52 protein-coding genes, 2 tRNA genes and 2 riboswitches (1 of these 56 running past the window's edge) are annotated in these 57,671 nt (G+C 34.1%); of the genes, 14 read left to right on the top strand and 40 right to left on the bottom strand.

The features are described 5' to 3' along the window. Positions 1 to 213, bottom strand: partial view of a hypothetical protein gene (locus tag ACTHPI_RS07740; protein WP_445353592.1) — the start only. The gene continues 1,131 nt to the left of window position 1, outside the view; only the first 213 of its 1,344 coding nucleotides appear in the window; the start codon lies at positions 211 to 213; its stop codon lies off the left edge, out of view. Positions 214 to 370: 157 nt separating this feature from the next. Beyond that, positions 371 to 1,924 (bottom strand): glutamine-hydrolyzing GMP synthase, encoded by a 1,554-nt coding sequence (gene guaA, locus ACTHPI_RS07735; RefSeq protein WP_445353591.1) that lies wholly within the window; start codon positions 1,922 to 1,924, stop codon positions 371 to 373. 142 nt (positions 1,925 to 2,066) lie between these two features. Beyond that, positions 2,067 to 2,164, top strand: a riboswitch (purine riboswitch). A gap of 68 nt (positions 2,165 to 2,232) precedes the next feature. Here guaA and ACTHPI_RS07730 point away from each other — a divergent pair. Both ACTHPI_RS07730 and ACTHPI_RS07725 read left to right on the top strand, forming a co-directional pair. Further along, positions 2,233 to 2,811, top strand: coding sequence for a xanthine phosphoribosyltransferase (locus ACTHPI_RS07730; RefSeq protein ID WP_445353590.1), 579 nt, complete (start codon positions 2,233 to 2,235; stop codon positions 2,809 to 2,811). Position 2,812: 1 nt separating this feature from the next. Beyond that, positions 2,813 to 4,102 (top strand): nucleobase:cation symporter-2 family protein, encoded by a 1,290-nt coding sequence (locus ACTHPI_RS07725; protein WP_445353589.1) that lies wholly within the window; start codon positions 2,813 to 2,815, stop codon positions 4,100 to 4,102. A 107-nt stretch (positions 4,103 to 4,209) separates the two neighbouring features. Here the strand turns inward: ACTHPI_RS07725 and ACTHPI_RS07720 are convergent, their stop codons facing one another. Together ACTHPI_RS07720 and ACTHPI_RS07715 are read right to left on the bottom strand one after the other, a co-directional pair. After that, positions 4,210 to 6,408, bottom strand: coding sequence for an alpha-galactosidase (locus tag ACTHPI_RS07720; protein WP_445353588.1), 2,199 nt, complete (start codon positions 6,406 to 6,408; stop codon positions 4,210 to 4,212). A gap of 11 nt (positions 6,409 to 6,419) precedes the next feature. Continuing rightward, positions 6,420 to 8,378: a glycoside-pentoside-hexuronide (GPH):cation symporter gene (locus ACTHPI_RS07715; RefSeq protein ID WP_445353587.1), complete on the bottom strand. Its 1,959-nt coding sequence runs from the start codon at positions 8,376 to 8,378 to the stop codon at positions 6,420 to 6,422. Positions 8,379 to 8,610: 232 nt separating this feature from the next. On the opposite strand from ACTHPI_RS07715, the gene ACTHPI_RS07710 reads away from it, so the two are divergent. Both ACTHPI_RS07710 and ACTHPI_RS07705 read left to right on the top strand, forming a co-directional pair. Beyond that, positions 8,611 to 9,444 carry an AraC family transcriptional regulator gene (locus ACTHPI_RS07710; RefSeq protein ID WP_445353586.1) on the top strand — a complete coding sequence of 278 codons (834 nt, stop codon included), beginning with the start codon at positions 8,611 to 8,613 and terminating at the stop codon, positions 9,442 to 9,444. A 42-nt stretch (positions 9,445 to 9,486) separates the two neighbouring features. After that, positions 9,487 to 10,905 (top strand): C69 family dipeptidase, encoded by a 1,419-nt coding sequence (locus ACTHPI_RS07705; protein WP_445353585.1) that lies wholly within the window; start codon positions 9,487 to 9,489, stop codon positions 10,903 to 10,905. Between the two features lie 60 nt (positions 10,906 to 10,965). On the opposite strand, the gene ACTHPI_RS07700 is transcribed toward ACTHPI_RS07705, so the two are convergent. The 4 genes from ACTHPI_RS07700 to ACTHPI_RS07685 form a co-directional block, all read right to left on the bottom strand. Further along, positions 10,966 to 11,544 carry a VanZ family protein gene (locus ACTHPI_RS07700; protein ID WP_445353584.1) on the bottom strand — a complete coding sequence of 193 codons (579 nt, stop codon included), beginning with the start codon at positions 11,542 to 11,544 and terminating at the stop codon, positions 10,966 to 10,968. Positions 11,545 to 11,714: 170 nt separating this feature from the next. Further along, positions 11,715 to 12,059: a hypothetical protein gene (locus ACTHPI_RS07695; protein WP_144354747.1), complete on the bottom strand. Its 345-nt coding sequence runs from the start codon at positions 12,057 to 12,059 to the stop codon at positions 11,715 to 11,717. A 6-nt stretch (positions 12,060 to 12,065) separates the two neighbouring features. Then, positions 12,066 to 12,425, bottom strand: coding sequence for a hypothetical protein (locus ACTHPI_RS07690; RefSeq protein ID WP_445353583.1), 360 nt, complete (start codon positions 12,423 to 12,425; stop codon positions 12,066 to 12,068). Positions 12,426 to 12,545: 120 nt separating this feature from the next. Next, positions 12,546 to 13,700 (bottom strand): oxidoreductase, encoded by a 1,155-nt coding sequence (locus ACTHPI_RS07685; protein WP_445353582.1) that lies wholly within the window; start codon positions 13,698 to 13,700, stop codon positions 12,546 to 12,548. 161 nt (positions 13,701 to 13,861) lie between these two features. Between ACTHPI_RS07685 and ACTHPI_RS07680 the strand changes: the two genes are divergently transcribed. After that, on the top strand, positions 13,862 to 15,223 hold the full coding sequence (locus ACTHPI_RS07680; protein ID WP_445353581.1) for an APC family permease: 1,362 nt from the start codon (positions 13,862 to 13,864) through the stop codon (positions 15,221 to 15,223). 482 nt (positions 15,224 to 15,705) lie between these two features. Here ACTHPI_RS07680 and ACTHPI_RS07675 read toward each other — a convergent pair whose 3' ends face one another. The 4 genes from ACTHPI_RS07675 to ACTHPI_RS07660 all read right to left on the bottom strand — a co-directional run bounded on the left by ACTHPI_RS07675 (position 15,706) and on the right by ACTHPI_RS07660 (position 19,916). Continuing rightward, positions 15,706 to 17,010, bottom strand: coding sequence for a UDP-N-acetylglucosamine 1-carboxyvinyltransferase (locus ACTHPI_RS07675; RefSeq protein WP_445353580.1), 1,305 nt, complete (start codon positions 17,008 to 17,010; stop codon positions 15,706 to 15,708). Between the two features lie 128 nt (positions 17,011 to 17,138). Further along, complete coding sequence (locus ACTHPI_RS07670) at positions 17,139 to 18,758, bottom strand: CTP synthase (RefSeq protein ID WP_445353579.1); 1,620 nt, start codon at positions 18,756 to 18,758, stop codon at positions 17,139 to 17,141. A 143-nt stretch (positions 18,759 to 18,901) separates the two neighbouring features. Continuing rightward, on the bottom strand, positions 18,902 to 19,465 hold the full coding sequence (gene rpoE, locus ACTHPI_RS07665; RefSeq protein WP_445353578.1) for a DNA-directed RNA polymerase subunit delta: 564 nt from the start codon (positions 19,463 to 19,465) through the stop codon (positions 18,902 to 18,904). A 46-nt stretch (positions 19,466 to 19,511) separates the two neighbouring features. Beyond that, entirely contained in the window at positions 19,512 to 19,916 is a 405-nt protein-coding gene (locus tag ACTHPI_RS07660) for a DUF1934 domain-containing protein (RefSeq protein WP_445353577.1), read from the bottom strand. 120 nt (positions 19,917 to 20,036) lie between these two features. On the opposite strand from ACTHPI_RS07660, the gene ACTHPI_RS07655 reads away from it, so the two are divergent. Together ACTHPI_RS07655 and ACTHPI_RS07650 are read left to right on the top strand one after the other, a co-directional pair. Further along, the gene (locus ACTHPI_RS07655) at positions 20,037 to 21,407 is read left to right on the top strand and encodes an HD domain-containing protein (RefSeq protein ID WP_445353576.1); all 1,371 of its coding nucleotides are present in this window, start codon (positions 20,037 to 20,039) and stop codon (positions 21,405 to 21,407) included. Between the two features lie 56 nt (positions 21,408 to 21,463). Further along, a complete protein-coding gene (locus tag ACTHPI_RS07650; protein ID WP_445353575.1) occupies positions 21,464 to 21,814 on the top strand; it encodes a hypothetical protein in 351 nt (116 codons plus the stop codon). Between the two features lie 45 nt (positions 21,815 to 21,859). Here ACTHPI_RS07650 and ACTHPI_RS07645 read toward each other — a convergent pair whose 3' ends face one another. Further along, positions 21,860 to 22,834, bottom strand: coding sequence for a ribose-phosphate diphosphokinase (locus ACTHPI_RS07645; RefSeq protein WP_144354734.1), 975 nt, complete (start codon positions 22,832 to 22,834; stop codon positions 21,860 to 21,862). Positions 22,835 to 23,017: 183 nt separating this feature from the next. Here ACTHPI_RS07645 and dhaK point away from each other — a divergent pair, with 183 nt between their 5' ends. From dhaK to dhaM, 3 genes are read left to right on the top strand one after another with little or no spacing between them, the layout of a single operon-like run. Further along, positions 23,018 to 24,013, top strand: a complete 996-nt coding sequence (gene dhaK, locus ACTHPI_RS07640) for a dihydroxyacetone kinase subunit DhaK (protein WP_445353574.1) — start codon at positions 23,018 to 23,020, stop codon at positions 24,011 to 24,013. Positions 24,014 to 24,025: 12 nt separating this feature from the next. Continuing rightward, positions 24,026 to 24,610, top strand: coding sequence for a dihydroxyacetone kinase subunit DhaL (gene dhaL / locus ACTHPI_RS07635; protein WP_445353573.1), 585 nt, complete (start codon positions 24,026 to 24,028; stop codon positions 24,608 to 24,610). Then, complete coding sequence (gene dhaM / locus ACTHPI_RS07630) at positions 24,607 to 24,975, top strand: dihydroxyacetone kinase phosphoryl donor subunit DhaM (protein ID WP_445353572.1); 369 nt, start codon at positions 24,607 to 24,609, stop codon at positions 24,973 to 24,975. Before dhaL ends, dhaM begins: the two co-directional genes overlap by 4 nt. Before the next feature lie 55 nt (positions 24,976 to 25,030). Here the strand turns inward: dhaM and ACTHPI_RS07625 are convergent, their stop codons facing one another. The 18 genes from ACTHPI_RS07625 to trpS form a co-directional block, all read right to left on the bottom strand. Next, positions 25,031 to 26,440: an SLAP domain-containing protein gene (locus ACTHPI_RS07625; RefSeq protein WP_445353571.1), complete on the bottom strand. Its 1,410-nt coding sequence runs from the start codon at positions 26,438 to 26,440 to the stop codon at positions 25,031 to 25,033. Positions 26,441 to 26,523: 83 nt separating this feature from the next. Then, the gene (locus ACTHPI_RS07620) at positions 26,524 to 27,513 is read right to left on the bottom strand and encodes a helveticin J family class III bacteriocin (RefSeq protein WP_445353570.1); all 990 of its coding nucleotides are present in this window, start codon (positions 27,511 to 27,513) and stop codon (positions 26,524 to 26,526) included. A gap of 258 nt (positions 27,514 to 27,771) precedes the next feature. Then, complete coding sequence (locus ACTHPI_RS07615) at positions 27,772 to 28,635, bottom strand: Rgg family transcriptional regulator (RefSeq protein WP_445353569.1); 864 nt, start codon at positions 28,633 to 28,635, stop codon at positions 27,772 to 27,774. A 192-nt stretch (positions 28,636 to 28,827) separates the two neighbouring features. Next, positions 28,828 to 30,669 carry an SLAP domain-containing protein gene (locus ACTHPI_RS07610; RefSeq protein WP_445353568.1) on the bottom strand — a complete coding sequence of 614 codons (1,842 nt, stop codon included), beginning with the start codon at positions 30,667 to 30,669 and terminating at the stop codon, positions 28,828 to 28,830. A 143-nt stretch (positions 30,670 to 30,812) separates the two neighbouring features. Beyond that, complete coding sequence (locus ACTHPI_RS07605; protein ID WP_445353567.1) at positions 30,813 to 31,919, bottom strand: SLAP domain-containing protein; 1,107 nt, start codon at positions 31,917 to 31,919, stop codon at positions 30,813 to 30,815. A gap of 90 nt (positions 31,920 to 32,009) precedes the next feature. Beyond that, entirely contained in the window at positions 32,010 to 32,708 is a 699-nt protein-coding gene (locus ACTHPI_RS07600) for an SLAP domain-containing protein (protein WP_445353566.1), read from the bottom strand. A gap of 93 nt (positions 32,709 to 32,801) precedes the next feature. Further along, positions 32,802 to 33,674: an SLAP domain-containing protein gene (locus ACTHPI_RS07595; protein WP_445353565.1), complete on the bottom strand. Its 873-nt coding sequence runs from the start codon at positions 33,672 to 33,674 to the stop codon at positions 32,802 to 32,804. Between the two features lie 260 nt (positions 33,675 to 33,934). Next, positions 33,935 to 35,320: a bifunctional UDP-N-acetylglucosamine diphosphorylase/glucosamine-1-phosphate N-acetyltransferase GlmU gene (gene glmU, locus ACTHPI_RS07590; RefSeq protein ID WP_445353564.1), complete on the bottom strand. Its 1,386-nt coding sequence runs from the start codon at positions 35,318 to 35,320 to the stop codon at positions 33,935 to 33,937. 48 nt (positions 35,321 to 35,368) lie between these two features. After that, a complete protein-coding gene (gene purR / locus ACTHPI_RS07585; protein WP_445353563.1) occupies positions 35,369 to 36,199 on the bottom strand; it encodes a pur operon repressor in 831 nt (276 codons plus the stop codon). 104 nt (positions 36,200 to 36,303) lie between these two features. Next, entirely contained in the window at positions 36,304 to 36,561 is a 258-nt protein-coding gene (locus ACTHPI_RS07580; RefSeq protein WP_144354723.1) for a Veg family protein, read from the bottom strand. Positions 36,562 to 36,634: 73 nt separating this feature from the next. Further along, entirely contained in the window at positions 36,635 to 37,522 is an 888-nt protein-coding gene (gene rsmA / locus ACTHPI_RS07575) for a 16S rRNA (adenine(1518)-N(6)/adenine(1519)-N(6))-dimethyltransferase RsmA (RefSeq protein ID WP_445353562.1), read from the bottom strand. Next, on the bottom strand, positions 37,512 to 38,081 hold the full coding sequence (rnmV, locus tag ACTHPI_RS07570; protein ID WP_445353561.1) for a ribonuclease M5: 570 nt from the start codon (positions 38,079 to 38,081) through the stop codon (positions 37,512 to 37,514). Before rnmV ends, rsmA begins: the two co-directional genes overlap by 11 nt. Then, entirely contained in the window at positions 38,068 to 38,835 is a 768-nt protein-coding gene (locus ACTHPI_RS07565) for a TatD family hydrolase (protein WP_445353560.1), read from the bottom strand. The genes rnmV and ACTHPI_RS07565 overlap by 14 nt, the downstream gene beginning before the upstream one ends. After that, complete coding sequence (metG, locus tag ACTHPI_RS07560) at positions 38,835 to 40,814, bottom strand: methionine--tRNA ligase (protein WP_445353559.1); 1,980 nt, start codon at positions 40,812 to 40,814, stop codon at positions 38,835 to 38,837. The genes ACTHPI_RS07565 and metG overlap by 1 nt, the downstream gene beginning before the upstream one ends. A gap of 102 nt (positions 40,815 to 40,916) precedes the next feature. After that, on the bottom strand, positions 40,917 to 43,607 hold the full coding sequence (mgtA, locus tag ACTHPI_RS07555; RefSeq protein ID WP_445353558.1) for a magnesium-translocating P-type ATPase: 2,691 nt from the start codon (positions 43,605 to 43,607) through the stop codon (positions 40,917 to 40,919). Positions 43,608 to 43,686: 79 nt separating this feature from the next. After that, positions 43,687 to 43,850: riboswitch (M-box (ykoK) riboswitch) on the bottom strand. A gap of 63 nt (positions 43,851 to 43,913) precedes the next feature. Beyond that, positions 43,914 to 44,510, bottom strand: coding sequence for a TPM domain-containing protein (locus ACTHPI_RS07550; RefSeq protein ID WP_445353557.1), 597 nt, complete (start codon positions 44,508 to 44,510; stop codon positions 43,914 to 43,916). Beyond that, complete coding sequence (locus tag ACTHPI_RS07545) at positions 44,500 to 44,979, bottom strand: deoxycytidylate deaminase (RefSeq protein ID WP_445353556.1); 480 nt, start codon at positions 44,977 to 44,979, stop codon at positions 44,500 to 44,502. Before ACTHPI_RS07545 ends, ACTHPI_RS07550 begins: the two co-directional genes overlap by 11 nt. A 17-nt stretch (positions 44,980 to 44,996) precedes the next feature. Continuing rightward, the gene (trpS, locus tag ACTHPI_RS07540; protein WP_445353555.1) at positions 44,997 to 46,019 is read right to left on the bottom strand and encodes a tryptophan--tRNA ligase; all 1,023 of its coding nucleotides are present in this window, start codon (positions 46,017 to 46,019) and stop codon (positions 44,997 to 44,999) included. A 119-nt stretch (positions 46,020 to 46,138) separates the two neighbouring features. Here trpS and ACTHPI_RS07535 point away from each other — a divergent pair, with 119 nt between their 5' ends. Both ACTHPI_RS07535 and ACTHPI_RS07530 read left to right on the top strand, forming a co-directional pair. Further along, positions 46,139 to 46,747 (top strand): SOS response-associated peptidase family protein, encoded by a 609-nt coding sequence (locus ACTHPI_RS07535; protein ID WP_445353554.1) that lies wholly within the window; start codon positions 46,139 to 46,141, stop codon positions 46,745 to 46,747. A 32-nt stretch (positions 46,748 to 46,779) separates the two neighbouring features. Further along, positions 46,780 to 46,850 (top strand) — tRNA-Gly (locus ACTHPI_RS07530). 50 nt (positions 46,851 to 46,900) lie between these two features. Here ACTHPI_RS07530 and ACTHPI_RS07525 read toward each other — a convergent pair. Together ACTHPI_RS07525 and greA are read right to left on the bottom strand one after the other, a co-directional pair. Continuing rightward, entirely contained in the window at positions 46,901 to 47,563 is a 663-nt protein-coding gene (locus ACTHPI_RS07525; RefSeq protein ID WP_445353553.1) for a CPBP family intramembrane glutamic endopeptidase, read from the bottom strand. Between the two features lie 88 nt (positions 47,564 to 47,651). Beyond that, positions 47,652 to 48,113, bottom strand: a complete 462-nt coding sequence (gene greA / locus ACTHPI_RS07520; RefSeq protein WP_445353552.1) for a transcription elongation factor GreA — start codon at positions 48,111 to 48,113, stop codon at positions 47,652 to 47,654. 127 nt (positions 48,114 to 48,240) lie between these two features. Here greA and ACTHPI_RS07515 point away from each other — a divergent pair, with 127 nt between their 5' ends. Further along, positions 48,241 to 48,663: an Hsp20/alpha crystallin family protein gene (locus ACTHPI_RS07515; RefSeq protein ID WP_445353551.1), complete on the top strand. Its 423-nt coding sequence runs from the start codon at positions 48,241 to 48,243 to the stop codon at positions 48,661 to 48,663. A gap of 138 nt (positions 48,664 to 48,801) precedes the next feature. Beyond that, positions 48,802 to 50,118: a C1 family peptidase gene (locus tag ACTHPI_RS07510; RefSeq protein WP_445353550.1), complete on the top strand. Its 1,317-nt coding sequence runs from the start codon at positions 48,802 to 48,804 to the stop codon at positions 50,116 to 50,118. 52 nt (positions 50,119 to 50,170) lie between these two features. Here ACTHPI_RS07510 and ACTHPI_RS07505 read toward each other — a convergent pair whose 3' ends face one another. The 7 genes from ACTHPI_RS07505 to ACTHPI_RS07475 all read right to left on the bottom strand — a co-directional run bounded on the left by ACTHPI_RS07505 (position 50,171) and on the right by ACTHPI_RS07475 (position 57,505). Then, positions 50,171 to 51,112, bottom strand: coding sequence for an ABC transporter ATP-binding protein (locus ACTHPI_RS07505; protein WP_445353549.1), 942 nt, complete (start codon positions 51,110 to 51,112; stop codon positions 50,171 to 50,173). 10 nt (positions 51,113 to 51,122) lie between these two features. Further along, positions 51,123 to 52,172 (bottom strand): ABC transporter ATP-binding protein, encoded by a 1,050-nt coding sequence (locus tag ACTHPI_RS07500; protein ID WP_445353548.1) that lies wholly within the window; start codon positions 52,170 to 52,172, stop codon positions 51,123 to 51,125. 12 nt (positions 52,173 to 52,184) lie between these two features. Further along, positions 52,185 to 53,216, bottom strand: a complete 1,032-nt coding sequence (locus tag ACTHPI_RS07495; protein ID WP_445353547.1) for an ABC transporter permease — start codon at positions 53,214 to 53,216, stop codon at positions 52,185 to 52,187. A 5-nt stretch (positions 53,217 to 53,221) separates the two neighbouring features. Then, on the bottom strand, positions 53,222 to 54,151 hold the full coding sequence (gene opp3b / locus ACTHPI_RS07490; RefSeq protein WP_445353546.1) for an oligopeptide ABC transporter permease: 930 nt from the start codon (positions 54,149 to 54,151) through the stop codon (positions 53,222 to 53,224). 173 nt (positions 54,152 to 54,324) lie between these two features. Continuing rightward, positions 54,325 to 55,467, bottom strand: a complete 1,143-nt coding sequence (guaB, locus tag ACTHPI_RS07485) for an IMP dehydrogenase (protein WP_445353545.1) — start codon at positions 55,465 to 55,467, stop codon at positions 54,325 to 54,327. Positions 55,468 to 55,606: 139 nt separating this feature from the next. After that, entirely contained in the window at positions 55,607 to 57,223 is a 1,617-nt protein-coding gene (locus ACTHPI_RS07480; RefSeq protein ID WP_445353544.1) for a peptide ABC transporter substrate-binding protein, read from the bottom strand. A 209-nt stretch (positions 57,224 to 57,432) separates the two neighbouring features. Next, positions 57,433 to 57,505, bottom strand: a tRNA-Thr gene (locus ACTHPI_RS07475). Positions 57,506 to 57,671 lie beyond the last annotated feature (166 nt).

Here is a 57,671-nt window from a genome sequence, read left to right as displayed (position 1 = left end):
TAATCTAACAAAAGATCTATGCCAACTTTTCGTAATATACAATGGCTTATGTGCTAATGCATCCCATCTCTGTTCATATAAACTAGGATCTTTTCTAGGCTCATACGATCCATTCATATCCATATCTTGTATTTTTTTACTGTCTCTTTTTAACTTACCAATTACTTTACTAATTTGCTTTGATAAATTAGGTAAATTCTTATTTTTATCCATCCTTAACTCCTTTAAGACTTAAAAAGCTCCTAGCTATTACACTAAGAGCTTCTATTATTTTGGCAGACAACCTTATTAATTTCTACCTTTTTTCTAGAATTCTGTTCCTAATAAATGCTGTTAAATTAGGATTCCCTCATAACTTAATATTGTCATCTTATTCCCATTCAATAGTTGAAGGTGGCTTACTAGTTACATCATAAACTACGCGGTTGATATGACCACATTCATCTACGATTCTAGTTGAGATTTTACTTAATACATCCCATGGAATCTGTGCAAAATCAGCAGTCATCCCATCAATTGAAGTAACAGCACGAATACCAATAGTATAGTCGTAAGTTCTACCATCACCCATTACTCCAACTGAACGGATGCCAGGGAGAACAGTGAAGTATTGCCAAATATCTTGGTCAAGACCTGCCTTTTTAATTTCCTCACGTAAAATTGCATCAGACTCGCGTACAATCTTAAGCTTATCTTCGGTAACTTCACCAATTACACGAATTCCAAGACCTGGTCCTGGGAATGGTTGACGCCATACCAAGTCATGAGGAATACCAAGTTTTTCACCAAGTTCGCGAACTTCATCCTTGAAGAGCTTTCTAAGTGGTTCAATAAGTTCAAAGTTCATGTCTTCAGGAAGACCACCAACATTGTGGTGAGACTTGATAGTTTGAGCAGTATTAGTACCCGATTCAATCACATCAGTATATAAAGTACCTTGAGCTAAGAAGTCAATATCGCCCAACTTTTGCGCTTCTTCGTTAAAGACCTCGATAAATTCCTTACCGATAATCTTACGCTTTTGTTCAGGATCAATAACGCCCTTAAGCTTACCTAAAAAGCGGTCTTGGGCGTTAACTCTAATAATGTTCACACCTAAATCTTTGTTAAGTGCTTGCATTACTTGGTCGCCTTCGTCTTTACGAAGCATACCATGATCAACAAAAATTGCGGTTAATTGGTCGCCAATTGCCTTATGAAGAAGCGTTGCAGTAACACTTGAGTCAACACCGCCAGAAAGACCCAAGATGACCTTCTTGTCACCAACTTTTTCACGGATTTCTTTAACTTGCATTTCAATAAAGTCTTCCATTGTCCAGTTAGCTTCAGCACCACAAATATTAAAAGCAAAATTCTTTAAAATATCCAAACCATATTCAGAATTACGAACTTCTGCATGGAATTGTATACCATAGAATTTCTTTTCATCATTTTCAATTGCTGAAATTGGGCAGTTCTTGCTTTTTGCAACTACCTTAAAACCTTCAGGAGCCTTAGTTACTAAATCTCCGTGACTCATCCAAACATATTCTTTTTCTGGCAAGCCCTTAAATAAGCGACTTTCTGGATCCACAACTTCAATATCAGCACGACCATATTCAGAATTTTCAGCTTTTTCAACTTTTCCGCCAAGGTCATAACTCATAAGTTGCATTCCGTAACAAATTCCTAAAATTGGAATACCAAGTTCAAAAATCGCTGGATCAACCTTAAGTGCACCATCATCGTATACACTATTTGGTCCACCAGAAAAAATGATTCCCTTAGGCTTCATTTGCTTGATTTTTTCTAAGCTTAAGTCATGTGGTAAAAGTTCGGAATAAATTCCAAAGTCGCGAAGTCGTCTAGTAATAAGTTGGTTATATTGACTACCAAAGTCTAAAACAATAATCTTATCAAATTCGTTTAGATTTGTCTTTGCCACTGTATTTGCTCCTTCATCTTGAATTATTTTGATATAAACTTTACTCGGAAAATTAAAAAAGGTCAACCAAAAACTCACAAAAAAATCGAACAATATTTTTTTATTGGGCTACTTGTGTTCGCTAAAATATTCTGTTACAATCAAAACCAACAAAAATAAATTCTGTATAACGTCGAAATAAGGTCGGCAGTTTCTACCTAGAACCATAAATTCTAGACTACAGGTAAAAATTGACTTTTAACTAAGGATCTTTTACCCATTAGTCGTGGTAGAAGGTCCTTATTTTTTAGCTTTTAAAGAGGGATATTGTGAAATTATTAGAAGATAGAATTAAGAATGATGGACAAGTTTTAGATGGCAATGTTCTTAAAATCAACTCATTTTTAAATCATCAAGTTGACCCACAACTTATGATGGCTGTTGGTGAAGAATTTGCTCGTCTTTTTAAGGACATGGGAGTTACGAAAGTCTTAACTTGTGAAGCTAGCGGTATTGCGCCAGCTGTGATGGCCGCTTACCAAATGAATGTACCGATGGTTTTCGCAAGAAAGAAAAAGCCATCAACTCTAAATGATGCAGTGTATTGGGCTGATGTTTTTTCTTATACTAAAAAGGTCAATAACAAGATTTGTGTTGAAGAAAAGTTTTTATCAAAAGATGATACTCTTTTAATCATTGATGACTTTGTAGCCCATGGTGAAGCTGTCAAAGGTATGGTTAACATCGCTAAACAAGCAGGCTGTGAAATCGCTGGAGTCGGGGCAGTTGTAGCTAAAACTTTCCAAGGTGGCAGTGACTGGATCAAGGAACAAGGTTTACATTTTGAAGCACTTGCTAACATTGATAGTTTTAAAGATGGTCAAGTTCACTTTTTAGGAGAAGACTAAAATGAATAAAGAAGTCAGCCATAAAAAAGCATTTGTATTAGGCTTGCAGCACTTGCTTGCAATGTATTCTGGAGCAATTGCAGTTCCGCTTTTAATCGGTAGTGCACTTAAGTTCAATTCGACTCACATGACTTATCTAGTTTCAATTGATATTTTTATGTGTGGACTTGCAACACTTTTACAGTTATTCCGCAATCGCTACTTTGGAATTGGTCTCCCAGTAGTTTTAGGATGTGCAATTCAAGCTGTAGCTCCACTTGAGATGATTGGACAAAAATTTTCAATTAATACAATGTATGGTGCAATTATTGTCGCCGGAATTTTTGTATTTTGTGTTGCTGGCTGGTTTTCAAAAATTAAAAAACTCTTCCCTCCAGTCGTAACTGGAACATTAATTACAGTTATTGGATTAACTCTTATTCCCGTTGCTTTTCAAAACATTGGTGGTGGAAATGCCGCCGCTAAAAGTTTTGGCGATAGCAAAAATCTTATTACTGGATTTTTAACCATTATTATTATTTTAGCCATTGAAGTTTGGGGCAAAGGCTTTATTAAGTCAATTGCCGTGTTGATTGGTTTAATTATTGGAACATTAATTGCCAGTAGCTTAGGAATGGTTTCTTTAACTCCAGTAATGCAGGCTTCATGGTTTCACTTGCCACAGCTATTTTATTTTGGAGTTCCAGAATTTGAATGGTCATCTAGTTTAACAATGATTATCATTGCATTAGTTTCAATGGTTGAATCAACTGGAGTATTTTTTGCAATTGGTGATCTTTTAAACAAAGACATTACTGAAGAAGACCTAAAAAAAGGTTATCGAGCTGAAGGAATTGCTCAGATATTTGGTGGCTTATTTAACACTTTTCCTTACACTACATTCTCACAAAATGTAGGACTACTTCAATTATCCGGCATTAAAACTAAACGTCCTATCTTTTGGGCAGCAGGACTGCTTATGACTATGGGATTACTACCAAAAATTGGAGCACTTGTAACTATTATCCCTGACTCTGTTTTAGGTGGAGCCATGCTTGTGATGTTTACCATGATTGCTATTCAAGGTATTAAAATGCTTAAGCAAGTTAACTTTGAAGACAATCGTAACATGCTTATCGTTGCAATTTCTATTGGCTTAGGTCTTGGAGTTACAGTTTATCCTCAAATTTTCCAAACCTTGCCTGAAACACTTCAATTGTTCCTAGGCAATGGCATCGTAGTCGCCAGTATAAGTGCTACGCTATTAAATGTATTATTCCATGCAAAACAAAGTGAGGTGGTCCTTGAATAAGCCAAAAAACTCTCCTATATTAACCTCAATTGTTACACATTCAAAAACCCTAATTACTAAAAAATCTCGATTCTACATCTTGAATCGAGATTTTTTATATTGGCAAACTAATCAACAGCTTTAAAGTGATACATTTTAGAAGCAAAATCTTTATGGATAACAGGATCATAAATTCCCATCTCCATTAATTCATCGCCTCCATAAATTTCACCAGTTGCTAAATCCTTGTAGTGTTTCTTAGGATCAAGGCCAGCAAGCTTAGTCTTAGTTAAATAATTTTGTGCATAAGACAATATTTGAACCCAAGTAACAACAGCTTCATCTTGATTAGGGGAGACAACCATCCATGCAGCTTGATTGCCATATTTTGGATTCTTTAAGCGATATAAATCACCATATTGAGTTACTTGTCTAATTGCTTTATAATCTTTTACTTGCTCTTTTACCTTTTGACTATCCTCTTCACTCATCTTAGTCAAGTCAAGTTCATAGCCCAAGTCCCCCCACATTGCTACAGCACCACGCGTATCAAATGGCGTTATACGACCATTTTGTTCATTAGGGGAGACAGACACGTGCGAGGTCATCATAGATTGTGGGTAAACTAAGCTGGTTCCATATTGAATAGTTAAACGAGCAATAGCATCAGAATTATCACTAGCCCAAATTTGAGGAGTATAGTAAGCCATTCCTGCATCAAAGCGACCACCACCACCAGAGCAACCTTCAATTAGGATATTTGGATAGTTAATAGTAAAACGGTTCATCAAGTCATAAACACCTAATATATAGCGGTGATAGCTTTCGCCTTGACGCTCGCTTGGCAGGTCGTGTTCAAATACATCTGAAATATGACGGTTCATATCCCATTTAATGTAATCAATATCAACAGAATCCAAGATTTTAACCATTTGATCATAAATATTATCTCGGACTTCTTTTCTGCCAAGGTCCAATATGTATTGATTTCTTGAGGGGCTTGGTTTTCTACCTGGAACATGCATTAAATAATCTGGATGATTTTTGTAAAGGTCTGAATCGTATGAAATCATTTCTGGTTCAAACCAAAGCCCAAATTTAAGCCCCTGTTTGTGAACATAGTCAGCAAAATGACCTAAGCCATTTGGAAACTTCTTTTTGAAAACTTTCCAATCACCAAGCGAAGAATTATCATCATCACGATGACCAAACCAACCATCATCTAAGACAAACATTTCGATACCTAATTTTTTAGCATCATCTACGATTGGCTTTAATTTTTCTTCATTAAAATCAAAGTAAGTTGCTTCCCAGTTATTTACCAAAATTGGACGAACTTGATCTTTATACTTAGAACGAATTATGCGATCATGAATCAACTTATGGAAGTTTTGGCTCATTTTATTAAGACCTTTACTTGAATAAGTCATTATAACTTCTGGAGTTTGAAATTCGGCACCCTTTTCAAGCTTCCAATTGAAGTTATAGTCATTAATTCCAATATTCAAGCGAGTTTGGTTAAATTGGTCCTTTTCTACTTCTATAGCATGATTGCCAGAATATACAAAGGCAAAGCCATAAGCATCCCCTTGGAACTCATCAGTATCCTTATCAACTAATGCAATAAATGGATTCATCTGGTGACTTGATGCTCCGCGACGTGATCCATAAACGTGCACCCCTTGATTAATGCGTTGGCGCTGCATATGACGTTCATTTGCGTGAGCTCCTGGCAAAGTAATAGTTTCAAAATCTCTATCTACAAAGTCAACTTGCATTGAGGAGGCTTTTTCTAAATAAATACTATCATCACCATTATTTTTAACTAAAACTGAACGAGCAATAATTGGATAATCACGATAAATAGTATAAAGTAAATCAAATTCTAACTTGCTTACTTCATCTACTAACTTAATAGTCAAAGTTTGAGCTTCATTATCATCTTTAACCCATGAATGAGGTAAGTTCTTTAAGTCTGGCTTTCCATTAGCAATTGAATAATCTTGATACTTTAAAAATAAAGCATTTGAACCATCAGGATTTCTCACGATTGCACTTGGAGTGCGGTAGTCCATCTCACCACTTGTACTATATTCCTTGGGTAAACTATCACGTGAAAAAGTTCTATCCAAACTTCCGGGTAAGTTTCCAGAAAATCCACGATCTACTCTTGGATAACGAAGCTGATTATGATAGCCATTTACACGTTTTCCAAAATATAAATGACTAAGTGTTTTACCATCTTCTATACTCATTAAGTAAGAAATGTCTTTATTATGTAAGTGAAATACCTTGTTTTCTTCATCAAAAGTAATTAAATCTCGCATATTTTTATCCTTTATCCAGGTTGAACTTCTGTATTACTTGGAGCAGTTTCTTCATTATTTACTGTTTCAAGTTCCAATACATTTTCTTCTGCTTTAACTTCTGTACCAGCTTGTACTGTCATTTCAATCTTATCAAAATTCTTAGAGTTAGTTACTACAACAATTACTGTATCATCAAGACCTGCTTTTTTAATAGTTGGATCCCAGAATTCAATTAATTCTTGTCCCTTTTTAACTCTTTGACCTTCTTCAACATACGATACAAATCCAGTACCCTTCAATTTAACTGTTCCTAATCCGATATGAATAAGAAGAACGATTCCATTATCTCCAACAAGTCCTACTGCATGTCTAGTTGTGAAGACCTGTCGAACAGTCGCATCAAATGGAGCCAAGACCTTACCATCACTTGGTTTAACTGCAAATCCTTGTCCAACACTTCCACTTGAGAAAGTATCATCTTTAACTTCTGATAAGTTAATTAACTTACCCGCAATTGGAGTTGGAACTTCAATTTGACCATTAGCACCTTCTGAAGCGTCTTTGTTAAACTTTTTGCCCCAAGTTTTTTCAAGTTCTGCAACAATTTCAGCGTGTTTTTGTTCACTTAAGATAACCTTGCTTGCAAAAATCACCATCGCAATTACAATCATGACTGCAGGAACTGCAAACATCATAATCTTAAAGTTAGCTCTACCACTTGCAGTAATTGATGAAGCAGTCGCACCAGTTGTCATTCCTGCCATAATAGCAATTTGACCAACAACACCATTTGAAACTGCACCACCGAACTTATCAATTAATGGACGAACTGATAAAGCAAGTGATTCATCACGGTGACCAAGTTTTAATTGGCCATATTCAACAGAGTCAGTAATAATCATCAAAACAATTAAGAAAACCATCTGTTGTGGGAAGCCAAAGACAGAAGCAGCAATTAAAACAAGTGGAAGATTGCTACCAGCAACAGCAAAGATTCCCATTCCAACAAGCATCACCGTTAAACAACCAGTAAACATTACCTTACGGCTGAACTTTTTAGATAAAATTGGGAAAAGTGAGGTTGCTAAAATTCCCAAGAAAATATTAATAGTAGAGAAGATTGAGAAAGCCTTTGGCATTCCCATAATATATGTAAAGTAATAAACTTCAAGTGAGTTAGTAATATTAATACCAATTCCATAGAATAAATATGCTAAAGCTACCCACATTAATTGGTCATTACCAGCAAGTGCTTTAAAAATAGCAACAATCCCTTTAGTATCTTGTTTGTTTTTACGAATATCACTATTAACTTCGCGAGTGAAAAGACCCACACCCCAAGCAGAAATAAATGCAATTGCACAAATAATGAATGCAAAGGTGAACCAACCTCGGTCATCTCCTGTACTAGTTGCTTTAACTGAGAAAAAGATTACTGCAGGCATTACTAAGATACCAACAAGTCCAGCACCAACAGTCGAACCAACACGAGCATAAGTGGCTGTTTTTTCACGTTCACGAGAATCAGTAGTTAATGATGGAAGCATTGACCAAAAACCAACGTCTTTAAATGAATAAAAGATATCCATCGTAATATAAAGAACTGCAAATAAAACCATGTATCCAACAGCACTCTTTTGATAAAGACCACCTAAAGTAGTAAAAAGCAAAAGCAAAATAACTGCTGAGATACTACCACCAACTACAACCCAAGGTCTGAAATGGCCCCAACGAGTCTTAGTTCTGTCAATTGCGTTACCGATAAATGGATCGATAAACAATTCTACAATTCTCAAAAGCATAATAATAATAGTAACTATACTAATCATCTTTGCATCTTCTGCCTTGTTACCTGTATTGAACAAGTGAGAAGTAATAAACATGATCAAGTATCCTGATAGTAATGCATAGAAAGCGTCATTACCAAATGCACCAAAACTATAAGCTAGTCGGGCACCTAATGACATTTTCCCTTCATCTTGATTCATAATTTTCCCCTTCTTTATTTATAAATTATTTTGTATCCGTTTTCATTTAACATATTATATTATCAATGTTTTTTCTTTACATGCCCATAGCACAATTATTAATAATAATGTCAATATCAACTATCAGCATTTTGACATTTAAAATTTATATAACGGGGTTATGTAAGCGGTTAATAAAAGTTATAATAAACATATTGACATTCATATAATGTAAAAATGGGAGGGAAAATAAATGGATGGAGAATATAAAACGCTCTCGGATAAATCTATTGAAAGTAATATTTTATTTTTTGGACAAGATGATTGTCCTCCAAACTACTTTTTTAAGGGGAACAATGTAAGAAAGAATTATGTAATTCATTACATTCAAAAAGGCAAAGGTTCTTTTGCTTCAGCTAATCATCATGTTGTAGAACTTAAAGCTGGAGATATTTTTATTTTGCCAAAAGGCGTCCCATGCTTTTATCAAGCTGATGGACATGAACCTTGGAGTTACTTTTGGATTGGATTATCAGGAACTAAAATCGCCACAATGCTTTCAGCTACCTGTCTTTCCACCAAATATTATTTGAGAAATATTGATGGCAGCAAATCTCAGTCTAGCCTTTTTGCTTTATATGATGCAATTCATGAACCAAGCTCTTTAGCAAACGACATAAATATTGAATCTCTAATCTATCAAATGTTTTATCATTTAATACGTGAATTCCCAGCTAAAAACTTATCCAGAACTAATCAAACAAATAAAAAGCTAAAACTAGCTATTACATACTTAGAAGATAATTTTCGCAATTCAAATTGCACGATTATTGGAGTAAGTCACAAACTTAATTTATCTAGAAGCTATCTTTATAATCTCTTTAAGAAAAGTATGAACTTATCTCCTCAGCAATTTTTAATCAAATTGCGGATGGAAGAAGCAAAACAATACCTAATCAATAGTGACAATACAATTAAAGAAATCTCTGCCGCAGTTGGCTATACTGATGAATTTACTTTTTCTAAGGCATTTAAGCGTTACAGTGGATTTAGTCCGAAGATTTTTAAGAAAAATAACCAAAATTAAGGTATCATTAATATAGATAGAAAATTAGAAAGGATTTTTTTAATGAAGCAATTTTCTCAATGTACTACTATTTTAGTTGGTAAAAAAGCTACAATCGACGGTTCAACTATGATCGCTCGCAGTGAAGACGGCGGCAGAACTATTATTCCTGAAAAGTTTGAACTAATTACTCCAGATAAGCAGCCTAAGCATTATGAAACAGTAATTAGTCATCAAAAAATTGATGATGAAGACTTACTTCCAAATCCAATGCGCTATACTAGCGCACCTGATGCATCTGGTGAAAATGGAATCTGGGCAGCTGCTGGTATCAATAGTGATAATGTTGCAATGACAGCTACTGAAACTATCACCACTAACTCTCGTATTCAAGGAGTGGACCCACTGGTAACTAAAGGAGGTCTTGGTGAAGAAGATTTTGTAACTTTAACTCTCCCTTACATCCATTCAGCTATTGAGGGTGTTAAGCGTGTAGGTTATCTTCTTGAAAAATACGGCACCTATGAAATGAACGGCATGGCTTTTTCAGATAAAGATACTATCTGGTATCTTGAAACAATCGGTGGTCACCACTGGATTGCTCGTCGTATTCCTGATGACGCATACGTAATTGCACCTAATCGCTTGAATATTGATGAATTTAAGTTTGATGACCCTGACTTTATGGCAAGTAGTGATCTTAAGGACTTAATTGAAGAATATCACTTAAATCCTGACCTTGAAGGCTATAATATGCGTCATATCTTTGGCTCTTCAACTATCAAAGATGCTCACTATAATAATCCTCGTGCATGGTTTGTTCACCGCTACTTTGACCCAGACTTTGATGGCGAACCTGGTGATCAAGATCAACCATTCATTACTCATGCTAACCGCAAGATTTCTATTGAAGATATTAAGTTTATTGAAAGTTCTCACTACCAAGACACACCTTATGATGCATATGGTGATCAAGGAACAGAAGCACAAAAGAAGACCTTCCGTCCAATTGGTATTAATAGAAACTTTGAAACTCATGTATTGCAAATCAGAAATGATGTTCCTGCTGGCTTAGCTGGTGTGCAATGGCTTGCATTTGGTCCTAATACTTTCAATAGTTTTGTACCATTCTACACCAATATCCTTGATACTCCAGAAAGCTTCCAAACTGGTCCAAAGTTTGACTTGAACAAGATCTTCTGGCTTAATAAGTTAGCTGCACAACTGGGTGACACTAACTTCCGTGTATATGGTGAACTTGAAGCTGACTTTGAACAAAAGACCCTAGCTCAATGTCATAAGATTCAACACGAAACTGACAAGAAAGCTAAAGACTTAACTGGCAAAGACTTAGAAGAAATTTTAACTGAAGCTAACCAAAAGATGGCGGATGTAACTTACAACAATACTGTTGAATTACTTGGTCAAATAGTCGACGAAGGTCATGGCTTGATGAAATTAAAATACGACTTGCTTGATTAATTTTGAAGCATAGTAAAAAGAGATTTCCTGAAATTGGGAAATCTCTTTTTTAGTTATCTCTTAAATCTGTACTTTTATTATCTCTTTTCTAAAAAAGACATTTAGCAACTTAAAGAATACTAAACCCAATAATCCTCCAAGGGTATTTAACAATAAATCATTTACATCAAAAATTCTATTTCCAAGATAGAAATAACTCATTATTAATTGTAAAGTTTCAATGGTTAATGAGCCTAAAAATACTATAAAAATGTTGATATACCATTTAGCAAATTTAGAATTATAAATTGCAGCAAAAAATGACAACGGTGCAAACAGTGTAATATTTCCAACCAATTGTAATGACATATAAGTTTCTAAAACACTTAATTTCCAATTAATAAAAATCTGTTTGCCAAAACCTATTTTATAAACTTCTGATGTCTTATCAAAAATAGGTATTGGAAATATTGTAAGAGTTAGTAAAAACCAAATATAGATTAAAAATAATCCCCAAACAATATTTTTCTTCCAATTCATTTGTTTTCGTATAATCTGCTTAATTACTGGAATCAAAAATAATACAACCATAATTGGAACTAAAATTAATCCATTTAGTTGAATTGGTGCAACATGCCATTTTCCATCGATTAATACCATAGAACTTTATCCTTTATATCTTTAAATTAATAAATCAAAAAATCACCTTTGTAATATTAATATAAATTTTTTAAAAAAGTCCACTATTTTTTATTAATAAGTTGCTTGATTAATTTTAAAGCATATAAAAAGAGATTTCCCAATTTTAGGAAATCTCTTTTACATAATTTTTAGTTATTATCTTTTTCTTTATAAAGAATCAACCACAAAAATAATCCTAAAGCAATAATGCAGGCTAAAGCCTTAATAGCCTTCACTCCATATCCCATCGCTGGAAGTTTGAAATAATCACCGAAGAAATACAACATGCAAGCAATCAAGAATGTAACTGCAAATTTCTTACGAAAATTATCTTCCTTGTATTCAAACATACATAATAATAAGGTTGCCAGCATGAATAACAAGGTTACACCACTATAAATATTCGACTTAGGCTCAAAACAAACCACATAAATAGCAAAAATTCCACTAATGATAGCAAGAATTATCTCACCAGTTTTATATTTCTTTTCCATTTATAATTACTTCCTTTTCATTTTAACTGCACGGTGAGCTAATACAATTCCTAAAATAATAAAAGCAATAATCAAAATCGCATCAACTGACTTTAAGTAGTATGTTGAAGGTTGCCAAATTATCAAAAATACTAGAAAGGCAACATCAATACATGCAGAAGTAATAATATCTGCACGCGTTCTTGGTACACCGCGTTTATTTAATTCAACTGCTTGCCAAATAATGAAAATTCCTAAAATAATCACCACAATATAGCCAATTGCATCAATTCCAGCCCCAATATAAGTTTGCGGTTCAAAAATAAGCGTAAACATAAAAATTATAGCTTCTATTACCTCTAAGATTCTTAATGTCATTCTTGTCATAGTGAATCACTTCGATTCTATTAATAATAACTTACTCTTAGCTTCATTTTAATTCACTCTAAAATTTCTTTCCAAAAAAACGAATTAAAAAAAGTCCTTTCAAAAGGACTTTCTTAAATATTAATCATCTATCTTAATTGCTTTACTATAATCTAGTTTTCTACTCATTTTTACAAACTCTGGTCGTTTAGTTTCTTTATTGAATACTTCACGCAAACCCGGAGTTAATTTTTGACTTTTTTCTTCTTCATCTGTCATTTCAGTAATTAATTGATCGCCATGACCATTAATAATCTTACGAGCAAAATTAGCATCAATTATTTGAGCGCGTCCTGCTGCAACTAAATCTGTATAATCAAGAGCATCTTCTGCTGCTTCTTGACTCATTACATCTCCAACTATGATCAACTTCGTGTCTTTCCCAATTACAGGTTTAAAAAGTTCCGCGAAAGTTTTATCTGAATCATTTGGCTTTGCATTATATTTTGGAAGTGATAAATGAATGTAGTCAAAATCAACTTGATTAGTTAACTTATTAATCAATTCAGTAGATTCATGCCAAGTATAGCCTACATTATCAGGATTTATTTCTTCTGGACTAATTCTATAACCCAAAATGAAATCTTTAGGAGCATACTTCTTAACAACATTTGCAACTTCTTTAGCTACAGCTAATGGAAAAGCTGAATACTCACCCCATTTATCCTTTCTTTTATTAGAAAAACGAGAGAAAAATTGTTGCAACAGATAATGATTTGCTCCATGAATCTCAATTCCATCAAATCCAGCATCTATTGCACGCTTAGCAGCTGTTCCGAAGTCCTTTACTACTTGTTCAACCTCTTCTTCAGTAAATGCCTGCACACCATATGGTAAAAATGAGTAATTAGCACTTGTTGGCGCATATACAGGTAAGCCTAAATGCGCACGGTAATTAGCTTCACGACCAGTATGCGCTATTTGGATAAGTGCTTTATTACCATTTTTCTTCATAGTTTGAGCTAATTTGGATAAACCTGGTAAAAACTTATCATCATAAATAGCAAGTTGTGTGCGGTTATCTGCCCAAGTACTTGCAGGTCCACCTGCAGGACTAACATAGTTATATTCAACAATCATTAATCCTGCTGAGTTATTTCTGGCTTGCCAATATTCCAAAGTATCTTCGCTAACCATCCCTTTATTACCACTACTGGTTAACATCGGTGGTTGCACTATTCTATTACTTATTGTTGCACCATGCTTAAAAGTAACTTCATCTGATAAGTGTTTCATAATTCCTCCTATACTAGCTTACTTTTTATAAGTCGAATTCATTATAGCACAGCTATTAGCTTATTTAAAGTAAGTACATGATTTGATTTTTAATTCTTATATTTTAGCTATTCGTTAATAAACTACTATAATGGAATTAGATGTTTAGATGAAATAGAGGCATGACTATGGAAAATAATCAAAAATCTGTGCCTAAAAAACTATCATTTATTTCGATTTACTTTTTAGGTATTAATGCTGTCATTGGCTCAGGGACATTTTTGCTTCCATCGACCATTTATCATTATATGAATTTATCTGCTATTGGCGTTTTGCTCTGTACTGCCGTAACCGTTTCAATGATTGCGCTATGCTATGCAGACTTATCCAGTCGTTTTAAGGGGTCTGGAGCTGCATGGCTTTATTCTTATAACGCCTTTGGTAGATTTGCTGGATACGAACTCGGAATTTTTACTTGGTTTTTAGGTTGTACCACCCTATCAGCTGAAGTAGTTGCACTTTTAACAGTGTTGAAGAGTTTTTTACCAATTTTCAAAAATTCACTAGTTTATGCAGCTGGAGTTGTAGTATTGATACTGCTGTTCTCAATTATTAATTTCTTTGGGAGATCACTAGTCAAGCTTGTTAATAACATTTCAGCAGCTGCTAAAATTTTAACTTTGCTCGCTTTTATTATTATCGGTGTATTCTTCATTAAAAAAGCTCACTTTACACCAATCATTCCAAAAGCAGCTCTTAAAGGACCACTTCCATTTTTGAAACACTTCGGAGCTGCATTTACTCCTATCTTTTATTTGTTTACTGGGTTTTCTTTTATTCCTATTGCTGCTAAACAAATGAATCACCCAGAAAAAAATATTCCGCGAGTTTTAATTGCGGTAATGACTAGTGTAACAATCCTAGACTGTTTAATGTTGATTGTTGCAATTGGCTTATCCGGTTCTAAATTAGGTGGTTACTCTAACCCATTAGCTAGTGCCTTAAGAACTGGCGTTGGCGAGTGGGGCTTTGCTTTAATGATTGTTGGTATGTTAATTTCAATTTTTGGTGTTGCATTTTCTGCTTCATTTAACACTCCATCACTTATTGCATCCCTTGCCACAGAACACGGAATGCTTCCAAAATGGATTGGCAAAAAGAACAAACATGATGCTCCATGGGTCGGCATTATCTTTACAGCAATTTTATCATTAGCTCTTTGCACTCAGAGTTACTTGTTCTTAGTTGCTTGTACGGTTCTTGCATCATTTGTTCAATATGTTCCATCAATCCTTGCAGTCATAAAATTCAAGCATAGCGATGAATATCCTACTCATGGATTTTCACTTCCAGGAAAATATACAATTCCAGTTATTGCTTTGATTATTTCTTGTTATATGATAACTAACTTTACTGCAGTAACACTTCTTCTTGGAGGAGCAGTTGCTGTTATTGCTGCAGGGTGTTACTTCTTTATTGATCATGATAAGTTGGCTGACAAGAGACATGAGGAATTTTTAGATTCACTTAGAAAGAAAATATAAAGATATTTATTTCTATAACAAAAACCACTAGACTTAAAATCTAGTGGTTTTAATTTGCAATTATATTTTCTTATCTTTATAATATAATAGAAAAGGAACTAACGAGTAGCAGTCGTTAGCTCCAATCGTAACTTCAAAATGACTAGATTGGTGACTAATCCTTGTGATTAGTCTTTTTTGTTATTGCATTAGCTTTTGCTTTACGTATTAGAAACTTTCCATACGCATCTAAGATTATACTAATTGCAACAGCAATCCAAATAATCTTCAAGGAAGTCTGCTTCTCCAGTCTATCCAATTATGCATAAACTTCCACCTCCATAACTTCAAAGTGGCGAGGGGTGTATAGCCATGCTAAAAGTTACTAAGTTCCAGCGGTAGCTAACCGTTGTAAAGAACCTAACATTATTGTAACAAAAAATATTTTAAAAAATAATACCTTACAAAAAAACCACTAGACTTAAAATCTAGTGGTTTTATTTTTATTCTTCTTCGACTGCATCCATTACACCAGGTACTTCAGGATCATCAATAATTGATACATCTGCACCAAGTCGGCGAAGCTTTTCTTCAACGCGGTCATATCCACGTAAGATATTACCAGCTTTGTCAATAATAGTGGTACCTTCTGTCATGAGGCCCGCAATCATTAAACAAGCTCCTGCTCTAATTTCACCAGCAGTAACTTCTGCACCATGCATCTTGCTAGTTGGGTGAGCCAAGATAATATTATCTTCTACTTGAATATTAGCTCCCATCTTACGAAGTTCAGCAATATGTCCAATTCGTTTAGGATAAATATTATCAATTACTACTCCTTCTCCGCTCTTAGCAGTTAAAAGAAGTGGAGTGATTGGTTGCTGTAAATCTGTCGCAAACCCTGGATAAACATCAGTCTTAACTTGAATCATCTTCAAGTCTCCTGCTGGATAAACATAAAGAGAATCTTCATCAGCATCAATTACAACACCCATTTCTTCAACTTTAGCCAAGTATGAATCGAGATGTTCTTCGATAATATTGTGAATCCGAATCCCATTACCAATGCAGGCAGCTAAAGCTACATAAGTTCCTGCTTCGATTCGATCAGGAATAATTGTATGCGGAATTTTAGCCCGTAATTCAGGTACACCTTCAATTCTAATTGACTCAGTACCCGCACCACGAATAACAGCACCCATATTATTTAAAAAGGTTGCTAAATCAATGATTTCAGGCTCTTTAGCCGCATTATCAATTATGGTTTGTCCTTTAGCTGTCACGCTGGCCATGATTATGTTCATGGTTGCACCAACTGATGGCATCTTAAGATGAATCTTAGCACCATGTAAGCCATCTTCTGGTGCAGTAATTATAATTTGGTCATTTTCATTTTTTACACTTGCGCCCAAGGCTTCAAAGCCTTTAATATGTTGGTCAATGGGACGAGGGCCGATGTCGTCACCACCTGGAAAACCTACAATTGCCTTGCCAAAGCGACCAAGAAGCGCACCCATAAAGTAATATGATGCACGCAAACTCTTAACTTTACCAGCTGGCAAAGGGCTCATCTTAATGTCTTCTGGATCAATGCGTAATGTAGTCTCAACAAAATCGCACTTAACATCCATCTCACCTAGTAAGTCCATTAAGTTATCAACATCCGCAATTCTTGGAACACCTTCCAAGGTAACGGGAGTTCTTGATAATATTGATGCTGGAACTATCGCAACGGTTGAATTCTTAGCGCCACCGATCCAAACATCGCCCTGCAGGGGTCTCCCACCATGAATTATCATCTGCTTCATTGGCGAAAACAAATCCTTTTCTACTTTCAATAGTCATAATAATGTTATAGGAAAATGGAGAAAAAAACAAGAGGCGAAAACCATCTCGACCCTTGTTTTTTCGGCTTTTTGCATTATTCAAATGGAAACTAGAACTTTTCAGCAGGAAGACCGCTGGCAGCACCGATGAATGACTTGAACAATCCTTCTGGTCGTTGTGGACGGCTCAAGAATTCTGGGTGATATTGAGCAGCAATAAAGAATTTCTTATCTGGAATTTCAATAATTTCTACTAAATGATTATCTGGAGAAACTCCGGAGAATACCATTCCAGCTTTTTCAAATGCTTCACGGTACTTATTATTAAATTCGAAACGGTGACGGTGTCTTTCTTGGATAACATCTTGGTCATCATATGCTTCACGAGTCTTAGTTCCCTTTTTAAGAGTTGCGGGGTAAAGACCCAAACGAAGAGTACCACCAATGTTTTCTTCATCACGCTTGTCAGCCATAATGTCAATAATGTTATCTGGAGTGTCTGGATCAGCTTCTGCACTATTAGCGTCTTTAAGACCTAAAACATTACGTGCATATTCAACACTAGCCATTTGCATACCAAGACAAATGCCAAGGAATGGAATATCGTTTTCACGAGCATACTTAATTGAAGTAATCATACCTTCAAGACCACGAGTACCAAAACCACCAGGAACGATCAAACCATCTGAACCTTCCATGATTTCAGCAATGTTATCGTCAGTAATATCTTCTGCTTGTACCTTGTTAACTTCAATCTTAGTGTTGTAGAGGTAACCTGCATGTTGTAAAGCATCAGTTACTGAAATGTAAGCATCTTCAAGTTCTACATACTTACCAACTAAAGTAATCTTAGTAGTATGCTTCAAGTTCTTAGCACGTTCATCAAGCTTAGTCCATGCAGTCATATCAGCTTCTGGCTTTGGACTATCTAAGTGTAAGAAGTCAACTACCTTTTGGTCCATTCCTTGAGCTTGGAATGCCAATGGAAGATCAAAAAGTGATGGTGCATCAATTGATTCAATAATGCGGTCAACTGGAACATCAGTAAAAGTTGAAATCTTATCTTTCAATTCTTGATTAATTGGCTTTTCAGCACGAAGAACAAGCATGTTAGGTTGAATACCAATTGAACGAAGTTCGGCAACTGAATGTTGAGTTGGCTTAGTTTTCATTTCATGAGCCGCATGAAGATATGGCACTAAAGTACAGTGAATGTACATTACATTATCTTCTCCAACTTCACGACGCATTTGACGAATGGCTTCCATAAATGGAGTAGATTCCATATCACCAACAGTACCACCAATTTCAGAAATAATAACGTCTGAATCAGTAGTTAATGCTGCACGCATGATTTTCTTCTTAATCATATCAGTAATATGTGGAATAACTTGAACAGTTGCACCATGGTAGTCACCACGACGTTCTTTTTCAAGAACTTCCTTGTAGATCTTACCAGTAGTTACGTTTGAATACTTACTGGTTCTTACGTCAACGATTCTTTCATAGTGACCAAGGTCAAGGTCAGCTTCAGTACCATCATCAGTTACATAAACTTCACCGTGTTGGTAGGGATTCATAGTACCTGGGTCGATATTGATATATGGATCAAATTTTTGCATTGTAACCTTCAACCCACGATTCTTAAGTAAACGACCTAAACTAGATGCTGAAATACCTTTACCAAGTGAAGATACGACACCACCGGTAACGAAGATGTATTTTGTCATTTGCCAAACTCCTTCTCTTTTTTGTTTTGTTTTAATCAATAAAATAAAAAAAGCTCCCATCGAGGAGCTAAACGCACTTAGGGTGCCCAAGAAAAATATTATCCGCTTTTTGCATTTAAGTCAAGCATCAAGCAAATTTAATTTTAATTTTCTTCGTCATCGTCTTCATCATCATCTAATTGTGACAATTGACCTTCAATACCATCTGGCAATACATCATCGTCTTCAGTATTATCTTCATCAAACTCTGAATCTTCATCACCATATTCATCAGTATCATCATCATCAGCCACATCAAGATCTTCATCTTCTGGATCATCATTATCATAGTCGATAATATCGTCACTACCAGTTGCACTTGCCAAGAATGCATTAACCTTCTTGTGGTGCTTTTTGTATGATGAGTCGTCTTCATCTTCATCTTCTGGGTGGTTAACTTCTTCATCAACTGATTCATATGGGAACCATGTACGAAGTGCCCAAACGTTATCACCCATAGAAATGAACTCACCATCAGTATTCATATCAGTATAAAATTGTGGCAAGCGTGTACGAATTTCTTCATCACTTTTACCGAGGTACTCTTGAACATCGTTAACGATATCTGCAAAAGCCATTCTCTTACCATGATCTTCTAAAATTGCGCGAGCAACTTCGATCATTGACAATTCTTCACGATTCTTATCTTTAAACTTGTCTAATCCCACAGTTGTACGTCCTCTCTTTTGCAATCTTTACTATTTTACTAAGCATTTAAGTAAAAATCAACGTGACTGTATAGTTACCTATTAAGTATAGTCCACTAAAGAGGTCATATTCAACATGAAGTTTACGTTTACCATCAATTTCTGTTGAAAAATCTAATAGGTTAGTCACGCTAATCAAATCCATCTGTCGTCCTTGAACTAAGTATCGACATTTTTCTTTTTCACCGGGAACAAAGCGCATAAAAGAATAATTTTGTTTATCAACACCACGTTTGATAATTAATTCATTATCCTTTAAAAGCATTTTGACAGGTATTTCCCCATCTTCTAAATAAGAGATTCTAATAACTCCATCTTCTTCGGTTATTTCACCGGGCATTTCTTTATCAAAACTCTCTTGATCTTCTTCTTGAACAATAGTACTAGTTAATGTAATTTGCACTTTAGTCATCTTTATATATCACCTGCCTTAAAGCATTTTACCAGCGTTTTTGTTATAATTTATTTAACTAATATATATTTTACGCGAATTTTAAAAAAATTTAACTAATTAAGCTTAAGGAAGTTCATTATGCCAAAATTTAAAAGTAAAAAACTTAAACAAGAAGTCGTTCTTCGCGACCCAGTTCATGGATATATTCATATTGAAGATAAGGTCATTTTAGATATTTTAAAATCAAAAGAATTCCAACGAATGCGCCGTATTAAACAACTTGGCCCAATTAGCTATGTTTTCCCGGGAGCTACGCATACTCGATTTGAACATAATTTAGGAGTTTATGAATTAACTCGCAGAATCTGTAATATTTTTAGTAAAAATTATCCTACTCAAACTCCTGGCGATGGTCTTTGGGATGATAATAATCGCCTTCTTGTAGAATGTGCCGCAATTTTGCATGATATTGGTCATGGTCCTTATTCTCATACATTCGAGCATTTATTTGGAACTAATCACGAAAAAATCGGACAAAAAATCATCACTGATCCTAATACCGAAATTAATAAGGCTCTTAAACAAGTCACACCTAATTTTCCTGAACTCGTGGCTAGTGTCATCGACAAAACCTACCCTAATGCACAAGTTGTAAAAATGATTTCTAGTCAAGCAGACGCTGACAGAATGGACTATTTACAACGAGATGCTTATTATACCGGCGCTAATTATGGACAATTTGATATTTCACGCGTTTTACGAGTAATTCGTCCTTACAAAGATGGAATTTGCTTTAATAATAATGGTATGCATGCTGTTGAAGACTATATCGTATCACGTTATCAGATGTATCAACAAGTATATTTTCATCGCGTGGGACGTTCAATGGAAGTAATTTTACATCATTTATTAGAACGTGCTAAAGTAGTCTATCAAAGTGGTCACTTAAATGTAACTCCAAGTTTAGCCAAATTTTTAGATGGGGATTGGACTTTAGATGATTATTTAAAACTTAATGATGGCGTAATGGAAACCAACTTCTCCATGTGGATGGATTCTTCAGATCCTATCTTAGCTGATCTTTCTAAACGATATTTATTTAGAAAGCCACTTGCTAGCGTTAAAATCGACGAAGAAACTAAAAACTTATTACCTAAACTTAAGAACCTTATCAAAGAAGCTGGCTTTGACCCAACTTACTATACTGATACAAACTCTGCCTTTGATGAACCTTACGATGCATATAAGCCTACTGGTAAAAATGCTAACAGTCAAATTGAAATCATGCAAATGGATGGCTCGCTAATTGAATTATCACAATTAAGTCCATTAGTACGAGCTCTCAATGGTACATTTCAAGGGGATGAGCGTTTCTTTTTCCCTAAAATTATGCTTTCAAAAAGTGAAGAACCACAGATTTTTGACCCATTATATGAGCAATTTCAAAAATACATAAATAATGGTGCCTTACACTATATTAGAAAACCACACAAAAATAATAAAGACTAAATTCTTGCTTGTATTCGCTTTCTGCGCTAAGTTGAAAGTAAAGGATGGCGAGAATTATGAGAATTACAAAATTAATTGTTGGCATTTTAATGATTGTCTTCGGGATTTGGTTATTTGTTCAAGCTATTACTAGTGGATTTTTAGGTTTATCTAATTATAAAAATGTCGCTGGCGGAGTAATTGGGATTTTGCTTTCAATGTTGTTCTTAGCTGGAGGAATTATTTATATTTCTACTGAAAGAATCTCTAGTTTAGGTGGCGATATTGCTTGTCTTGTCTTAATGATTATTGCAGGAGTACTTGGCTTTGCTGGTGGTCTTTACAATGCATTATTACTTGATGGTATAATTGCTTTAATTATTGGCTTTGGATTCTTCATTTGGCACATTGCTTTAAGAAATGCTTAGAAAATACAAAAAAGCTTGGATAATTCCAAGCTTTTTTGTATAAAACTATGCACGTTCTTCTTCTTGGTAACGTGTATTGAATAATGGACTCAATGGTTCGTGATCTTGAATCATCTTGATTGCATCCCCCATAAGTGGTCCAACAGAAACCAAGAGCATCTTGTCGAGCTTCTTTTCAGCTGGTTGGTTGATTGAATCAGTCAAAACCAAGTTCTTAATTGGAGAATCATTAAGACGTTTAATGGCAGGACCTGATAATACTGCGTGAGTAGCTGATGCATAAACTTCAGTAGCACCAGCATCAATTAAAGCTTGAGCAGCTAAAGTGATAGTACCAGCAGTATCAATCATATCATCAATGATAATTGCACGCTTGCCTTTAACATCACCAATGATGTTCATAACTTCAGCCACATTAGCCTTAGGACGGCGCTTATCAACAATAGCAATATTAGTTCCTAAGAATTCAGCCAATTTTCTAGCACGAGTAACACCACCATGGTCTGGTGAAACAACTACGGCATCTTTTTCCAAATCATTCTTCAAGAAGTAATCTGCAAGAAGTGGAGCACCCATTAAGTTATCTACTGGAATATCAAAGAATCCTTGAATTTGTGGTGCGTGCAAGTCAAGTGAAAGAACACGATCAGCACCAGCTGTTTGAAGCATATCTGCAACAAGCTTAGCTGTGATTGGTTCACGAGCGCGAGTCTTGCGGTCTTGACGAGCGTAACCGTAATATGGCATTACGATGTTAATTGTACGAGCACTTGCTCGACGAACAGCATCAATCATGATAAGCAATTCCATTAAATTATCATTTACTGGATCACTAGTTGATTGAATTAAATAAACATCCTTACCACGCACAGATTCATCAATGTTAATTTGAATTTCGCCATCGCTAAAGCGCTCAACACTAGACTTTGATAGTGGAACACCAACACGGTCGGCAATCTTTTGTGCAAGTGGCACATTTGAATTAAGGGCAAAAATCATCAAATCGTCTTTGTAAGACATAGTTTCCTCCGTAAAATTTATAACTACTATCTATTTTAGCAGACATCAAACGAAATGGAACGAATATTCAATCAATATTCACCTATATTTTAGCATCTTATATCTTACTTTAATAAGAAAGCGGTTTCGAGTACAATGGAAATGTAATACTTACTCACTGTTTTTTAGAGAGAAGATTTAATTATGAAGAAAATAATAAATGATCCAAAAAATATCGTCCCAGAAATGGTTGATGGTATGGTACGGGCTTATCCGCAATACATTGAAAAAATAAAAAACGCTGAAGCTGTTGTTAGAAGTAATAAAGCTTCAATGAAAGGAAAAGTTGGTCTTGTTAGTGGTGGCGGCAGCGGTCATGAACCTGCTCACGCTGGTTATGTTGGTAAAGGAATGCTTAGTGCTGCAGTTTGTGGACAAATTTTTACTTCTCCAACTCCTGATCAAGCTTATGCAGCAATTAAAGCAGCCAATCAAGGTCAAGGTGTCTTATTAGTGGTTAAGAATTATTCTGGAGATGTCATGAACTTTGATATGGCTAAAGACTTAGCCGCAATGGATGATATTGATGTAAAAGTCGTTGTAGTTGATGACGATATTGCCGTTGAAAATAGTACCTATACTCAAGGCAGACGCGGAGTTGCTGGAACAATTTTGGTACATAAGGTTTTAGGAGCAGCTGCTCAAGAAGGAATGGACTTAGATAAACTACAAAAGCTAGGCCAAGATATTTTGCCTAATATTAAAACTATTGCAGTTGCTCTGAAAGCTGCCACAAATCCAGAAACTGGTAAGCCTGGTTTTGTATTAAAGGATGACGAAATTGAATACGGTGTTGGTATTCACAGTGAACCAGGTTATCGCCGTGAAAAAATTAAGCCATCTAAAGATCTAGCTAAAGAACTACTTACAAAACTTGATGATGAAATGAACTTATCAGGCGACAAAAAATACGCCATGATGATTAATGGCTTGGGTGCAACTCCATTAATGGAACAGTTTATATTTACTCATGATGTACTGAATGAACTAGAAGAATTTGGTGTTAAACCTGCATTTACCAAAGTTGGCAATTACATGACTTCAATTGATATGGCTGGTATTTCAATTACCTTATTTGAAATCAAAGACGATAAGTGGCTTGATTACTTAAACTATCCTGTAGAAACAATTGGCTGGTAAAGGACGAATAATATGACATTAACTGTAGAAACATTAACTAACTGGATGAATAATTTTGCACAAAAAGTGCATGAAAATAAAGATTACTTGAGTGATTTGGATACCCCGATTGGGGACAGTGACCATGGATTTAATATGGATAGAGGGATGCAAGCGGTAGTCAAGAGCCTCACTCCTGCTCCTGATAATATCCAAAATGGTTTTAAGAAAATTGCTATGGCTCTTATTTCCACAGTTGGCGGAGCATCTGGTCCATTATATGGGACAGCTTTTCTTGAAATGGCAAAAAAGAGCGCAGAAACTAGTGATTTAAATGAATTATTGCAAGCCGCCTTATCAGGAATAAAAAAACGCGGTGGCGCTCAAAAAGGCGACAAGACAATGGTGGACGTTTGGGAAGAATTAATTCCTGAAGTTAAAAATAATACCTTAACTGAAGATTCCATTAATAACGCAGTTGAATCAACTAAAGATATGATTGCCAAAAAAGGACGTGCTAGTTACTTAGGAGAACGTTCAAAAGGTCACATTGACCCCGGTGCACAATCAAGTGGCTATCTCTTTAGTGCAATGCTTGAAACGGAGGGATTATTATGAATTTAGGAATTGTACTTGTTTCTCATGTTCCAGAAATTCCCCAAGGACTTAAAAAGCTCCTCGATCAAGTAGCAAGCGACGTAACCATTACTACTGCTGGTGGAACAAATGACGGTGAAATTGGCACAAGCATGGAAAAAATTATTAAAGCCTTTGATGAAAATGATGCCGATGAACTATTGGCTTTTTATGATTTAGGCAGTGCTAAAATGAATCTAGAAATGGCTATGGAGATGTCCAATAAGAAAGTTCACCTTTATGATGTTGCCTTTATCGAAGGTGCATATACTGCAGCAAGCCTTATTCAGGCGGATGCAGATTTGGATTATGTCGAAAAACAATTGAAACCATTAAAAATCAAATAATTATCAATGCACACAAAAATCGCTCCTCACACGAGAAGCGATTTTTTTAATTATTTTATTCAAAATTTGCAACTTTAACATATCTTTTATTCGTCTTAGTTGCACCCTCTATGCGGTAATATCTCTTACCATTCTTAAACTTATAAGAACCGCCATAAGTTGTAATCTTGGTTCCCTTCTTCAATACCTTACGTTCTGCACGGCGAGTGCTTGTTGCATAAATATAGGCATTATGCTTGAGAGTACGTTTAGTGCCGTCGATATTTGAAGCTTTGAGGTAGTCACTAGTATACTTGCCATCTTTTTCATATACTTGATAATATTTTTGACCTTTAAATTCTACAGGCTTTGAGTCTACATAAATTTTTCTAAATGCTGCATAATGTCTGTACTTACTTCCACCACCATATGAATAAACTAAAGACTTATGCATTACAGTTTTTTCTACAATAGTTGGTGCAGGATATGGGTTAGCAAAATACATTGTTTGAATCCAAGTTCCTGACTTTTTATTTGCATCTCTATAAATCTTAGTATAAGAAACACCATCTTCAATCTTGGTTTCATTACTTACATAATATTCATCACCTTGGTAGAATACTTGTTGATCTTCTAATCCTCTTACCCAATTAGATGGCATTAAGTTAAGCTTTTGCTTTCCTTCAGGAGTAACTAATACAGTATAAGTAATTGTCGATGTTTTACCTTCAGCATTTTTTGCTTCTAATTGTACAGTTGAAAAACTTCCAGCCTTTGATGTGTTTACATCATTTTTTAAAACTTTTATTTCTGTACTCTTAGAATCTTTATCAGACTGACTTGCAGAAATTTTATATCTAGTTCCATTACTTCCAACAAAATCAGTTGGATTAAACTTAGAATCTTTTGCTACTTGCAATGTCATAGAGTTGAGATTAATAGTATTAGTTTTTCCATCTTGAGTATACTCCATCTTAAATTGCGGAGCATTCTTAATCTCACCTGTTCCGAATGGAATAATCACATTAACTTTTTCATTAATCCATTTACCACTCGCATCTCGTCTAGAATAATAGCCTGTTAAAGTTAAGTTAAATCCAGTAATAGGTGCAACTATTTTGGCAGCATTTCTATTACCACCAACAAATGATACATTTTGATTACGCAATTGAGTTGCAATTGAATTTATATCTAAGGTTATATCTGAATTAGAATCAGGAGAGACAAACTTGACTATATCTTTTGCGGCATCATAAATATCTAATAAAGTTTCTCCCTCTTTAATTGGAAGACCTTCTTTAAGAGGTACTACCGCATTATTTTCTAATTTTTGACCATTATAAGTAAAATAAGCAATGCTATTATTAGTAGTTGTTGTAACTTTTGCAGTTTCTGCTGCTAAAACTGGACTAGTTGAAGTCACTACAGGTGCAACAGTAAGTATAGTAACTGCTGCTATACCTATAATTTTAATTTTATTTTTCATATACTTTTCCTTTCGAAAAAAATATAATTAATGACGTTTCATCACTAATTATACTTTATTAAACAATTAATCTTAGTTATCTATTACCAACTTACTCTATAAATGCGATTCATAACAGTTAAATCATTTGATTGTTTAGGATCATGATATGCTACAGTTAAATATACATCATTATTTCCAATTAATTGAATTCCTTCAAATTCAGTATAATATCCACTAACATCAATTGTATGATCATAAGTTAAATCAATACTTTGCCATTCATTAGGATTATCAGAATTCCAAGGAATTTTTACTATCTTACGTTCATTGTTTCCAGCAAATTGACTAGAAATATAGATATTATTAGCTCCATCATCAATATCATATCCTTGAAGTGATCCAACTTTATTAGATTTAGTAATTTCTTTAATTTCAAATGATTTATCACAATGCAAGTTTCTAATATCTACATCAGGAATAATACCATTTGATACATTTGATTGTGATCTTGTGAGTGCGACATTTACTTCTTTCATATCATAAATAGAAAAGTATCCATTCCCATTGGTATCCGCACTTGCAATTAATAGCTTTGAATAATTAGGGGAAGGAGATACAGCAGCTTCAACACGACTCATATTAATATGAAATCCACCTGCATAATTTAAATGTGAAAGACGAGGTAATTCAGTATTTTTATAAATCTTTGTACCATCAGGAATATGAACTCTTGTAATTTGAGTTGTCCAAGGATCACCGCTACCCTTAGGCTTAGTTCCAACAAGCCAATCGCCAGACCGACCAGCATATTCCCAAGTCTGTGTATGACCACCAGCAGTATTACCATCTTGACCAATTAGTCTTAATACTGGATCTAGTTTTGCAAATGGGACATTAGTCTGCCTATTACCACGAAAGACATAGATATTGTGTCCATCGTGAAGTAATTGTAAGGCATAAACATAGCTTGTGCCAACATTACCTTTTTGAACAACTACATGGTAAAGGTCATCGTCTCCACCGTTTGGCTTATTAGGCTCATAGTGATTTAAGTTATATGCCAAGCTAACATTTGGATTTATATCCGTCATAATTTTGCCTCAGAAGTATACACTTCTAAATAAAATCAATGCATTTCACTTCCATGCATCCCAGTCATCACATAATAAAATCTAACTGACTATGATTCGATTTTATATAGATAGTATTATCTCTATCTACATTATCATTTTAACTTGTTTTTAGATTATATATTCTTATTTTTCCTAATATTAGGAAAAATAATTATTAATTTTTTCTAAATTAAAAAGTAAATTTATTCTTTACAATTTGTACTATACTAGAAGTGGTCAGTTATTTACTTTATAAATTTTTTGGATTTGTTTAAAAGCAAACTTGAAATCTGTTAATAATTGATCATATTCAGGAAAAGTTTTCATATTATTAAATAATATTTCAATATTTTGAAAATTATGCTGTTCAATATAACTAATAAGAGCATACATAAATTTTATACGTAATGCGACTAAATAATTATACTTTGAAAATTTTATTTTAGTAGTTGGAGCCAGAAGTTCTTTTGCAAAAGTTAACTTTTTATTTTTTATTAAAGTAAAAATAGCATTTAATAGCGCAACTGCAACAATATTACTAGCTTCTTCATCTTCGTAGACAGTACTTATCAAAGATCGAGATAAATTATATACCATTTGAGGTTTAAGCAATAATTGGACATTAGCAAAAAGTTGAATATCTTTATATGACCAAATAGTTATTTGACTTAAGTATAATTCTACTTTTGTCTTTTCATTGGTTGAAAACAAATCTTTACCAGTTAAATCAAAATAAAAATTATCCGCAATTGCAGCTTTTAATAAAGCTGCAATTAAATCAGTTTTCTGATATTGTTTTAAACAATCTAAAGTTAACTTTTTTAACTCGTGAGTATTATTTGATTGATAAAACTTACTTACTATTTCAGTAAAATTTGTTCCTCGAATTTTTCCTTGAACAAGTTCATCATAAGAAATATTTAACCTATCAAGTAATTGATTAACAATTTCTATTGGCATTCCATCACTAAGATTTCCTAATTCCCAGTTAGATAGCCTAGTAGTTGTTGTAATACCTTGTGCAGCATTTTCCAAAGATACATGTTTACTATTTCTAATTTTACGAAAATTTATTCCCAAACTATTATTATTTTTATTCATCGGAGGCACCTCATGTTTAAACAAAAACTAGTAACATTATTTCTTAACACAATAATTGGTGGTGGCTTAATTGTCGGTACCAATCTTCTTGCAATTTTGTCAACAAATATAAAATAACCTTTTATCCTTATTTTACTACACAAAAAAACGCATCCCTCACCAGGATGCGTTTTCTTAATCTTTACCTTTTACTTAATTTACACTTGCTGCAGTTTGAGGAGTTGCAGTAGCGTAATCAGTTACTGGCTTAGTTGAAACATAACCAGTTGCATTTGTAACTTCTACATTAGTGTTACCAGAGAACTTAACTGAACTTGTTGGAACACCTTCTGCATTAGCAACAACTTGAATAATTTGTTCTTGTTCGCTTGCTGACAAATTGTTCAAATCAGTTACTTGAACCTTTCTACCATTTAATTGACCTTGAGCAGTAACTAAAGCATTAAGATTAGTGTTAACTTCTGCCATATTAGCATTTACAGATTCATTAATATCCTTTGCTGCTTGCAATGCCTTATCAAAGTTTTGCTTTGCAGTTGGGGAAGCTAAAGTGTATGCAGCTTCCTTCTTAACAGCTTCTGCAGCATTAATTGCAGCTACTAATCCTTGCTTAGTTTCGGTAGTGGCTGGAGTTGCCAAGTTCTTAGCTTCTTCTTGAGTATTTGAAATAGCTAAAGTTGAATCCTTAACATCAACTACATCAGCCTTTACATAACTGTCTTTTGCACTAGCTACTTGGTAGAACAATTCTGCCTTATTTTCTGCCTTTACCCAAATGTAAAGAAGCTTATTTACACGAGCTTGGTGACCTTGGTTAAAGTAAGTGTTTGGTTTTACAACACCTTTAGAATTGTAAAGTGATGCATTTTCTTTCCAAGTTGCAATTGTAGTACCTAAAGTTGCATCTGCATCTGCATTTGGCTTAGCAGGATCTTCATCTGCTGGAATAAGGGCATCTCCACTTGAAACAACTGCATTAACTGCCTTAATGAATTGATTATGACCAATTTGGTAATACCATACATCATTGATCTTTTTAGCACCGTCTCCTACAGTTTGATATTCAAGACCTTTGAACAAAAGACCAGTATTTGCGACACGCTTACCATTTTCATCATAAATATAGGCATTTTTGATTAATTTAACGTAAGTATTCTTTACGTTTTCATCATCGCCTTGTTGATCATCTACATCAGGTTTTACATTAGCAGCCTTTACAAATTGCCCTTTACCTAAATTATAGTAATCTTTACCTTTGATTGTTTTAGTTCCAGTGTACTTAATAGTAGCACCCTTTTTCAAAGTTTTAGCTGACTTGATACGCTTACCATTTTTATCATATACATATGCATTATGAGTTAAAGTACCAGTTGGGGTATTATCATCAATAATATCATCAGCATTTACATTGCCAACTTTAATAAATTGACCCTTGCCTAAGTCCAAGTACTTCTTATTTTTGATAGTTACAGTTGAAAGATATTCAACAGTTGATCCCTTCTTTAAAGTACCAGCTGACTTGATACGCTTACCATTTTTGTCATAAACATATGCATTTCTAATTAATTCAATTGATTTTGAATCGTCTTTCTTTGAAGTTGCTTTTTTATCTGAATCAGTCTTTTTAGTAGTGGTAGTTTTCTTTGAAGTAGTAGAAGCCTTGGTTGAAGAAGTGTACTTCTTACCATTTACAGTAGCAACATTACCAGCTTTGATATAATTGCCATCACCAATGTCAAAATATACAGTACCGTCAATAGTGGTTGTGCCATAAGTTTGAATAGTTGAACCTTTACCAATCATCTTCCAAACTTTACCATCATATTTGTAATTGGTGTTACGTTTACCATTCTTATCATAAATATAAGCATTAGAGCCAAGCTTAGTTTCGTCTCCGCTCTTAGTAACAGTTTTCTTAGTAGCTTTCTTAGTTACAGCTTGAGCCACATTTGAACTTACAGCTGGTGCAATAACAGGACTAATTCCCATTAAAGCTGCAGCTGATACCATCATTAACTTACGACTTAACTTCATAAAATTCTTAACCTCATAATATCTAATTATTTAAATTATACTTCATTATCCCCAAATGGGTGCGTTAATTACATTATAACGCAAAAAAAGAAGACGGTTCAATTTTGATACCATCTTCTCAAATAATTGTAAATCTTTTGTAACTACTTAGCTGTCTTAAAGTCTGAAGCTAATACATAGTAGTGATCAGGTTGTAATGCGTAGTAAGTCTTACCATCAATCTTCTTAGTACCTAAACCATTAACAGTAATGCCTTTACCAATAATAGTGTACTTCTTTGAACCCATGTAAGTCTTAACTTTCTTACCATTCTTATCAACAACTGGAGTCTTCTTAGTTGCAGTAATCTTTACAGGTTTGATTGCTTTCTTAGTTGACTTCTTTGAAGTTGCTTTTGATTCTGACTTCTTTGTAGCCTTAGTTTCCTTCTTGTCTGACTTTGCAGTCTTCTTTGAAGTTTCCTTAGCTGACTTCTTTGCTGATTCTTTCTTTGAATCTGCTTTTGATTCTGACTTCTTTGTAGCCTTAGTTTCCTTCTTATCTGACTTTGCAGTCTTCTTTGAAGTTTCCTTAGTTGACTTCTTAGCAGTTTCCTTCTTTGAATCTGACTTTGATTCTGACTTCTTTGTAGTCTTAGCTTCCTTCTTGTCTGACTTTGCAGTCTTCTTTGAAGTTTCCTTAGTTGACTTCTTTGCTGATTCCTTCTTTGAGTCTGCTTTTGATTCTGACTTCTTTGTAGTCTTAGCTTCCTTCTTGTCTGACTTTGCAGTCTTCTTTGAAGTTTCCTTAGTTGACTTCTTAGCAGTTTCCTTCTTTGAATCTGACTTCTTTGTAGTCTTCTTTGCAGAAGATTCAGTTTGAACTACTTTTTTACCATCAGTCTTAAGAGTTACAGTAGTTGAACCAGTCTTATATTGAACACTACCCTTAGTATTTACTGCTGGAATCCAGTACTTAAGATCAGTTTGGATGCTGTAGTAAACTTCACCATCAAATTCCTTAACATCCCAAATAATGTATTCGCCACCCTTAGGTGCCTTCTTTGAAGTCTTCTTACCATTTTCGTTTACAAAGTTTTGACCCTTAGTAACAGTAACTTTGCTGTTCTTACCATAAGTCTTATGAACTGTGTTTGAAGACTTCTTAGTTGCAGCTTGAGCAACAGTTGAGTTAACTACTGGTGCAGCAAGTGGACTAACTGACATTAATGCTGCAGCTGATACCATAACTAATTTACGACTTAATTTCATAATTTCTCTACCTCATTTGAAAATTATATTTATACCCATATATTGTAATGCCAAAGACATTATTTGTGAAATAATTATAATTCAAATTTACTATTTCTTAGAATTTTTTATTTCTTCCAAATTTTTATATTTAATCCAACCATAATTAGTGATGTAAAATTTCTTATTTCCTATTTTTCTAATAGCATAAGCTTTAACTTTTTTACCCTTTTTGATTAAAGAAACTGTTCCTTTTTTACTTAAATCAAGCTGGCCATTATTATCATAAATATAAGCATTATGCTTAGTTATCATTTCTTTTATTATAGGATTAGAATTATCAACAGAATATGATAGATTTCCTTTTTTATCAGTTATCAAATTCATTATAGAAAACTCATTTTCCTGATATTGCACTGTTCCACGCACATCATCGGACTTCAACCATAGATTATTTTTTGTTTTATAAAAAGTATTTTTATCTATGGTTCGAATTTGATAAATAGTATAACTTTTATTTTTCTTAGCTATTTTCTTTTGCTTTTTTCCTTCACTATTATAAAAATTAGCCTTATGATTTAAGCTAACTTTACTACTATTGACTATTGTATTTAGAAGCTGATTGGGTTCTTCTTCATCTGGTATAATTTTATCTTTTTTAGTTTTTGTAGATTTAATTTTAACAGCAGGATTTACTTTAATGGTTGAATTATTGATTTTAAAATTTTCTCCTGCTGCAAAAACTGGACTACTTCCACTCATTAAACCAACTACTAATGTTATACCGATCACTTTCTTATTCAGTCTCATAATTTTTACTTCTTTCTCAGTCTAAATATCTAATCACTATCATATTTTTATTATAATCCCAAACAAAAAAGCGGTCTTAAAAGACCACTTCGTTTATTTTTTATTATTAACAGACTTAACATTTGCACCATTAATGTAAACACCATCACCTAAGTAATAATAAGTTGTACCGTTAATTTTCTTAGTACCATAATAATTAAGTAATGTTGTTTTTCTAATGTAAGTATATCCCAAATCAGTACGACGCTTACCATTTTCATCATATGGAATAGCGTTTCTCTTCAACCTTAAAGTATTATCATCTGGTTGCCAATCATCAGAGCGACCAACTCTTTTAGTAGACTTAGAAGTTGTTGACTTGCCTGATACTTCACTTGCATGTGGCATCACTGTTTCAGTTTGAATATTACCTGCTTTAACATAGCGACCATCACCAACATTGTAATAAAGCTTGCCTTTAATTTTCTTAGTACCGTGATTTGCAAGTACTGCACCTTTAGCTATATATATTTTTCCTTGACGTTTACCATTTGAAGAATAAATATAAGCATTATGCTTTAAAGTAATAGTGCTACTTGTAGAATGCGGTGCTACAGTGCCAGATGCAGTATTTTCATTAGTTGAAACTGTGTAAGTTGCACCGTTTTTAATATATGTTACACGTCCCTTGGTCACTGTTGATAAAAGCCAGTAATCTGCACCTTTTTCTACATTATAGTAAGTTTTGTCACCAATTGTCTTAATATCCCAAACAGTATAAGAGCCACCTTTTTCTGCAACAATTGGCAATTCCTTACCATTTTTATTAACAAAATGCGCACTCTTTATTGTTACTACTGAGCTTTCTTTACTATTAGTCTTATAGTTAGCTGCAGAGGCAGTCTGACTAACATTAGTTGCAACTAATGGACTTGCTCCCAATAAAACAGCTGCTGATACCATCATTATTTTACGACTTATTTTCATGTTCTCTACCTCATGTTAAATCTATAATCTCCACGTTAATGTGAATGCAAAATGTGGTCTTAATATTAAATTGTCAAATACTCTGTTGTTTTTTCTCTGTTATATTTTTTAGAAAGCATTCATTCCTTTCTAAATGTTATGTTTTTTTATTTAAATCCATTATAATTCTAACTTTGCAAAAATACTATAGATAAGGCAAAAATTAAGCCTATAAATTTCAAAAGTATGAATTTATAGACTTAATTTTTGTTATTTAATTGTTATTGCCATTCTTTATCTTTTGATAATGGAAGTTTATGCCAATAATCTGGCTTATTAACTTGACGACCACGAGCAATTGCCATGTCATATTTATCAACATCTTTTGTAATAGTTGAATCTGCAGCAATAAATGCATGATCTGCAATATTTACTGGAGCAATCAAAGTAGCACCTGCACCGATGAAGGAGTGATCACCAACATTAGTATGGAATTTCTTAACACCATCATAATTTGAAAAGATAGTTCCACAACCAACATTGATATCTTTACCTAAAGTAGCATCCCCAACATAAGTTAAGTGACCAACCTTAGAATCTACACCAATTTCGGCTTTTTTAATTTCAACAAAGTTACCAATATGTGCACCTTCTCTAATAAGTGCTTTTGGACGAAGATGGGACATTGGACCAATATCAGTGTTATCTTCCATTACTGAATCTTCAATGGTTGAAGAAGTTACCGTTACATTATTACCAATCCTTGAATCAATAATTCTTGATCCGCTAGTAATTACAGTTTCACTGCCGATTTCAGTATTACCTTTAATAACAACGTTACCTTCAATAACTGTATCGTTGCCAATCTTTACATCACTATCAATGTATGCTGTATCTGGGTCAATAAAGGAAACACCATTCTTCATATGTTCTTCATTGATACGTTTTTGCATAATTTTTGTAGCTTGAGCTAAGGCAACACGGTCATTTACTCCAAGACTTTCGCTAAAGTCAGGCATTGTATAAGCACCAACCTTATCACCATTTTTACGCAAGATTTCTAATACATCAGTTAAGTAATATTCACCTTGTGCATTATTATTAGTGACATGCTTTAAAGCTTCAAAAAGTTTCTTGTTATTAAAACAGAAAACACCAGTATTAATTTCTTTAACTTTTAATTCTTCACTATTACCATCTTTTTGTTCTACAATGCGAAGCACGTTTCCATCTTCATCACGAATAATTCTGCCATAACCAAATGGATTAGGTGCTACTGCAGTTAAAACTGTTGCAGCATTTCCGCTTTCTTGATGATATTTAAAAAGATTATTAAAAGTTTCGGTAGTAAATAAAGGTGTATCACCAGTTACTACTAAAGTTTCACCATCTTCATTTTCTAAAAGCTCAGCTGCTGTTTTTACTGCATCACCAGTGCCTAGTTGTTCTTTTTGAAAAGCAAATTTAGATTTACCTTCTAAAACTTTTTCTACATCTTCAGCACCAGTTCCAACAATTGTTACAACTTCTTCAGGATCTACTCCTAAAGCAGCATCAACAACATGCTCTACCATAGTTTTTCCGCAAACCTTGTGCAAAACTTTGTAGAGCTTTGATTTCATACGGGTACCCTTACCAGCAGCAAGGACAACTACAAATTTTTTCATAATTTTAATTTCCTTTTTTTAATATTAAACTAACCTTTAGTATAACATTTAGAAGCGGTCAAAATCCGTTTGAGCCAAAAAGTTTCCTGGTTCAGCAGCGATAATTTTATCATGAGTATCAATTTTAGTGATTTTTACTAATGATAAATAATCTTCAACTAACTTATTTTTATCAAAGTCTGCTTCACAAAGAACACAAATGCCAGCAATCTTACCATCAAATTCCTTAACTAATTCTTCCATACCAGTTAAGGTTCCTCCGCCCTTCATAAAGTCATCAACAATAAGTACATTAGAATTCTTTTTAAGCGCACGAGTAGGTAACTCCATTTTAGAAACTCGATCAAGTGAAGATGAAATATAATTTACTGATACAGTAGCTCCTTCAGTAACTTTAGAACGTTTTCTTGCAGTTACAAATGGTACATTCAAAAAACGAGCCGCAACTTGTGCTAAAGCAATCCCTTTAGTTTCTACAGTCATTACTGCATCAACTTCTGAATAGGCATAGCGTGTAGCAATCAATTCACCCAATAAGCGCAAATCCTGAGTGTTTCCAAGAATATCAGACATATAAACAAAACCACCAGCCAAGATTCTGCTCGGGTCTTCAATTCTTTCAGCCAAATCAGTCAAATAAGTCTGAGCATGTTCTTTACCTAAAAATGGAATATATCTTACTCCACCAGCAGCACCTGCAACAGTTTCTAAAATACCATCTTGATTAGCTGCAAGAGTATGCTTCAAAATTGCCAAGTCCTCTGAAATTGAAGACTTTGCCGCATTATAACGCTTGGCAAAGAAAGGCAGTGAAATTAAGGTATGTGGGCGTTCCATCAAATATTTGGTCATGTCCACTAATCTTTCTGAACGTTTCATATTTTTTCCTTTCTAATGTTTGTTTTTTATCTGTAATTATATTACTCTAAAGCGCACAAAAAAGCACTAACATTTTAACTGTTAGTGCTTAATTTTTAAATAATTTAAGCTTCGGCTTCTTCAGCTTCATCATCAAATTCTAATGCAATATTCTTGGTTAACAAATCAGTGTAACTATAAGAAACATGTTTAAAATTATTTTGATCTTGGTCCAAATCTACCATAAAGACAGCAGGAAAAGTTTCACGTAAAATTCCGTGTCTTTTTGTTACCTTTTTACGACCCGCTTGAGCTACTACTGTTAAGGTATCGCCTAAGTGAGAATCCAACTTACTTTTAATCGTATTAATTGATGTTGGCACTAAAAAACAACTCCTTTAGGTAAATTTTAACATATTTTAATAAATATTTCAAGTCGGGCACAGCCTTTAAAGCCTACTGCTTCAAGGGAATCGCCTTAGCAATCACAATAAATTGTGAAATTGTTAAATCTTCTGGACGAACCTTAGGATCTACGCCAAGTTTGTGAATTAAATTTGCTCGCTGCTCTTTATCTGGAATCAAGTTTTTCAAATTATTATTAAGAGTTTTTCTTCTTTGACTAAAGCACATTTTAACTACCCAATTAAAATGCTTGCGATTTTCAATATCAGGCTTGTCATTTAATGAAGTTAAAACTACTACACTGGAATCAACTTTTGGACGAGGCATAAATGAAGTATTTTTAACTTCTAAAGCAATTTTTGCGTGCATTTCTGTTTGAACTGCAATTGACAATGGTCCAAAGTCCTTTGAGCCAGGACTTGCAACTAAACGCTCAGCAACTTCTTTTTGCATCATCAAAGTTAAACTTTCAAAGTTTAAATCAGATTCTGCTAATGCAAAAATAATAGGAGTTGTAATGTAATATGGCAAGTTTGCTACTACTTTTACAGGTTTAGTTAAATCAAAGAAACCTGCTAAATCAGTCTTAAAATCAGCCTTTAAAACATCCTTAAGCATTAATTTAAAACGATTGCTCAAATTATCATTACCAATTTTATCTGGTAGTTCATTTTTTAAAATAGGCGGTAAGTCTTCATCGACTTCATAAGCAAAAACTTTTGCTCCTGCTAAAAGCAGCTGTTCAGTTAATGAACCAATCCCCGGACCAATTTCAATAACTTGATCCCCTTCTTGAATATCAGAAGCGTGTACAATTCCTAAAATTGCTTCTTGATCTACCAAGAAATTTTGTCCTAAGTTCTTTTTTGCTTTTACAAAATAACGATTAACTATAGCTTGAGTTCTAACAGGTGACCCAATTGGAATATTATTTGCCATTTTGAACTTCCTTTACTGCTTCACTTAACTCATTCATTGAAATCCCAAACATGTGCAGTCTTTTAAAAAATTGCTTAGAATTTCCATAACCAACTCCAAGTTTGATTCCAACTTGCTCACGCAAATGTCTCGATCCTTGACCACCAGCTAGACCTAATTGAGTATAGAGATCATAATCGAGGTCACTTTTTTCTGGTTCAACTTCATGAAGCTCGCTCAAAGCCCGCTTTAAAGCTTCTTTTGAAGCATGTTCGACTCCTAAACTATTACCACGCTTAATTGGCTCGCCTTCTTTGCGAGTGATAAAGGCTTGTTTAGCATTAGGAACAGCCTCTGTTACAATTCTGCGAATACGTTCCCCATTGAAGTCAGGATCCGTAAAAATAATAATATCTTTTGTTTCACTTAATTTCTTAATTTGTTTTAATACATTTTCAGAAACTGCTGATCCTTGGGTTTCAATTGTTTCAATTCCAGGAAAGAATTGCTTCAAGCGGATTGTATCATCCTTACCTTCAACAACTATAACTGCATTAAAATTCTTTTTATTTAATACCATAAACCCTCTCAGTATTCTTATAGGTAGCATCTGCTACTTCTTCTAAAGAAATATCTTTGATCTTAGCAATCGCCTCTGCAACATAACGTACATAAGCTGGTTCATTTTGACGACCACGATATGGCTTAGGTGTTAAATATGGAGCATCTGTTTCTACCATAAATCGATCCATTGGAACAACTTTTGCTGATTCATGAACTTCAACAGCTTTAGTAAAGCTAACTACACCAGAATAAGAAAACATTACATTTAAATCTAGAAACTTATTAAGCCAATCAACTCCACCATTAAAACTATGTAAAATGGCTCCATATTCCAAATTAGATTCTTTTAAAATTTTATAGCAATCTTCAAAAGCATCTCGTGTATGAATATCCACTGGCATTTTTAGTTCATGTGCTAATTCAATCTGTCTTCTAAAAACTTCTTGTTGCTTGTCTCGAGGTGATTCATCCCAATAATAATCTAGTCCTACTTCACCAAGTGCCACAACTTTTGGCATTTGAAGTTGCTCAATTAATTTATCTTCCGCATCTTGATTGTAATCTTTTGCAATATCTGGATTAAGTCCAACCATTGCGTAAACATTATCAAAACGTTGCGCTAAATCAATTGCTCTCTGATTAAAATCAGGGTCTTGTCCTGCACAGATAACTTTAGTCACACATAATTTTTCTGCTCGATCTAAATAATATTCTTCCTTTCCACGAAAAGGTTCATCATTTAAATGTGTATGATTATCAATAAGTTGCATTATCCAAGCTCAGCCCCAGCTTCATGCTCGTCACCTACAATAGCTAACTTAACTTTGCCATCTTTTTCACTAGATAAAAGCATTCCTTCACTAACATGACCTAACATCTTACGAGGCTTTAAGTTAGTAACTGCTAAAACTTTCTTATTAAGAAGTTCACTTTCATCTGGATAGAACTTGCGGATTCCACTTAAGATTTGACGAGTTTGGCCATTACCAAAGTCAAGCTTGAACATTAAGAGCTTGTTTGAACCCTTAACTGGTTCAACAGATAATATTTTAGCTACTTGCATCTTAACCTTATCAAAGTCATCAATTGTAATAAACTTGTCTTCTTTCTTTTGTTCACTACGAGTTTGTTTCTTTGGCTTAGCCTTCTTCATTTCATCTTTGATATATTTAACTTCTACATCTTGCTTAAGACGTGGGAAAATTGGAGTTGGCTTTTCAATTACTTTAATATCCCAGTTAAATCCACCAAATGACAAATCTTTTTGTTCATCATTATTAAAGTCAAGACCAAGTTGATTAAACATCTTAACTGGACTTTCAGTCATAATTGGAGAAATAAGAATTGCTACCAAACGAAGACTTTCAGCTAAGTTGGTCATTACTTTAGATAATTCTTCAGTCTTTCCTTCTTTGTTAAGAATCCAAGGAGTAGTTTCATCAATATACTTATTAGCACGACTAATAAGTTTCCATACACTATCAAGAGCTTGTGAGAAGTGCAAGCTATCCATTTGCTTAGTGTATTCAGCAATTACTTCTTGGGTAGTCTTTATTAAGTCTTGTCCATATTCATCTTGCTCTTCAGCAACTGGTGCTACCAGACCATCTTGATATTGGTTAATCATTGAGACAGTTCTGTTTAAGAGATTACCCAAATCATTAGCCAAATCGAAGTTAACTCTTTCAACAAAATCTTCTGGAGTAAAGATACCATCAGAGCCAAATGGAATTGCACGCATTAAGTAGTATCTAAGGGCATCTAATCCATAACGCTCAACAATCATTTCTGGGTATACAGCATTACCCTTAGACTTAGACATCTTACCGTCTTTCATCAATACCCAACCATGACCAAAAATTTGCTTAGGAAGTGGTAAATCTAGTGCCATTAACATAATTGGCCAGTAAATAGTATGGAAACGAACAATTTCTTTACCTACTAAGTGAACATCAGCTGGCCAGAATTTCTTGAAAAGTTCATCATTGTCTGAACCATATCCAAGAGCAGTAATATAGTTAGATAAGGCATCAATCCAAACATATACAACATGTTTAGGATCACTTGGTACAGGAATTCCCCAGTTAACTGTAGTACGTGTTACTGAAAGATCCTCTAAACCAGGTTTAATAAAGTTGTTGATCATTTCTTTTTCACGAGAATGAGGCAAAATAAAGTCTGGATGTTCCTTGTAGTAATCAAGAAGACGGTCAGCATACTTACTCATTCTAAAGAAGTAAGATGGTTCTTTAACAAGTTGAACTTTATGACCGGATGGAGCTTTTCCACCAATAACATTTCCCTTATCATCTTTGTAAACTTCAGCAAGTTGACTTTCAGTAAAGTATTCTTCATCTTCTACTGAATACCAACCAGTGTATTCACCAAGGTAAATGTCACCTTTCTTCAATAATTTTTCAAAAATCTTTTGAACGGCTTTAACGTGTTCCTCATCAGTAGTACGAATAAATTTATCATAAGAAATATCAAGCATCTTCCAAAGCTTCTTGTAGCTTGATGCCATTTCATCAACAAATTCTTGAGGTTTAATTCCGCGAGCTTCAGCTTTTTGTTCAATCTTTAGACCATGTTCATCAGTTCCAGTTAAAAAGAAAGTGTCATAACCCTTGCTGCGTTTATATCTAGCCATTGAATCAGCTGCTACAGTGGTATATGCATTTCCAATAGTTAATTTACCTGATGGATAGTAAATTGGGGTTGTAATATAAAAAGTTTTTTTATCAGCCATACTTTTTCTCCTTAAATTAGAAAATAATTCATATTATATGATACACCATGACAAGTAGCTGGGAAAAGGATAGGCAAAGAAAAAAGAAGCTAAATCAGCTTCTTAAATCAAAAAATTATTCTTTTGCAAATACAATACTTTCACTAAACTCATCAATAAAATGTATGCCAGCAATAATATTAAAATTACCAACAAAAAATTCTCTGGCATTGGACCAAATGCTAAATCTTTACTCAAAAATGAAAATGGCAAAATCGTTCCAACTATTGCAGTAATTAATGTACCTGCTAGTACAGGTCCAGTTGCTCGTTGAAAAACAAATGGAAAACGTTTATCACGAATTATATGAATAACAATTTCTTGAATCCAAATACTTTCAATAAACCATCCAGTATAAAAACTTGTAATGAATATTATTTGCTGACTCTTCGTAATCTCATTAAAACTACCACCTGCAATGTGGGGACAAATCCAGAAATATAAAAGCGCAAAAGTAATAATATCAATTACTGTTGAAATAGGTCCAAAAACTATCATAAACTTTGGCAAACGTCTAACTGCCCATTTTTTAGGTTTATCTAAGTAACTTTTAGGCATTTTGTCAAAAGGAATCAACAAACAGCTCATGCCAAATAGCAAATTCATTACTACAATTTGCAAAGGCATCATAGGTAAGAATGGTAAAAATAAAGATGCAATTATCATTGCTAAGGAATTACCAAAGCTCGACGTCAAAATAACCTTAAAATACTTCATAATATTTCCAAGGACATTTCTACTAATTCGAACTCCATCTTCTAAAATAGCTAAATCTTTATTAAGCAAAATTATATCAGCAGATTCTTTAGCAATATCAACCGCATTATCAATTGAAATTGAAACATTTGACGCATGCATGGCTGGCGCATCATTTATTTTATCGCCTAAATAAGCAACAGTATGACCATTGGTGCGAAGAAGTTTAATTATCTTGGTTTTAAGTTCTGGTGTTAATTCTACAAAAATATTGCATTCTTCAACCATTTTAGAAAGTTCTTCAGTGCTTTTTCCTTCTAAGTCTTCTGCAGAATACACAACATTAACGTTTAATCCAACTTGAAGTCCTAAAGTTCTAGTTACAGCTTCATTATCACCAGTCAAAACCTTAACATCTATTCCATCGCGGCGCAGTTTAGCTAAACTTGCCTGAGCACTTTCTTTTGGCGGATCTAAAAATGTCAAAAAGCCAACTAAAGTTAAGTCATTTTCATCATTTACTGAAAATTCTCCAACAGGTGCAGGGTTACGCTTATATCCTAATAAAAGAACACGCATTCCATCAGTATTCAAATCTTCAACTTGTTCAAGTATCTTCTCTCGCCTTTCTTTAGTTAAAGGCAAAACTTTACCATTAAGTTCTACTTTAGTAGCTACTTCAAGCATTTGTTCAGCTGCACCTTTCGTTACTAAAAGGTGTTCACCATGATTTTGATCAGAATTAGCAACAACAACACTCATTCTGCGGCGATTATAATCAAACGGAATTTCGTCAATTTTATTATAATCTCGCTGGATTTCATTAGTATCTAATTCATCTCCTGCAGCATTGATTACAGCTTCATCAATTAAATCCTTCATTCCAGTTTGATAATATGCATTCAAATATGATAACTCTAAAACGCGCTTTGTCTCTTGCATAGTTAAATCATAATGACGCTCAAGCATAACTTTATCTTGAGTTAAGATACCTGTCTTATCAGTACATAAGACATCAGCTGAACCAAAATATTGAATTGAGTTTAACCTTTTTACAATATTACCTCGCTTAGCCATTTCTTTACTACCGTTGACTAAGTTTGAAGTAACAATTACCGGCAGCATTTCTGGAGTTAAACCCGCCGCAATTGCAATTGCAAAGACAAATGAAGAAATCCAGTTTGCCTTAGTTATACCATTAATCACAAAAACCAAAACACTCACAATTACCATCATAATCATCAGCAGTTTTGTGATACTTTTGATTCCTACATTAAATGTAGTTTTATGAAGTTCACGCTTATTTTCATCTCTAATTTTTTTACCAAAAATTGTATCTTTACCAGTCGCAAACACCACTCCTGTACCTGATCCAGATACAATCGTTGTTCCTTCATAAACAATATTTGGATAATCAAGATAATTATTCACTTGTTCAAAGCGTGGAGTTTTAGTGGCAATTTTTTCTTTTGGGTCAAACTTACCATCAATATAACTAGTTGAACAAAAAAGGTCTTTACTTCTCAAAAGCCGCATATCAGCTGGAACCATATCTCCAGCAGAAAGATTAATTACATCCCCTACAACAACTTCATTAGTTGGTAGTTCTCGATTTTCATTATCACGCTTAATATTTGTAGTAACAGATACTAAATGAAGCATTTCTTCTACTGCATCTGATGTTTTAATATTTTGAACGAACTTAATAATTCCAGCTATTAAGACCATTACGATAATAATAATGGCAGTACTCACATCATCTTGATCACTTGGTACAACATCTGCAATAAATAATGTTGCAGCTAACAATATCAAAACAATTGTAAAAGGAGTTAAAAAAGATTCAATAAAAAAATGCCACTTAGAATCATTTTTCGCATCCTCAATTTCATTTGCTCCATACTCTTCTCTATTTAATATTGCCTGTTTAGTAGACAAACCTTCCGCACTTGCATGAAGTCTAGCTAAAGTTTCTGTGCGACTTTCACGTGCAATTTTTTTAACACGTTCAATATAATCGCGTTTTGGCTCATTTTTTGAAGTCTTTACATTTAGCATTTTTACTCCTCCTTGTTTTTGTGCGCAAACAAACTAAAAAAGAGACACTTTCTGAAAAGTGACTCCATACCAAACAAGGCTTTAATACTCGTCGTTCAGTTTTAACACTACGTGACGTAAGCACATGCTAGCTATCTGGATCTCGCCTTAAGTCGACGAGGCCTATTTGACCCGTTGGCATCTCTGGATGTTTCTGGGCGATAGCGTGTGTTCACGTAGGAATCTCACCTAACAGTTTATTTGCAAAAATTGTATTACCTTAATAAGTCTAAAGCTTAAAAATCTTATCGTCAAATTAATTTTAAATTATGCATTTTTGCGCTTTACTTTACGTAAAACGTAAATCATCCCTGCCACTACAATAACTAACGCTAGTGCAATTGGGAGGGCAACTTTTCGCGGATGGGTAATCGTACTTTGTTCACTATCAGTAAGGTCATACTTATCTAAAGTATATTGATATTGTTGATCAACTTTAGTAGCACATGCTCTAAAAACAAAGCGAACTCCTTTATTAAAAGTAGCATTATTACTGCTTCTTAATTCATCTCCTGCAGCTCTAATAATACTTGCTCTTGATTCTGCAGTAAAAGCTCCATGTAAATCTTTAGTTGAATAAATTTGCACATTCTTCTTATCTTTTTTGACTCCAATTACAATAAAAACCTTATTTTTTTGTTTATTGAGAGTTTTAGGAGTTAAGTGGTTCAATCTATCAACTGTTTTAACAACTACTTGCGGCTGTTCTTTTGTCTGCCAATAGCGATTATTTTTAGCTGTAATTAATTCTTGAGTTTCTTTATTTAAAATATGTGCATTATCTTCAATATTATTTTGACTAAAACCACTCAAAGTTAAAAAAGTAAGCAATAATCCAATAAATATTAATAGTTTAGTTTTCATCCTCTTCAAGTTTATGAGCCAATCCTTCAACATATTTACGGTCAATTTTGATTTTCTCATATGGTACCCCACAATCTTCTAGTAATTTTATTGCTAGTGGATTATCACGGTAATCAAAGTAATAATTGATTTTTTTAACGCTTGCTTGAATCAAAGCTTTGGTGCAATTATAACAAGGAAAATGAGTTACATATATTTCAGTTTCAGCTGTTGAAACACCATTTTTTGCACATTGAATTAAAGAATTCATTTCTGAGTGAATTGTTCTAACGCAATGTCCATCTACCATTTGATGACCGATATCATCGCAGTGAGGCTGCCCTGAAACAGAACCATTATAACCAGTACCAATAATTCTATTATCTTTAACTAATACACTGCCAACAAGAGCACGATTACAAGTTGATCGCTGTGCAATGACCAAAGCCTGCATCATAAAATATTGTTTCCAAGGAATACGATCACGCATATATTGCCTCTTTTTCTTTATCTATTTTTGAAATAATTGAGACCAATTGCATCACGTACTTCTTCTAAAGTCTGGTTAGCAACTTCATTAGCTTTGTTTGAACCATCAATCAACATTTGGTAAACACTATCAATATCTTTTTCATATTTTGCACGGCGCTCGCGAATTGGTGAAAGTTCTTGTTCTAAGACTTTGTTTAAGTAACGTTTGATTTTAACATCTCCCAAGCCGCCTTTTTGATAGTCTTCTTTTAGTTGAGCAACTGTATCTTTATCTGGATCAAATACATCAAGATAAGTAAAGACAGTATTTCCTTCAACTTGACCAGGGTCTTCAACATGAATGTGATTTGGATCAGTGTACATTGACATAACTTTCTTTTGAACTGTCTTTTCGTCATCTGATAAGTAAATTGCATTACCAAGGGATTTAGACATTTTTGCATTTCCATCAAGTCCCGGAAGACGACCTTCACCTTTTGCAGGGAAGTAACCTTTAGGCTCTACAAGTACATCACAATCATATACACGGTTAAATGTGCGCACGATTTCACGAGTTTGTTCAAGCATTGGTTCCTGATCATCACCAACTGGAACTACAGTGGCTTTAAAAGCAGTAATATCTGCAGCTTGAGAAACCGGATAATTCAAAAAGCCAACTGGAATAGAATCTTTAAAACCTTTCTGCTTAATTTCTGTTTTAACAGTTGGATTTCTTTCAAGACGTGCCACAGTAACTAAGTCCATGTAATAAGCTGTTAATTCAAAAAGAGCAGGAATTTGTGATTGAACAAAAATTGTTGACTTAGTTGGATCAATACCAACTGAAAGATAGTCAAGTGCTACTTGAATAAGTGAGTTACGAATTTTTTCAGGATCTCTTGCATTATCAGTCAAAGCTTGAGTATCAGCAATCATAATATATGGGTCATAATCACCACTATTTTGAAGTTTTACTCGATTTCTAAGTGAGCCAATATAATGACCAACATGTAACTTTCCCGTTGGACGATCACCTGTAAGTAATATTTCCTTTGTCATAATTATTCTTCCTTTTTGCTTAGATCTTTAATACATTAGTTTTTAATAACTTCAATTTTATCAAAAATTAAGCTAAGATTAAACTAGCTATGAAATTACATTAGTTAGAAGGTCAAAAAATGTGCAATCACTTTAAACTGCCTAGTCTCATAACAATCCAAAACTATTTAAAAAATGATTTAAATCTTCCATTGATAGAACCTGACTTTGAATTAACGACACAGGACGTTTTTCCAAAAACAACTGCTCCAGTTTTATTATTTAAAAATCATGAACTTTTACTTCAACCAAAATCATGGGGCTATTCAAGTCCTATTAATTCAAATAAGCCGATTTTTAATGCCAGAATTGAACGTTTTTACCAAGCTGCTCCTTCCATGTGGGATAAGTCGTTTGCTCGTCAAAGATGTATTATTGTCGCTGAAGAATTTTTTGAAACAAGTAAAGATATTTACCGCTTGAAAAACAAAAACTACCATGAAAAATATGCCTTTCGTGATCCAGAATACCCACTAACTCTAATTGCTGGAATTTATGATAAAGATAAATTCGCAATGGTTACTACTGCTCCTAATTCTTACATGATGCCAATCCATAATCGAATGCCATTAGTACTTAAACCTACAGAAATTCGCCAATGGCTTTTTCAAAATTTTACTAGTTTAAAAAATCGCGAAAATTTTGACTTAGATATTAAAAAACTTCCCCACCAAAATAATTTGGCATAATTTATAAATTCATGATAAGATATTAGAGTAATGCGGGTATAGTTAAATGGTAGAACGTCAGCTTCCCAAGCTGAAGATGCGGGTTCGATTCACGCTATCCGCTTATATAATAAAAAAGATGATGAACAATTGTTCATCATCTTTTTTAAATATCTAAGTCATGATTACTAATAAGACTCCATTAACAACAGCTAAATATATCGGCATCCACATTGTTTGCGTATATAAGTAAGACCAAGCAAACATTGCTCCAAATGCAATATCTATAACAAATAATGGAATTGACATTTGAAAATTCAAAATGCTAAACAAAATTCCTGAAGCAAACATTCCCATTATTGCAATAGCTGGAACACTGCGTCTAAATGCATAATTAAATAAAAATCCTGTTGTTAAAAATTGTTGTAAAATCGGTAAAATGATACCTATTGCAACAATTAAAAACCAAAACATCGGTACAGACTCATGCTTTAAGTATTCAACCTGAAATCCATACCAACTAACTTTGTTGTAAGCTTGAAGCCATGAAACGCCAATTCTACCTGCTACAACTAAAATTGTTAAACCAATTGTTACCGCATAATCACCTAACCAGGGCATTACAAAATCTCGCTCAAAGAAGCGTTGTTCACGATTAAAGCGATAAATATAAAATAAAAGTACCATCGCTGCAATTAATCCAAATAAGATTATGTCCCATATTCTAAGCGGTGATTTCATAGTAACTAATTTAACTACACCAGCAGCCATTAAATAGCCAATAAAATAAACAGCATAGCGAATCAGATTACCTTCTCTTGATTCCGGCGTATTCAAAAACTTCACTCCTAAAATTGTATATATCCTACAAATTCCATATTATAACAAAAAATGCAACATTTAGGAATTATCATATTGATTTTTCCTATTTCACTTCAACAATCTTTACTTGATAACTCCCAGCCGGTGCTTCAACTATTACCGTTGTACCAGCTTCTTTTTTCATAATTGCACTTCCAAGCGGTGAATCAAAAGATACCTTGTTTTCTGATAAATTTGCTTCCATTCTTCCAACAATTTTATATTCTTCTGTCTCATCATCATCTTCAAATTTTAAAACTGCAACTTTACCTAAATCAACTTTGCCGTCATCTTTTGTCTTAATTACTTCTGCATATTTTAATTGCTTTCCTAAATAACGCAGACGACTTTGTAAATGCCCTAAGTCACGCTTAGCTTCAGTATATTCAGTGTTTTCAGATAAGTCCCCCATTGAACGAGCTTGTTGCAAAATCTTAATTCTACGAGGTCTATCTTTTTTTAAACGTGCAATTTCATCTTCAATTTGTTTATAACCTTCTGGGGTCATTTTTTGATAATAAACCATTTTTGCCTCCTGATTAGCACTAGATGCTTTTGAGTGCTAAATACTTTATTTTTTATTCTATCCTACTACAATAAACAGTGCAGGGAAAAATAAATTTACTGCATTATTGAAAGGAAGTTGTTAATTTATGGCAAACGAAATGATGAATCGTCATGATGATGTATTTGATGCAATGAACGATTGGTTTGGTTTTCCAAGAAACTTCTTTGATGATAAAGTTGCCAACATCATGCAAGCTGATCTTTCAGAAACTGATAAGGATTATATAGTAACTATTGATATGCCCGGTTTTGATAAAGATAAGATTCATATAAATTACCATGATGGAATTTTAAATGTTTCTGGAATAAGAAAATCTGAAAAAAATGAAACCGCTAAGAATGGCGATGTAATCCACAAAGAGAGAAGCCAAGGACATGTTTCTAGAAGCTTTAGATTATCAAATGTGGTTGCAAATCAGATTCATGCAAAGTATGATGATGGTGTATTGACTATTACATTGCCTAAGCAAAGTGCCGACGCAAATAATAGTTCAATTCAAATTGATTAACTTATAATAATTGCAAGAAGTCCACATAAGTTATTCAAATATAATTCTCTATTGAAGGCAGGTTCTTTATTGAACCTGTTTTTGTTTTGAACTAAAATGAAAGGTAACATAAAATAATATTAAAAAAGGAGATTCTTTATGACGCATAAATTAACCTTGCAAGAAATTGAAAAGTTCTCGCAAAACTTTAACAAAAATCCTGAACATCATGTTATTGCTCGTGCAGCTCAAAAAAACGGCGTCTTAGCAGCTTCATATAATGATCGTGTTCAAAGCAAATTAACACGTGTTTTTTCAACAGAACTTGATACCGATAATGTTACCAATCAAAAGCACTCAGGCCGGTGCTGGTTATTCGCTACATTAAACGTTCTTCGTCACGAATTTGGCAAAAAATACAAGACAAAGAACTTTACTTTTTCACAAGCTTATAATTTTTTCTGGGATAAGATTGAACGAGCAAATATTTTTTATAATAATATTATTGAAACTGCTGATAAACCTCTTGATTCACGTGAAGTTAAGGCCCATTTAGACTTTGCTGGAGCAGATGGTGGACAATTTCACATGGCAGCTTCTTTAGTTGAAAAATATGGAGTAGTACCTTCTTATGCTATGCCTGAAACTTTTAATACTAATGATACAACCGGCTTTAGTAACGCGCTTAAAGATAAATTAAAAAAAGATGCTTTAATTTTGCGCAAATTAATTCAAGATGGAAAAACAGCCGAAGCAGAAGATTTAAGAACTAAATTCTTAAACGACGTTTATCGAATGACTGCAATAGCAGTCGGTGAACCACCAAAACATTTTGACTTAGAATACCGTGATGATGATAAAAACTATCACTTAGATAAAAACTTAACTCCACTTGAATTCTTCCACAAATATTTAAGTGGTGTAGATTTAAATGATTATGTCGTTTTAACAAATGCCCCAGACCATGAATACAACAAGCTCTATGGACTCCCATCCGAAGACAATGTTGAAGGTCAATACCGTATTAAATTGCTCAATGTTCCGATGGAATATTTAACTCAAGCTTCAATCGCTCAATTAAAAGATGGTGAAGCCGTTTGGTTTGGAAATGACGTTCTTCGTCAAATGGATCGTCAAACCGGTTATCTTGATACTAATTTATATAAACTTGATGACTTATTCCAAGTCGATCTTAAGATGAGCAAGGAAGATCGACTAAAAACTGGAGCTGGCGAAGTTTCTCACGCGATGACTTTAGTTGGAGTTGACGAAGATAATGGTGATATTCGTCAATGGAAAGTTGAGAATTCCTGGGGTGAAAAATCTGGCGCCAAAGGCTATTTTGTAATGAGTAATGACTGGTTCAATGACTATGTCTATGAAGTAGTTGTTCACAAAAAGTATTTAACTGAAGAACAGAAAAAGCTTGCTGAAGGTCCAATTACTGATCTTCCAGCATGGGATTCTTTAGCATAATTTCCTGGGAAATAAAAATAAACTCTTGCAAAAGTGCAAGAGTTTATTTTTATTATTCATAACTTTGAGCAACATTTTGATATTGCTCTACTTCATCTTCACTACAACGCACAAAGTGTCCCGGTGTAATTTCATGTAAGGTCCTTTTTTTACCATCATGTTCTTCTTTTTCAGCATCATAATCAATTCTATGACGATTCCTTTCAATTTCAGGATCAGGTACAGGAACTGCAGAAATTAAACTTTTAGTATAGTCATGAAGCGGTCTATCATAAACATCATCAGCAGAACCGACTTCTAACAATTTACCGAAATGCATAACGCCTATTCTATCTGAGATAAATTTTACCATAGATAAATCATGAGCAATAAATAAATAAGTAAGACCACGCTTTTTTTGTAATTCAATCATTAAGTTAACAACTTGTGCTTGAATTGAAACATCAAGAGCAGAAATCGGTTCATCAGCTACTATAAACTTAGGCTCAACAGCTAAAGCTCTAGCAATCCCAATTCTTTGTCGCTGACCACCAGAGAATTCGTGAGGAAAACGACTAGCATGGTTTTTATTAAGACCAACGGTTTCAAGAAGTTCTTCAACACGCTGACGACGTTCTTCTTTAGTCTTGACCAAGCCGTGAATATCTAAGCCTTCTGCAATAATATCTTCAACCGTCATTCTCGGGTTAAGAGAAGCATAAGGGTCTTGAAAAATCATTTGCGCATCACGTCTAAATTTAAGCTTATCATTGCGCTTTTTCAGATTTTCAACATTTTTACCTTCAAAAATAACTTCACCGCTTGTTGGTTTATATAATTGTAAAATTGAGCGACCAGTTGTAGTTTTACCTGATCCAGATTCTCCTACAAGACCAAAAGTTTCACCTTCATAAATATCAAAACTAACATCATCAACAGCTTTGGTAATTTCACGACCATTTTTAAAGTATTGTTTTAAATGCTTTACTTCCAAAATTTTCTTTTTTTCTGGCATAAAATCCTCCTTAACTGTTAGCATTATAGCCTTGTTGCATCAATTTAAACTTTTTCCAGCGTCTTTGAATTTCTTGGGGTGGATTAACTTTAGGAGCTCCAGGAGCTAAAAGCCAAGTTGCAGCATAATGCGTATTTGAGACTTTAAAAAATGGTGGCTTTCTTTGAACATCAATCTTCATTGCATAGCGATTTCTTGGGGCAAAAGGGTCCCCTTTAGGTGGGTTAAGCAAGTCAGGAGGAGTACCTGGAATTGATTCTAAAGTATTACTTTCAAGAGTTGGCATTGAATTAATAAGTCCCCAAGTATAAGGATGTTGTGGATTATAAAAAATATCATCTACTGTTCCATATTCCATAAATTCTCCCGCATACATAACAGCCACTCTATCAGCCATACCTGCAACTACACCCAAATCATGTGTAATAAAAATAATTGAAGTCTTTACACGTTTTTGTAAATCTTTCATTAAATCTAATATTTCAGCTTGAACAGTTACATCAAGAGCCGTAGTTGGTTCATCAGCTAATAAAATTTCTGGTTCACAAATAAGTGCAATAGCAATCACAATTCTCTGGCGCATCCCTCCAGAAAATTGATGCGGATATTGATTGATTCTCTCTTCTGCTTTAGGAATACCTACAGCCTTCATCATTTCTAATGCTTTTGCCCATGCTTCCTTTTTGGATGCACCCTCATGCTTAATCAACGGTTCAGCAATCTGTTGACCAATTTTCATAGTTGGGTCAAGTGAAGTCATTGGATCTTGAAAAATCATCGCAATTTCATTTCCGCGAATATTTTGCCATTCTTTTTCAGATAGGTCTAGTAAATTTTTCCCATGGAAATTAATTTCTCCACCCATCACTTGTGCATTTCTTGCCAAAAGTCCAATAATAGAACGGGTAGTAACAGATTTACCAGAGCCAGATTCACCTACAATAGCTAATGTTTCACCTTCATTTAAATGAAACGTTACATCCCGAATCGCTTTAACTTCGCCAGCATAAGTATGAAAATCAATTTTTAAATCTTTTACATCTAATACTCTTTTTGGCATGGATATTCCCTCCTATCTTTGTCCTCTTGGATCAAAGGCATCACGTAAACCATCACCTAATAAGTTAAAAGCAATCATTAAAATACACAAAATAATTGCTGGATACCACATTTGATAAGGTAAGAATTGGAAGTTCTTTTGTCCTTCATTAAGAAGTACCCCTAGTGAAGTTTCTGGTGCAGAGATACCAATACCGATAAAACTTAAGAATGCTTCAAAGAAAATAGCAGTTGGAATAGTATACATTGTTTGAATAATGATAATACTTGAAAGATTAGGTACCAAATGCTTAAGGGCAATTTTCCAAGAAGATTCTCCAAGAGATTGAGCAGCTAAAACATATTCTTCATTTTTTAAACTTAAGGTCTCAGCTCTAACTTGTCTAGCCATAGTTGTCCAACTAGAAATAGCAATTGCCAAGATAATGGAAGTAATACCTGGTTTTAATACTACTAACATTAAAACAACAATAATCAAGTTTGGAACTGATGAAATAATTTCGATTATTCGCTGCATAACATTATCAACTCGGCCACCTTTCCACCCCGAGATGATTCCATATGCAACCCCAATTGTTAAATCAAAGAAAGCTGCAACTAAAGCAACAATCAAAGAAATTTTAGTACCATAAATGATTCTTTGACCCAATGGACGACCTAAATAGTCAGTTCCCGCTATAAAATATTTATTTTTAGGGACACCATTTTGAGCATAAGCATCCACCCATTGACCATTTTGCTTGATTTTTCCATTTAAACCATTAATTGCACTCATACCTGGCACTTTAGCTGGTAAATTGGCATATTGCGGATGCGACTTAACTAAGGTTGACTTATTAATAAAAGGGGTCGAACCAAAAGCTACCACAACCATCAAAATTACAATGATTGCTGAAAGTACAGCGGCTTTTCTTTGTTTAAATCTTAACCAAACATTTTGTCCAAAAGATAATGATGGACCTGCAATATTTTCGCTATCTTGAGCTTCGTCTTTAGTTAAAGGTTCAAAAGCATCTGGACTAAGTTTTAATTCATTTTCATCCATTTGTTTTAAGCCTCGCTTTCAGTTAATCTAATTCTTGGATCTATCAATCCATAGATAATATCAGTGATTAGAAGAATCACAACTAATCCAATACAATAGACCATTGTAATTCCCATGATGGTAGGATAATCATTAGTTAAAATTGACTTTACAAATTGTTCCCCAATACCTGGAACGTTAAAAATATTTTCAATAACCATTGAACCTGTCATAAGTGCTACAGCATAAGGACCAATTAAAGTTACAAGAGGAATCATAGAATTACGCATAGCATGTTTTCTAATAACTTCCATTCTGCTAAGTCCCTTAGCCTTACCAAGTTCAATATAATCACTACTTAAAGTGTCCACCATACTTGTTCTGATAAATCGAGCAGTTTCAGCAAGTGGTCCTACAGCTAAAGCTATGGTTGGCATAATTGTTTGACTAAATTGTCCCCAACCTGCGATTGGGAACCAGCCTAATTTAAGTCCGATATAATATTGAAGAAGAACTGCTAAAACAAAGTTAGGTACTGACTTACCAATAATTGAAACCACAGTTGCTGTTGAATCAACCCAAGTTCCTTGCTTCATTGCAGCAATCGCACCAACAATTACTCCTAGCACTACCCCAACAATAAGCGCTTGCAGCCCTAATTGGACAGATGCTCCTAAACGAGCACTAATTAAACTAGAAACTGGTTGGTTGCTATATTGGAATGAGGTACCAAAATCCCCATGGAGCATCCCTGTAATATAGATAAGATATTGTTCCCAAATGGGTTTATTAAGACCATATTGCTCATTCATAATGTGCAATTGCGTCGGTGTCATCTTCGCTTCGTTAGCATATGGTGAACCCGGCATTAATTTCATCAAAAAGAAAGTAACCGTAGCTACAATGAACAAAGTGAGGATCATGTAAAATACACGTTTTAATAAGTACCTAGCCATATAAATTCCTCAATTTCATATTAATTTTTATAACAAATTTTAATGTTTTTCTTATTATAGCAAAAATAAGGGAAATATCTAGTATAAAATTAAAAAAATAAGAGAAAATATTAAATTTTTCTCTTATTTTTTAGTATATTAATTATTATTTTTCTAATCTTTGCATATATTACTTACTTATAGTTAGGAGCCTCTTTTGTGATTTGAACATCATGTGGATGTGATTCGCGAAGACCCGCCCCAGTAATTCGAACAAATTGTGCATTCTCAATTAATTCTGAAATATTAGCTGCACCAACATATCCCATACCTGAACGAAGTCCACCATCAATTTGGAAAATCACATCAGAAACATCGCCTTTATAAGCAACTCTTGCTTCAATTCCTTCAGGAACTAACTTATTAGCTTCATTAACTCCACCTTGGAAATAGCGATCACTTGAACCATGAGATTGTGCCATTGCTCCAACTGATCCCATACCACGATATGCTTTGAACTTATGACCATTATCTTCAAATAATTCACCTGGAGCTTCAGTAGTTCCTGAAAGCATTGATCCAAGCATTACAGCATTTCCACCTGCAGCTAAAGCTTTAACGACATCTCCAGAAAATTTGATTCCGCCGTCAGCAATAATTGGTTTATGATACTCACGAGCCGCAGTAGCCGCATCATAAATTGCAGTAACTTGCGGAACTCCAACGCCTGCAACAATTCTAGTAGTACAAATTGAACCTGGACCAATTCCAACTTTTACTACATCAACACCTGCATCAAAAAGTGCTCGCGTTGCATCTCCAGTTGCCACATTTCCTGCAATTAAAGTTACATCAGGAAAATGATCTCTAATCTCCTTAATCTTACGCAAAACTCCAGCTGAATGTCCATGTGCTGTATCAATTACAATAGCGTCCGCTCCTGCTTCTAAAAGAGCTTCTGCACGTTCAAACGTATCACTAGTTACACCTACAGCTGCTGCAACCAGCAATCTATTTTCACTATCAACCGCCGCATTTACTGCGCTTTGTGGCACCATTACACTCTTAACATTTGCTACTTCACCAGCTTGAGCTTGAATTGACATATTTTTATGGACTACACCAAGACCACCTTGAAGAGCCATTGCAATTGCCATTGCGCCTTCAGTAACAGTATCCATCCCTGCACTGATAAGTGGAATATGCAACTGTAAGTTATCTGCCAATTTCGTACTTAAATCTACTTCATTTGGCAAAACATGACTTTCAGCTGGAATTAATAAAACATCATCGAAGGTTAAACCTTTCTTAGCAAACTTTGTTTCCCAATTAGACATTGAAATGACTCCTCTTCCCTTAAAAATATTTAAATTATCTAGATTTTACTAGCTTAAAACCAATAGGTCAAGAGTTAAATTTCAATTAATATAAAAAAGAACCAACCGCCTTCTTGCAGTTGATTCTTAAATAAATTATTTAATTTTCAGAAACATAAGCTTCTTTAAAGTTATAATTTGCTCCTGCAGCATTATAAACAATACCCTTAATATTTGGACGAACTAACCATGCTTCAGTCTTGTAGTAAAGAGGGGTTACACCTTGATCTTCAAGTAAAAGTTTTTCCGCTTTTACAAGATCAGCATATCTTTGTTCATCATTAGTTGCAGTTTTAGAGTCTGCAATCAATTTATCATATTGAGTGTTTGACCATTTACCATTGTTTTGGGTGTTTTTAGAAGTAAATAAGTCATCAAATGAAATTGGATCTGCAAAATCTGCACCCCAACCAGTTACAACAATATCAAAGTTTCCTGAAGTTGAACGACTTAAGCGAGTTTTAAATGGCACATTTTGAACGCCGACTTTAAGTCCCTTTAAGTTTCCTTCTAGTTGACTTTGAAGGGTTTCAGTTGTTTTTTGACCTGCATCAGTATCATCACTCAAAATATCCACTGAAACATTATTTTTACCAAGTTCTTTAAGTGCTTTCTTAAAGAGCTTTTTAGCTTCAGCAGGATCATATTTAGTATAAGTAGTATCTGCAGTCTTTGAAGCAAAATCTTGGTTTTCTACCTTGGTTAAACCAGCTGGAGTTAGTGACTTGGCAGGTTTACTTGAACCACCCAAGGCATCTCCTAAAGCCTTTCTATTAATTGAAAGAGAAATTGCACGGCGAAGATTCTCATTTTGTAAATTCTTATTTTTCTGATTATATTGCAAATAAAAAGTACTTGCAGTCGGACGAATCGTATAACCATTTTGGTTCTTTAAATTCTTAGTTTGTTGAGAATCTAGAACTACTGCATCAAGCTTGTTTGATTGGTACAAATTATAAGCTGTTGATGGAGTCTTTTGAACACTGTAATTAATTGCATCAAGCTTAACATCTTTCTTATCCCAGTAATTATTATTCTTCTTCAACTTCCAAGAAAGATTTGAGCCTGTCCAGCCAGTTTGTACAAAAGGACCATTATAAGCCATATACTTTGAAGAAGTACCGTATTTTTCTCCATATTTTTCAACAGCCTTTTGTTGTTGCGGGAAGAATAATGGGAATCCCATCAAAAGCTTAAAGTAAGGAATACGCTTATCAAGGTTAACTACTAACTTGTTTTTTCCTTCTGCCTTAACACCTAGACTTGATACTGGAGCTTTACTTGCAGAAATTTTATCAGCATTTTTAATTCCTTCAAAAAGATAAGCATATTGTGAAGCCGTCTTGGGATCTACAGTTCTACGCCAAGAATATACAAAATCTTTTGCAGTAAGAGCACTACCATCTGACCACTTAGAGTCACGTAAAGTAAAGGTCCAAGTCTTACCATCTTTTGAAACTTGGGTCTTAGTAGCTAAAGCATTTTCAACTTTATTATCTTTTCCTAAACGATAAAGACCTTCCATTACATTATTTAATTGGTTAAAGCTTACATTATCAGTAGCTTTTGACATATCCATCGTAGGAATTTCAGCGTTTTCTTCCCAATTGATAGATTTTTTGCTACCTGATGATGAATTGTTAGAGCTACAGGCTGCCAATGCAGCAGCAGAGGCTAAGACAGTAGCTCCTGCAGCAAAAAGTTTTGTAAATTTCATAAATATTTCCCCTCTCAATTATGAGAAAAATAATAGACTTTTTAAGTTGTTTATTAGTATAAATTATATTTTTCTCATATGCAAGTAAAAATTTCATTTTAATTTTAGCGAAACAAAAAAACAAGCTCTAGATTAATGTTTTAGAACTTGTTTTTATTATTATTTTTTAAGTATTTCATTATGTAAATTATATATTCCTTATTTTTTAAAGCCGCTTCCCAGATTTGAACTGGGGACCTCCTCCTTACCACGGCGGTGCTCTACCTCCTGAGCTAAAGCGGCAATCTTATTGTAACAAAAAAGAAGGCATTCAACGAGAATGTCTTCTAATTTTTCTATAAAATCGAAAAGTATTTAATTTTTAGTTCAAATTAATCCTTTACAACGTCCTTAGTGTTAAGCCATTGAGTCTTGTTGATCTTAACGATTTTCTTACCGTGTACTTTCT

Source organism: Lactobacillus sp. PSON (assembly GCF_052615405.1).
The sequence above is the reverse complement of the archived record's forward strand: the minus strand, read 5'-3'. Positions and strand labels throughout refer to the sequence as shown.

Bases quoted from the DNA above. Each gene is read 5' to 3' on its own strand.
- ACTHPI_RS07725 (WP_445353589.1), top strand. From the start codon at position 2,813: ATGAATAAAGAAGTCAGCCATAAAAAAGCATTTGTATTAGGCTTGCAG.
- ACTHPI_RS07720 (WP_445353588.1), bottom strand. From the start codon at position 6,408: ATGCGAGATTTAATTACTTTTGATGAAGAAAACAAGGTATTTCACTTA.
- ACTHPI_RS07715 (WP_445353587.1), bottom strand. From the start codon at position 8,378: ATGAATCAAGATGAAGGGAAAATGTCATTAGGTGCCCGACTAGCTTAT.
- ACTHPI_RS07710 (WP_445353586.1), top strand. From the start codon at position 8,611: ATGGATGGAGAATATAAAACGCTCTCGGATAAATCTATTGAAAGTAAT.
- ACTHPI_RS07705 (WP_445353585.1), top strand. From the start codon at position 9,487: ATGAAGCAATTTTCTCAATGTACTACTATTTTAGTTGGTAAAAAAGCT.
- ACTHPI_RS07700 (WP_445353584.1), bottom strand. From the start codon at position 11,544: ATGGTATTAATCGATGGAAAATGGCATGTTGCACCAATTCAACTAAAT.
- ACTHPI_RS07695 (WP_144354747.1), bottom strand. From the start codon at position 12,059: ATGGAAAAGAAATATAAAACTGGTGAGATAATTCTTGCTATCATTAGT.
- ACTHPI_RS07690 (WP_445353583.1), bottom strand. From the start codon at position 12,425: ATGACAAGAATGACATTAAGAATCTTAGAGGTAATAGAAGCTATAATT.
- ACTHPI_RS07685 (WP_445353582.1), bottom strand. From the start codon at position 13,700: ATGAAACACTTATCAGATGAAGTTACTTTTAAGCATGGTGCAACAATA.
- ACTHPI_RS07680 (WP_445353581.1), top strand. From the start codon at position 13,862: ATGACTATGGAAAATAATCAAAAATCTGTGCCTAAAAAACTATCATTT.
- ACTHPI_RS07675 (WP_445353580.1), bottom strand. From the start codon at position 17,010: ATGAAGCAGATGATAATTCATGGTGGGAGACCCCTGCAGGGCGATGTT.
- ACTHPI_RS07670 (WP_445353579.1), bottom strand. From the start codon at position 18,758: ATGACAAAATACATCTTCGTTACCGGTGGTGTCGTATCTTCACTTGGT.
- ACTHPI_RS07660 (WP_445353577.1), bottom strand. From the start codon at position 19,916: ATGACTAAAGTGCAAATTACATTAACTAGTACTATTGTTCAAGAAGAA.
- ACTHPI_RS07655 (WP_445353576.1), top strand. From the start codon at position 20,037: ATGCCAAAATTTAAAAGTAAAAAACTTAAACAAGAAGTCGTTCTTCGC.
- ACTHPI_RS07650 (WP_445353575.1), top strand. From the start codon at position 21,464: ATGAGAATTACAAAATTAATTGTTGGCATTTTAATGATTGTCTTCGGG.
- ACTHPI_RS07645 (WP_144354734.1), bottom strand. From the start codon at position 22,834: ATGTCTTACAAAGACGATTTGATGATTTTTGCCCTTAATTCAAATGTG.
- dhaK (WP_445353574.1), top strand. From the start codon at position 23,018: ATGAAGAAAATAATAAATGATCCAAAAAATATCGTCCCAGAAATGGTT.
- dhaL (WP_445353573.1), top strand. From the start codon at position 24,026: ATGACATTAACTGTAGAAACATTAACTAACTGGATGAATAATTTTGCA.
- dhaM (WP_445353572.1), top strand. From the start codon at position 24,607: ATGAATTTAGGAATTGTACTTGTTTCTCATGTTCCAGAAATTCCCCAA.
- ACTHPI_RS07625 (WP_445353571.1), bottom strand. From the start codon at position 26,440: ATGAAAAATAAAATTAAAATTATAGGTATAGCAGCAGTTACTATACTT.
- ACTHPI_RS07620 (WP_445353570.1), bottom strand. From the start codon at position 27,513: ATGACGGATATAAATCCAAATGTTAGCTTGGCATATAACTTAAATCAC.
- ACTHPI_RS07615 (WP_445353569.1), bottom strand. From the start codon at position 28,635: ATGAATAAAAATAATAATAGTTTGGGAATAAATTTTCGTAAAATTAGA.
- ACTHPI_RS07610 (WP_445353568.1), bottom strand. From the start codon at position 30,669: ATGAAGTTAAGTCGTAAGTTAATGATGGTATCAGCTGCAGCTTTAATG.
- ACTHPI_RS07605 (WP_445353567.1), bottom strand. From the start codon at position 31,919: ATGAAATTAAGTCGTAAATTAGTTATGGTATCAGCTGCAGCATTAATG.
- ACTHPI_RS07600 (WP_445353566.1), bottom strand. From the start codon at position 32,708: ATGAGACTGAATAAGAAAGTGATCGGTATAACATTAGTAGTTGGTTTA.
- ACTHPI_RS07595 (WP_445353565.1), bottom strand. From the start codon at position 33,674: ATGAAAATAAGTCGTAAAATAATGATGGTATCAGCAGCTGTTTTATTG.
- glmU (WP_445353564.1), bottom strand. From the start codon at position 35,320: ATGAAAAAATTTGTAGTTGTCCTTGCTGCTGGTAAGGGTACCCGTATG.
- purR (WP_445353563.1), bottom strand. From the start codon at position 36,199: ATGAAACGTTCAGAAAGATTAGTGGACATGACCAAATATTTGATGGAA.
- rsmA (WP_445353562.1), bottom strand. From the start codon at position 37,522: ATGGCAAATAATATTCCAATTGGGTCACCTGTTAGAACTCAAGCTATA.
- rnmV (WP_445353561.1), bottom strand. From the start codon at position 38,081: ATGGTATTAAATAAAAAGAATTTTAATGCAGTTATAGTTGTTGAAGGT.
- ACTHPI_RS07565 (WP_445353560.1), bottom strand. From the start codon at position 38,835: ATGCAACTTATTGATAATCATACACATTTAAATGATGAACCTTTTCGT.
- metG (WP_445353559.1), bottom strand. From the start codon at position 40,814: ATGGCTGATAAAAAAACTTTTTATATTACAACCCCAATTTACTATCCA.
- mgtA (WP_445353558.1), bottom strand. From the start codon at position 43,607: ATGCTAAATGTAAAGACTTCAAAAAATGAGCCAAAACGCGATTATATT.
- ACTHPI_RS07550 (WP_445353557.1), bottom strand. From the start codon at position 44,510: ATGAAAACTAAACTATTAATATTTATTGGATTATTGCTTACTTTTTTA.
- ACTHPI_RS07545 (WP_445353556.1), bottom strand. From the start codon at position 44,979: ATGCGTGATCGTATTCCTTGGAAACAATATTTTATGATGCAGGCTTTG.
- trpS (WP_445353555.1), bottom strand. From the start codon at position 46,019: ATGACAAAGGAAATATTACTTACAGGTGATCGTCCAACGGGAAAGTTA.
- ACTHPI_RS07535 (WP_445353554.1), top strand. From the start codon at position 46,139: ATGTGCAATCACTTTAAACTGCCTAGTCTCATAACAATCCAAAACTAT.
- greA (WP_445353552.1), bottom strand. From the start codon at position 48,113: ATGGTTTATTATCAAAAAATGACCCCAGAAGGTTATAAACAAATTGAA.
- ACTHPI_RS07515 (WP_445353551.1), top strand. From the start codon at position 48,241: ATGGCAAACGAAATGATGAATCGTCATGATGATGTATTTGATGCAATG.
- ACTHPI_RS07510 (WP_445353550.1), top strand. From the start codon at position 48,802: ATGACGCATAAATTAACCTTGCAAGAAATTGAAAAGTTCTCGCAAAAC.
- ACTHPI_RS07505 (WP_445353549.1), bottom strand. From the start codon at position 51,112: ATGCCAGAAAAAAAGAAAATTTTGGAAGTAAAGCATTTAAAACAATAC.
- ACTHPI_RS07500 (WP_445353548.1), bottom strand. From the start codon at position 52,172: ATGCCAAAAAGAGTATTAGATGTAAAAGATTTAAAAATTGATTTTCAT.
- ACTHPI_RS07495 (WP_445353547.1), bottom strand. From the start codon at position 53,216: ATGGATGAAAATGAATTAAAACTTAGTCCAGATGCTTTTGAACCTTTA.
- opp3b (WP_445353546.1), bottom strand. From the start codon at position 54,151: ATGGCTAGGTACTTATTAAAACGTGTATTTTACATGATCCTCACTTTG.
- guaB (WP_445353545.1), bottom strand. From the start codon at position 55,467: ATGTCTAATTGGGAAACAAAGTTTGCTAAGAAAGGTTTAACCTTCGAT.
- ACTHPI_RS07480 (WP_445353544.1), bottom strand. From the start codon at position 57,223: ATGAAATTTACAAAACTTTTTGCTGCAGGAGCTACTGTCTTAGCCTCT.